The organism is Rahnella victoriana (assembly GCF_004330295.1).
GTDB classification, from domain to species: Bacteria; Pseudomonadota; Gammaproteobacteria; order Enterobacterales; family Enterobacteriaceae; genus Rahnella; species Rahnella victoriana.
Genome location: NZ_SJOJ01000005.1, coordinates 115,344 through 173,014 on the forward strand (window position 1 = coordinate 115,344; position 57,671 = coordinate 173,014).

At 55.9% G+C, this 57,671-nt stretch carries 33 protein-coding genes and 1 pseudogene (2 of these 34 cut by a window edge); 18 read left to right on the forward strand and 16 right to left on the reverse strand.

Annotated features, from left to right (window positions below):
* The 3 genes from EYY67_RS06060 to EYY67_RS06070 all read left to right on the forward strand — a co-directional run.
* Positions 1-17,655 carry the 3' portion of an Ig-like domain-containing protein gene (locus EYY67_RS06060; protein ID WP_131693066.1) on the forward strand. The gene continues 2,118 nt to the left of window position 1, outside the view, so only the last 17,655 of its 19,773 coding nucleotides appear in the window; its start codon lies beyond the left edge, outside the window; its stop codon occupies positions 17,653-17,655.
* 107 nt (positions 17,656-17,762) lie between these two features.
* Positions 17,763-19,937: a type I secretion system permease/ATPase gene (locus tag EYY67_RS06065; protein ID WP_229921189.1), complete on the forward strand. Its 2,175-nt coding sequence runs from the start codon at positions 17,763-17,765 to the stop codon at positions 19,935-19,937.
* Positions 19,937-21,112 carry an HlyD family type I secretion periplasmic adaptor subunit gene (locus tag EYY67_RS06070; protein WP_119824869.1) on the forward strand — a complete coding sequence of 392 codons (1,176 nt, stop codon included), beginning with the start codon at positions 19,937-19,939 and terminating at the stop codon, positions 21,110-21,112. Before EYY67_RS06065 ends, EYY67_RS06070 begins: the two co-directional genes overlap by 1 nt.
* Positions 21,113-21,169: 57 nt before the next feature.
* On the opposite strand, the gene EYY67_RS06075 is transcribed toward EYY67_RS06070, so the two are convergent.
* From EYY67_RS06075 to EYY67_RS06085, 3 genes are all read right to left on the reverse strand, one after another.
* On the reverse strand, positions 21,170-22,480 hold the full coding sequence (locus EYY67_RS06075; protein WP_131693067.1) for a Fic family protein: 1,311 nt from the start codon (positions 22,478-22,480) through the stop codon (positions 21,170-21,172).
* A 154-nt stretch (positions 22,481-22,634) separates the two neighbouring features.
* A complete protein-coding gene (gene fumA / locus EYY67_RS06080) occupies positions 22,635-24,281 on the reverse strand; it encodes a class I fumarate hydratase FumA (protein ID WP_131693068.1) in 1,647 nt (548 codons plus the stop codon).
* 190 nt (positions 24,282-24,471) lie between these two features.
* On the reverse strand, positions 24,472-25,983 hold the full coding sequence (locus tag EYY67_RS06085) for an anion permease (RefSeq protein WP_095925705.1): 1,512 nt from the start codon (positions 25,981-25,983) through the stop codon (positions 24,472-24,474).
* 738 nt (positions 25,984-26,721) lie between these two features.
* Between EYY67_RS06085 and EYY67_RS06090 the strand changes: the two genes are divergently transcribed.
* Both EYY67_RS06090 and EYY67_RS06095 read left to right on the forward strand, forming a co-directional pair.
* Positions 26,722-29,499: a flavocytochrome c gene (locus EYY67_RS06090; RefSeq protein WP_131693069.1), complete on the forward strand. Its 2,778-nt coding sequence runs from the start codon at positions 26,722-26,724 to the stop codon at positions 29,497-29,499.
* Positions 29,500-29,522: 23 nt separating this feature from the next.
* Positions 29,523-30,485, forward strand: a complete 963-nt coding sequence (locus tag EYY67_RS06095; protein ID WP_131693070.1) for an FAD:protein FMN transferase — start codon at positions 29,523-29,525, stop codon at positions 30,483-30,485.
* Here the strand turns inward: EYY67_RS06095 and dcuR are convergent.
* The 3 genes from dcuR to EYY67_RS06110 form a co-directional block, all read right to left on the reverse strand.
* A complete protein-coding gene (gene dcuR, locus EYY67_RS06100) occupies positions 30,479-31,198 on the reverse strand; it encodes a two-component system response regulator DcuR (protein ID WP_095925708.1) in 720 nt (239 codons plus the stop codon). The two genes, EYY67_RS06095 and dcuR, sit on opposite strands and share 7 nt — an antisense overlap.
* A complete protein-coding gene (locus EYY67_RS06105; protein ID WP_131693071.1) occupies positions 31,195-32,814 on the reverse strand; it encodes a sensor histidine kinase in 1,620 nt (539 codons plus the stop codon). The genes dcuR and EYY67_RS06105 overlap by 4 nt, the downstream gene beginning before the upstream one ends.
* A gap of 235 nt (positions 32,815-33,049) precedes the next feature.
* A complete protein-coding gene (locus EYY67_RS06110; RefSeq protein ID WP_095925710.1) occupies positions 33,050-33,367 on the reverse strand; it encodes an RcnB family protein in 318 nt (105 codons plus the stop codon).
* A gap of 356 nt (positions 33,368-33,723) precedes the next feature.
* On the opposite strand from EYY67_RS06110, the gene EYY67_RS06115 reads away from it, so the two are divergent.
* The 4 genes from EYY67_RS06115 to EYY67_RS06130 all read left to right on the forward strand — a co-directional run bounded on the left by EYY67_RS06115 (position 33,724) and on the right by EYY67_RS06130 (position 39,497).
* Positions 33,724-36,132, forward strand: coding sequence for a membrane-bound PQQ-dependent dehydrogenase, glucose/quinate/shikimate family (locus EYY67_RS06115; protein WP_131693072.1), 2,409 nt, complete (start codon positions 33,724-33,726; stop codon positions 36,130-36,132).
* 104 nt (positions 36,133-36,236) lie between these two features.
* Positions 36,237-37,142 carry an SDR family oxidoreductase gene (locus tag EYY67_RS06120; protein ID WP_095925711.1) on the forward strand — a complete coding sequence of 302 codons (906 nt, stop codon included), beginning with the start codon at positions 36,237-36,239 and terminating at the stop codon, positions 37,140-37,142.
* Positions 37,143-37,460: 318 nt separating this feature from the next.
* The gene (locus EYY67_RS06125; protein WP_131693073.1) at positions 37,461-37,685 is read left to right on the forward strand and encodes a hypothetical protein; all 225 of its coding nucleotides are present in this window, start codon (positions 37,461-37,463) and stop codon (positions 37,683-37,685) included.
* Between the two features lie 258 nt (positions 37,686-37,943).
* Positions 37,944-39,497 carry a peptide MFS transporter gene (locus EYY67_RS06130; protein WP_095925713.1) on the forward strand — a complete coding sequence of 518 codons (1,554 nt, stop codon included), beginning with the start codon at positions 37,944-37,946 and terminating at the stop codon, positions 39,495-39,497.
* 76 nt (positions 39,498-39,573) lie between these two features.
* Here the strand turns inward: EYY67_RS06130 and EYY67_RS06135 are convergent, their stop codons facing one another.
* Entirely contained in the window at positions 39,574-40,467 is an 894-nt protein-coding gene (locus tag EYY67_RS06135) for a MurR/RpiR family transcriptional regulator (protein ID WP_131693074.1), read from the reverse strand.
* Positions 40,468-40,838: 371 nt separating this feature from the next.
* Here EYY67_RS06135 and EYY67_RS06140 point away from each other — a divergent pair, with 371 nt between their 5' ends.
* The 4 genes from EYY67_RS06140 to EYY67_RS06155 all read left to right on the forward strand — a co-directional run bounded on the left by EYY67_RS06140 (position 40,839) and on the right by EYY67_RS06155 (position 45,705).
* Entirely contained in the window at positions 40,839-42,974 is a 2,136-nt protein-coding gene (locus EYY67_RS06140) for a TonB-dependent siderophore receptor (protein WP_131693075.1), read from the forward strand.
* 55 nt (positions 42,975-43,029) lie between these two features.
* Positions 43,030-44,127: an ABC transporter substrate-binding protein gene (locus EYY67_RS06145; protein ID WP_131693113.1), complete on the forward strand. Its 1,098-nt coding sequence runs from the start codon at positions 43,030-43,032 to the stop codon at positions 44,125-44,127.
* Positions 44,128-44,371: 244 nt separating this feature from the next.
* A complete protein-coding gene (locus tag EYY67_RS06150) occupies positions 44,372-45,031 on the forward strand; it encodes a hypothetical protein (RefSeq protein WP_131693076.1) in 660 nt (219 codons plus the stop codon).
* Positions 45,032-45,225: 194 nt separating this feature from the next.
* A complete protein-coding gene (locus EYY67_RS06155; protein ID WP_131693077.1) occupies positions 45,226-45,705 on the forward strand; it encodes an Hcp family type VI secretion system effector in 480 nt (159 codons plus the stop codon).
* Between the two features lie 197 nt (positions 45,706-45,902).
* On the opposite strand, the gene EYY67_RS06160 is transcribed toward EYY67_RS06155, so the two are convergent.
* The 4 genes and pseudogenes from EYY67_RS06160 to EYY67_RS24470 form a co-directional block, all read right to left on the reverse strand.
* On the reverse strand, positions 45,903-46,217 hold the full coding sequence (locus tag EYY67_RS06160) for a helix-turn-helix domain-containing protein (protein ID WP_278248205.1): 315 nt from the start codon (positions 46,215-46,217) through the stop codon (positions 45,903-45,905).
* Positions 46,218-46,343: 126 nt separating this feature from the next.
* Positions 46,344-46,508 (reverse strand): annotated as a pseudogene (locus EYY67_RS24675) (ISNCY family transposase); the annotation flags it as partial.
* A 133-nt stretch (positions 46,509-46,641) separates the two neighbouring features.
* Entirely contained in the window at positions 46,642-47,445 is an 804-nt protein-coding gene (locus EYY67_RS06165) for a deaminase domain-containing protein (RefSeq protein ID WP_119824362.1), read from the reverse strand.
* A gap of 71 nt (positions 47,446-47,516) precedes the next feature.
* The gene (locus EYY67_RS24470; RefSeq protein WP_162928610.1) at positions 47,517-47,666 is read right to left on the reverse strand and encodes a hypothetical protein; all 150 of its coding nucleotides are present in this window, start codon (positions 47,664-47,666) and stop codon (positions 47,517-47,519) included.
* Here EYY67_RS24470 and EYY67_RS06170 point away from each other — a divergent pair.
* Positions 47,665-48,933 (forward strand): glycoside hydrolase family 10-like protein, encoded by a 1,269-nt coding sequence (locus EYY67_RS06170; RefSeq protein WP_131693079.1) that lies wholly within the window; start codon positions 47,665-47,667, stop codon positions 48,931-48,933. The genes EYY67_RS24470 and EYY67_RS06170 overlap by 2 nt on opposite strands.
* A gap of 59 nt (positions 48,934-48,992) precedes the next feature.
* Here the strand turns inward: EYY67_RS06170 and fhuE are convergent, their stop codons facing one another.
* Positions 48,993-51,191 carry a ferric-rhodotorulic acid/ferric-coprogen receptor FhuE gene (fhuE, locus tag EYY67_RS06175; RefSeq protein WP_131693080.1) on the reverse strand — a complete coding sequence of 733 codons (2,199 nt, stop codon included), beginning with the start codon at positions 51,189-51,191 and terminating at the stop codon, positions 48,993-48,995.
* Between the two features lie 280 nt (positions 51,192-51,471).
* Between fhuE and EYY67_RS06180 the strand changes: the two genes are divergently transcribed.
* The gene (locus EYY67_RS06180; protein WP_095925722.1) at positions 51,472-51,807 is read left to right on the forward strand and encodes a hypothetical protein; all 336 of its coding nucleotides are present in this window, start codon (positions 51,472-51,474) and stop codon (positions 51,805-51,807) included.
* A gap of 58 nt (positions 51,808-51,865) precedes the next feature.
* Here the strand turns inward: EYY67_RS06180 and EYY67_RS06185 are convergent, their stop codons facing one another.
* From EYY67_RS06185 to EYY67_RS06200, 4 genes are all read right to left on the reverse strand, one after another.
* Positions 51,866-53,170 carry a PQQ-dependent sugar dehydrogenase gene (locus tag EYY67_RS06185; RefSeq protein ID WP_131693081.1) on the reverse strand — a complete coding sequence of 435 codons (1,305 nt, stop codon included), beginning with the start codon at positions 53,168-53,170 and terminating at the stop codon, positions 51,866-51,868.
* Between the two features lie 11 nt (positions 53,171-53,181).
* On the reverse strand, positions 53,182-53,607 hold the full coding sequence (locus EYY67_RS06190; RefSeq protein WP_095925724.1) for a DUF2231 domain-containing protein: 426 nt from the start codon (positions 53,605-53,607) through the stop codon (positions 53,182-53,184).
* Between the two features lie 128 nt (positions 53,608-53,735).
* The gene (locus EYY67_RS06195) at positions 53,736-55,127 is read right to left on the reverse strand and encodes a M24 family metallopeptidase (protein ID WP_131693082.1); all 1,392 of its coding nucleotides are present in this window, start codon (positions 55,125-55,127) and stop codon (positions 53,736-53,738) included.
* 48 nt (positions 55,128-55,175) lie between these two features.
* On the reverse strand, positions 55,176-55,835 hold the full coding sequence (locus tag EYY67_RS06200) for a winged helix-turn-helix transcriptional regulator (protein ID WP_131693083.1): 660 nt from the start codon (positions 55,833-55,835) through the stop codon (positions 55,176-55,178).
* 380 nt (positions 55,836-56,215) lie between these two features.
* Between EYY67_RS06200 and EYY67_RS06205 the strand changes: the two genes are divergently transcribed.
* From EYY67_RS06205 to EYY67_RS06215, 3 genes are all read left to right on the forward strand, one after another.
* Positions 56,216-56,743 carry a fimbrial protein gene (locus EYY67_RS06205; RefSeq protein WP_095925727.1) on the forward strand — a complete coding sequence of 176 codons (528 nt, stop codon included), beginning with the start codon at positions 56,216-56,218 and terminating at the stop codon, positions 56,741-56,743.
* An 83-nt stretch (positions 56,744-56,826) separates the two neighbouring features.
* Entirely contained in the window at positions 56,827-57,504 is a 678-nt protein-coding gene (locus EYY67_RS06210) for a fimbrial biogenesis chaperone (RefSeq protein ID WP_131693084.1), read from the forward strand.
* A gap of 57 nt (positions 57,505-57,561) precedes the next feature.
* Positions 57,562-57,671: the 5' end (the start) of a fimbria/pilus outer membrane usher protein gene (locus EYY67_RS06215; protein WP_131693085.1), read on the forward strand. Its footprint extends 2,485 nt past the window's final position; the window shows 110 of its 2,595 coding nt (coding positions 1-110); its start codon is at positions 57,562-57,564; the stop codon falls past the right edge of the window.

Genomic DNA, 57,671 nt, shown 5'->3' on the forward strand with positions numbered 1-57,671 from the left:
GTCACGGTGGGCGGCAATATCTACACCACTGCGGTTCAGGATGACCTGAGCTGGAGCGTCAGCGTACCGTCAGCCGACCTGAAAGGGTTCGGCGATGGCGACCTGACGATTTCCGCCAGCGTGACTAATCAGCATGGCAACACCGGCAGCGCCGATCGTGACATCGCGATCGACGCCGGTCTGCCGGGGCTGCGTCTCGATACGGTCGCGGGCGACGATATTGTCAACAGCATCGAGATCCAGCAGAACCAGATCATCAGCGGCACCAGCACCGATATCGCGGCAGGCAGCAGCGTGACGGTTACCGTTAATGGTGTGGATTATCAGGCAACGGTTGGGGCGAACGGCACATGGTCTGCGGCGGTTCCGGCAGCGGACGTGGCGAACTGGCCAGCGGGTCAGCTTGCGATTAGCGTGACCGGCTCTGATACCTCGGGTAACTCTGTCACCATTTCCAATAACGTGACCGTGGATCTGAGCAGCGTGGCGATCTCTGTCGACACCATCGCAGCGGACGACATGATTAACGCTGCCGAAAAAGCGGCGGATCTGACGCTGACCGGTACCACGCAGAACGTGGAAGCGGGTCAGACGGTCACCGTCAACTTTGCAGGTCATAACTACACCACAACTGTTCAGGCCAATGGCGGCTGGAGCGTCACCGTTCCGGCAGGCGATATGACCAGCCTGAAAGACGGCGACGTCACCGCAACCGCCAGCGTCACCAACGTGGCGGGTAACAGCGCGAGCGCGGCGAATACGGCGGAAATCGATGCGTCGGCACCGGCTATCACCATCAACACCATCGCCGGTGACAACGTTCTGAACAGCGCGGAAGCGGGCGCAGACGTGGTCCTGAGCGGCACATCGACGGCGGAAGCCGGTCAGGTTGTGACCGTGACGGTAAACGGCAACGATTACACCGCCACGGTCGGCACCGACGGCACCTGGAGCACGTCTGTTCCGGCAGCAGACGCGGCGGCGCTGGCTGACGGCACCTATTCTGTCATTGCAACTGTCCAGGATGTGGCCGGTAACAGCAGCAGCGCGACCGGCTCTGTGCTGGTCGACGTGACTGCGCCAACGTTAAGCATCAACACCGTTTCCACTGACGACGTGATCAACGCGCAGGAACTTCAGCAGAATCTGATGATCACCGGTTCGAGCACCGGCGTGCCAGCGGGCGGATTAGTCACCGTCGACATCGACGGCCACAGCTACACCGCCGCAGTGGATGCGAACGGCAACTGGAGCGTTGGCGTTCCGGCAGACGTGGTCAGCACGCTGACAGACGGTTCCTACACCGTCAGCGCAAGCGTCAAAGATGCCGCAGGCAATGACGGTTCGGTGACGCACGACGTCACGGTTGATACCGTTTCTCCGGTGCTGACTATTAATACTGTCGCAGCCGATGACGTGATCAACGCCATCGAAAAAGGCGAAGCCCTGACCGTCAGTGGCACCAGTGACGGCGCGGACGGCAGCACCGTGACGCTGAACTTCAACGGGACAAACTACACCGCCACTGTCAGCAACGGCGCGTGGACGCTGGACGTTCCGGCAACCGACGTAGCGAAACTTGGCGAGGCGGATTATACCCTGACCGCCAGCAGCACCGACGCGGCGGGTAACACCGGTAACACCTCGCATGTTGTTCTGGTTGACAGTGCGCTGCCAACCGTCAGCATCAGCCCGGTGGCGACCGACAATGTCATCAATTCGACTGAAATCAATGCCGATCAGCTGATTGGTGGCAAAGTCACCAATGCGGCAGCCGGTGACGTTGTCACCATTACGCTGGGCGGAAACACCTATACGGCTACGGTTCAGGATGACCTGAGCTGGGGCGTCAGCGTACCGTCTGCGGATCTGAAAGGCTTCGGCGACGGTGATTTAACCGTCTCAGCCAGCGTGACTAATCAGCACGGCAACAGCGGCAACGCCGATCGTGACATCGCGATCGACGCCGGTCTGCCGGGGCTGCGTCTCGATACCGTGGCGGGCGACGATGTTGTCAACAGCATCGAGATCCAGCAGAACCAGATCATCAGCGGCACCAGCACCGATATCGCGGCAGGCAGTTCCGTCACCGTGACGGTTAACGGTGTGGATTATCAGGCCACCGTGGGCGCGAACGGCGCGTGGTCAGCAGCGGTTCCGGCAGCGGACGTGGCGAACTGGCCTGCGGGTCAGCTTACGATTAGCGTGACCGGCTCTGATACCTCCGGTAACAGCGTGACTATCTCTAATAACGTCACCGTAGATCTGAGCAGCGTGGCGATCTCTGTCGACACCATTGCGGTGGACGACATGATCAATGCGGCTGAAAAAGCGGCGGATCTGACGCTGACGGGTTCGACACAAAACGTCGAAGCCGGTCAGACCGTGACCGTGAATTTCGCGGGTCACACCTACACCACAACCGTGCAATCCGGCGGTAGCTGGAGCGTCACCGTTCCGGCAGGCGATATGACCAGCCTGAAAGATGGCGACGTGACCGCAACGGCCAGCGTCACCAACGTCGCAGGCAACAGCGCAACAGCGGCGAATACGGCGGAAGTGGATGCGTCGGCACCAACGCTGACCATCAACACCATCGCCGGTGATAACGTGCTGAATCTGGCGGAAGCGGGCGCAGACGTGGTCCTGAGCGGCACATCTACTGCCGAAGCGGGCCAGGTTGTGACCGTTACCGTAAACGGCAACGATTATACCGCCACGGTCGGCACCGACGGCACCTGGAGCACGTCCGTTCCGGCAGCAGACGCGCAGGCACTGACTGACGGCACCTATTCCGTAACTGCCACGGTCAAGGATGTGGCGGGCAACAGCAGCAGCGCGACCGGTTCATTACTGGTCGACGTCACCGCACCAACGTTAAGCATCAATACCGTTTCCACTGACGACGTGATCAACGCGCAGGAACTCCAGCAGAACCTGATGATCTCCGGCGGTTCAACCGGCGTTCCGGCGGGCGGATTAGTCACCGTCGAGATCGACGGTCACAGCTACACCGCAGCGGTTGACGCGAACGGTAACTGGAGTGTTGGCGTTCCGGCAGACGTGGTCAGCACGCTGACCGATGGCGGCTACACCGTGACGGCTTCTGTCAAAGACGCCGCAGGCAACGACGGTTCGGTGACGCACGACGTCACGGTGGATACCGTGTCGCCGGTTCTGACTATTAATACTGTCGCAGCCGACGACGTGATCAACGCCATCGAAAAAGGCGAAGCCCTGACCGTCAGCGGCACCAGCGATGGTACCGACGGCAGCACCGTGACGCTGAACTTCAACGGCCAAAACTACACCGCCACTGTCAGCAACGGCGCATGGACGCTGGACGTTCCGGCAACCGACGTAGCGAAACTTGGCGAGGCGGATTACACCCTGACCGCCAGCAGCACCGACGCGGCGGGCAACACCGGCAATACCTCGCACACTGTTCTGGTCGACAGTGCGCTGCCAACCGTCAGCATCAGCCCGGTGGCGACCGACAATGTCATCAACGCGACTGAAATCAATGCGGATCAGCTGATTGGCGGTACCGTGACCAACGCGGCAGCCGGTGACGTTGTCACCATTACGCTCGGCGGCAACACCTATACAGCCACAGTTCAGGACGACCTGAGCTGGGGCGTCAGCGTACCTTCTGCGGATCTGAAAGGCTTCGGCGACGGCGACCTGACGATTTCCGCCAGCGTGACTAATCAGCATGGCAACACTGGCAGCGCCGATCGTGATATCGCGATCGACGCCGGTCTGCCGGGTCTGCGTATCGATACGGTGGCGGGCGACGATATCGTCAACAGCATCGAGATCCAGCAGAACCAGATCATCAGCGGCACCAGTACCGATATCGCTGAAGGCAACAGCGTGACTGTCACCGTTAATGGCGTCGATTATCAGGCGACAGTTGGGGCGAACGGCGCATGGTCAGCAGCGGTTCCGGCAGCGGACGTGGCGAACTGGCCAGCGGGTCAGCTTGCGATTAGCGTGACCGGCTCCGATACCTCGGGTAACTCTGTCACCATTTCCAATAACGTCACCGTAGATCTGAGCAGCGTGGCGATCTCTGTCGACACCATCGCAGCGGACGACATGATTAACGCGGCCGAAAAAGCGGCGGATCTGACGCTGACCGGTACCACGCAGAATGTGGAAGCGGGTCAGACAGTGACCGTAAACTTTGCGGGTCACAGCTACACCACAACCGTGCAATCCGGCGGTAGCTGGAGCGTCACCGTTCCGGCAGGCGATATGACTGCGCTGAAAGACGGCGACGTGACCGCGACGGCCAGCGTCACCAACGTCGCAGGCAACAGCGCAACAGCGGCGAATACGGCGGAAGTGGATGCGTCGGCACCGGCTATCACCATCAACACCATCGCCGGTGACAACGTGCTGAACAGTGCGGAAGCGGGCGCGGACGTAGTCCTGAGCGGCACCTCGACGGCGGAAGCGGGTCAGGTTGTGACCGTGACGGTAAACGGCAACGATTACACCGCAACGGTCGGCACCGACGGCACCTGGAGCACGTCTGTTCCGGCAGCAGACGCGGCGGCACTGACTGACGGCACGTATTCTGTCATTGCAACTGTCCAGGATGTGGCCGGTAACAGCAGCAGCGCGACCGGCTCTGTGCTGGTTGATGTCACCGCACCAACGTTAAGCATCAACACCCTTGCAGCAGACGACGTGATCAACGCGCAGGAACTTCAGCAGAACCTGATGATCACCGGTTCGAGCACCGGCGTGCCAGCGGGCGGATTAGTCACCGTCGACATCGACGGCCACAGCTACACCGCAGCGGTTGACGCGAACGGCAACTGGAGCGTCGGCGTTCCGGCAGACGTGGTCAGCACGCTGACTGACGGTTCGTACACTGTGACAGCTTCTGTCAAAGATGCCGCAGGCAACGACGGTTCGGTGACGCACGACGTCACGGTAGACACCGTTTCTCCGGTGCTGAGCATCAACACCGTGGCCGCCGACGATGTGATCAACGCCATCGAAAAAGGCGAAGCGCTGACCGTCAGCGGCACCAGTGACGGCGCGGACGGCAGCACTGTCACCCTGAACTTCAACGGGACAAACTACACCGCCACTGTCAGCACCGGCGCATGGACGCTGGACGTTCCGGCAACCGACGTAGCGAAACTTGGCGAGGCGGATTACACCCTGACCGCCAGCAGCACCGACGCGGCGGGCAACACCGGTAGCGCCTCGCACAGCGTTCTGGTCGACAGTGCGTTGCCAACCGTCAGCATCAGCCCGGTGGCGAGCGACAACGTCATCAACGCGACTGAAATCAATGCCGATCAGCTGATTGGCGGCACCGTGACCAACGCGGCAGCCGGTGACGTTGTCACCATTACGCTGGGCGGCAATACCTATACGGCCACGGTTCAGGATGACCTGAGCTGGAGCGTCAGCGTGCCTTCTGCGGATCTGCAAGGGTTCGGCGACGGTGATTTAACCGTCTCTGCCAGCGTAACCAACCAGCACGGCAACACCGGCAGCGCCGATCGTGACATCGCGATCGACGCCGGTCTGCCGGGTCTGCGTATCGACACGGTGGCGGGCGACGATATCGTCAACAGCATCGAGATCCAGCAGAACCAGATCATCAGCGGCACCAGCACCGATATCGCGGCAGGCAGCAGCGTGACGGTTACCGTTAACGGCGTGGATTATCAGGCCACCGTGGGCGCGAACGGCGCATGGTCAGCAGCGATCCCGTCAGCGGACGTGGCGAACTGGCCTGCGGGTCAGCTTACGATTAGCGTGACCGGCTCGGATACCTCCGGTAACAGCGTAACCATCTCGAACAACGTCACCGTGGATCTGAGCAGCGTGGCGATCTCTGTCGACACCATCGCAGCGGACGACATGATTAACGCGGCCGAAAAAGCGGCGGACCTGACGCTGACGGGTTCCACCCAAAACGTCGAAGCGGGTCAGATGGTCACCGTGAACTTTGCAGGGCACACGTACACCACAACTGTTCAGGCCAATGGCGGCTGGAGCGTCACCGTTCCGGCAGGCGATATGACCAGCCTGAAAGACGGCGACGTCACCGCGACGGCCAGCGTCACCAACGTGGCAGGCAACAGCGCGAGCGCGGCGAATACGGCGGAAGTGGATGCGTCGGCACCGACTATCACCATCAACACCATCGCCGGTGACAACGTGCTGAACAGTGCGGAAGCGGGCGCGGACGTAGTCCTGAGCGGCACCTCGACGGCGGAAGCGGGTCAGGTTGTGACCGTGACCGTAAACGGCAACGATTACACCGCAACGGTGGGCACGGACGGCAGCTGGAGCACTGCGGTTCCGGCAGCAGACGCGCAGGCACTGACTGACGGCACCTATTCCGTCAGCGCAACTGTAAAAGATGTGGCGGGCAACAGCAGCAGTGCGACCGGTTCATTACTGGTTGACGTCACCGCACCAACGTTAAGCATCAATGCCGTTTCCACTGACGACGTGATCAATGCTCAGGAACTCCAGCAGAACCTGATGATCACCGGTTCGAGCACCGGCGTGCCAGCGGGCGGATTAGTCACCGTCGAGATCGACGGCCACAGCTACACCGCAGCGGTCGACGCGAACGGTAACTGGAGTGTTGGCGTTCCGGCGAACGTGGTCAGCACCCTGACCGACGGTTCCTACACCGTCAGCGCAAGCGTCAAAGATGCCGCAGGCAACGACGGTTCAATTACACACGACGTCACGGTGGATACCGTTGCGCCGGTTCTGACTATCAATACCGTTGCAGCCGACGATGTGATTAACGCTATCGAGAAAGGCGAAGCCCTGACCGTCAGCGGCACCAGCAACGGCGCGGACGGCAGCGTGATTACGCTGAATCTCAACGGCCAGAACTACGCTGCGACCGTCAGCAACGGCGCGTGGACGCTGAACGTTCCGGCTTCCGATGTGGCGAAACTCGGCGAAGCGGATTACACCCTGACCGCCAGCAGCACCGACGCGGCAGGTAACACCGGCAGCGCAACGCACGATGTTCTGGTCGACAGTTCTCTGCCGTCCGTCAGCATCAGCCCGGTCGCCACCGACAACATCGTTAACGCCACTGAAATCAATGCCGATCAGACCATCAGCGGCAAAGTCACCAACGCCGCAGCGGGCGATACCGTCACCCTTACGCTGGGCGGCAAAACCTATACGGCTGAAGTACAAAGTGACCTGAGCTGGAGCGTCAGCGTGCCTTCTGCGGATCTGAAAGGGTTCGGCGACGGCGATCTGACCATCAGTGCATCCGTGACCAATCAGCACGGCAACACCGGCAGCGCCGATCGTGAGATCAACATCGACGCCGGTCTGCCGGGTCTGCGCATTGATACGGTGGCGGGCGATGATGTGATCAACAGCATCGAGATCCAGCAGAACCAGATCGTCAGCGGCACCAGCACCGATATCGCAGCGGGAAGTTCAGTCACCGTGACCATCAACGGCGTCGATTATCAGGCGACAGTTGGGGCGAACGGCGCATGGTCAGCAGCGGTTCCGGCAGCGGACGTGGCGAACTGGCCAGCGGGTCAGCTTGCGATTAGCGTGACCGGCTCCGATACCTCGGGTAACTCTGTCACCATTTCCAATAACGTGACCGTGGATCTGAGCAGCGTGGCGATCTCTGTCGACACCATCGCAACGGACGACATGATTAACGCTGCCGAAAAAGCGGCAGACCTGACGCTGACCGGTACCACGCAGAATGTGGAAGCCGGTCAGACGGTGACCGTGAACTTTGCAGGTCACACCTACACCACAACCGTGCAATCCGGCGGTAGCTGGAGCGTCACCGTTCCGGCAGGCGATATGACTGCGCTGAAAGACGGCGACGTGACCGCGACGGCCAGCGTCACCAACGTGGCAGGCAACAGCGCAACAGCGGCGAATACGGCGGAAGTGGACGCTTCTGCGCCGACAGTAACCATTCAAACTATCAGCGCCAGCGATGTGCTTAACGCCATTAATACGGGTACTGAGGTCACACTCAGCGGCACCAGCACCGCGCAGGCGGGTCAGACCGTCACCATCACGCTGGGCAGCGAAACCTACACGGCAACCGTGGCGGCCGATGGCACCTGGACAACCGGCGTACCGGACAGCGTGTTCTCCGGTCTGGGCGACGGGTCTTACACTCTCACCGCCAGTGTCAGCGATATCGCGGGCAATCCGGCGACAGCCACCGGTACCGCGCAGGTGGATCTGACCGCACCGGTCGTCACGATCAATACCGTGGCGGGCGATGACGTGATCAACAGTACTGAGCACGGGCAGGCGCAGGTCATCAGCGGCACCGTGACCGGTGTCGATGCAGGCTCTGTGGTCACGGTGACCATCAATAATGTCGATTATCGCGCGGTCAGCGATGGCTCCGGTAACTGGAGCGTCGGGGTTCCGGCGAATGTGGTCAGCGGCCTGAACGACGGCAGTTACACCCTCACCGCGAAGGTCACGGACACGGCCGGAAATACCGGTTCCGCGAACCGCGATGTGACGGTGGAAACCACTGCGCCGGTCTTTGTCATCAATGATATGGCGGGTGGGGATAACATTCTTAACGCCGCCGAGGCGCAGACCACGCTGACTGTCACCGGTACGGTGACGGGGCTGGCAGATGGCGCGACGGTTATCGTGACGCTTAACGGCCTGAACTATCAGGGCACCGTCAGCGGTGGCGTATGGAGTGCGGATATTCCGGCCAGCGATCTGGCGAATCTGGGGCAGGCGCTGTATCAGGTCAGCGTCAGCGGTACCGACGTTTACGGCAACAACGGGTCTTCCGCTAAAACGCTGCAAACGTCCTCCGACAGCCCGGCAGTGACCATTAATACGGTCGCCGGTGATGACATCATCAACGCCACTGAAATCACACAAGATCAGGTGATCAGCGGCACCGTCACCCATGCGGAAGCGGGTCAGACCGTCACCGTGACGGTGGGCGGTAAAACCTACACCGCAGAAGTACAAAACGATCTCTCATGGAGCCTGACCGTTCCGGCCGCCGATCTGGTTGCCATGGGCGACGGTAGCCTGAACATTGCCGCCAGCGTAACCAACACCAGCGGCAACAGCGGTTCCGGTGAGCGCGATATCACGATTGATGCGGCGATCCCGGGGCTGCGTATCGACACCATTGCCGGTGACGATATCGTTAACAGCATCGAAATTAATCAGAACCAGATTGTCAGCGGTACCAGCACCGGTCTGGCAGCGGGCAGCAGCGTCACCGTGACCATTAACGGCGTCGATTATGCGGCGACCGTCGGCGCAGGCGGCAAGTGGTCTGCGGCAGTTCCTGCGGCTGACGTGGCGAACTGGCCTGCCGGTGAGCTGACGGTGTCTGTGAGCGGCACCAGTTCCGCCGGTAACAGCGTGACGATCAGTCATGACATCACGGTCGATCTGAGCAGTGTCAGCATTGCCATCGACACGGTGTCCACGGACAACATGCTGAATGCGGCGGAGAAGGCGGCAGATCTTACCCTGAGCGGCACCACGCAAAACGTCGAAGCGGGCCAGACGGTGACGGTGATCTTTGCCGGTCACAGCTACACCGCGCAGGTGCAAACCGGCGGCGCATGGAGCCTGACGGTTCCGGCTGCCGACATGAGCAACCTGAAAGACGGCGACGCAGAAATTCGTGTTTCGGTCACCAATACTGCCGGTAACAGCGCCAGTGCGGCACAGGATGTGACGGTGGATACCGTTGCGCCAACCATTACCCTCAACACCGTTGCCGGTGACAATGTGCTGAATCTGGCCGAAGCCAGCGCGGATGTGATCATCAGCGGCACCACCACGGCAGAACCTGGCCAGATTGTGAAGGTCGGGAATTACGAGGCGATAGTGGCGGATGACGGCACCTGGAGCGTGACGGTTCCGGCCGCAGATGCGGGCGCACTCTCAGACGGCACCTTTACCATTACCGCATCCGTCAGCGATGTGGCGGGTAACAGTGCGTCGGTCAGTAATGATTTGCTGGTGGATGTGACGCCGCCAACGCTGACCATCAACACCCTTGCAGCAGACGACGTGATCAACGCGCAGGAACTTCAGCAGAACCTGATGATCACCGGTTCGAGCACCGGCGTGCCAGCGGGCGGATTAGTCACCGTCGAAATCGACGGCCACAGCTACACCGCAGCAGTGGATGCGAACGGCAACTGGAGCGTCGGCGTTCCGTCTGACGTGGTCAGCACGCTGACCGATGGCGGCTACACTGTGACAGCTTCTGTCAAAGACGCCGCAGGCAACGACGGTTCGGTTACGCACGACGTCACGGTTGATACCGTGTCGCCGGTTTTGACTATTAATACTGTCGCAGCCGACGATGTGATCAACGCCATCGAAAAAGGCGAAACCCTGACCGTCAGCGGCACCAGCGACGGCACGGACGGCAGCACTGTCACCCTGAACTTCAACGGCACAAACTACACCGCCACTGTCAGCAACGGCGCATGGACGCTTGACGTTCCGGCAACCGATGTGGCGAAACTGGGTGAAGCGGATTACACCCTGACTGCCAGCAGCACCGACGCAGCGGGCAACACCGGTAGCACCTCGCACAGCGTTCTGGTTGACAGTGCGTTGCCTTCCGTAACTATCAGCCCGGTGGCGACCGACAACGTCATCAATTCGACTGAAATCAATGCCGATCAGCTGATTGGCGGCAAAGTCACCAACGCGGCAGCCGGTGACGTTGTCACCATTACGCTGGGCGGAAACACCTATACGGCTACGGTTCAGGATGACCTGAGCTGGAGCGTCAGCGTACCTTCTGCGGATCTGAAAGGCTTCGGCGATGGCGACCTGACGATTTCCGCCAGCGTAACCAATCAGCACGGCAACACTGGCAGTGCCGATCGTGATATCGCGATCGACGCCGGTCTGCCGGGTCTGCGTATTGATACGGTGGCGGGCGACGATATCGTCAACAGCATCGAGATCCAGCAGAACCAGATCATCAGCGGCACCAGCACCGATATCGCGGCAGGCAGCAGCGTGACGGTTACCGTTAACGGCGTGGATTATCAGGCCACCGTGGGCGCGAACGGCGCATGGTCAGCAGCGGTTCCGGCAGCGGACGTGGCGAACTGGCCTGCGGGCGCACTGAATATCAGTGTGACCGGCTCGGATACCTCGGGTAACTCTGTCACCATTTCCAATAACGTCACCGTGGATCTGAGCAGCGTGGCGATCTCTGTCGACACCATCGCAGCGGACGACATGATTAACGCGGCTGAAAAAGCGGCGGATCTGACGCTGAGCGGTTCGACACAAAATGTCGAAGCCGGTCAGACGGTGACCGTGAACTTTGCAGGTCATACCTACACCACAACTGTTCAGGCTAATGGTAGCTGGAGCGTCACCGTTCCGGCAGGCGATATGACCAGCCTGAAAGACGGCGACGTCACCGCAACGGCCAGCGTCACCAATGTGGCAGGCAACAGCGCGAGTGCGGCGAATACGGCGGAAGTGGACGCGTCGGCACCAACGCTGACCATCAACACCATCGCCGGTGACAACGTGCTGAACAGTGCGGAAGCGGGCGCAGACGTGGTCCTGAGCGGTACGTCGACGGCCGAAGCCGGTCAGGTGGTGACCGTGACGGTAAACGGCAACGATTACACCGCCACGGTGGGTACCGACGGCACCTGGAGCACGTCTGTTCCGGCAGCAGACGCGGCGGCACTGACTGACGGCACCTATTCTGTCACTGCCACGGTCAAGGATGTGGCGGGCAACAGCAGCAGCGTGACCGGCTCTGTGCTGGTGGATATCACTGCGCCGGTGGTCAGCGTGAATACGGTGGCGGGCGACGATGTGATCAACGCAGCGGAACATTCGCAGGCGCAGGTCATCACCGGTGGCAGCACCGGCACTCAGCCGGGCAATCTGGTGACGCTGGTGATTGGCGGAGTCAGCTATTCCACAGTAGTGGATGCCAGCGGTAACTGGAGCGTCGGCGTTCCGGCGGACGTGATTAAGGGACTGGCCTCCGGCGAGAACACGATTTCTGTCAGCATCACCGACAGCGCGGGTAACACCGGCAGCAGCGATCATCTGATCACCGTGAATACCGATGCGGTCAGCCTGAGCATCGACACGATTGCGCAGGACGACATCATCAATGCGGCGGAAAAAGGCACCAGCCTGACGATTTCCGGCGGCAGCGACATGCTGGCGACCGGCACCGAAGTGACGGTGGTACTGAACGGGAAAAGTTACACCGCAGACGTGAACGCGAACGGAGACTGGACGCTGAGCGTACCGGCAACCGATCTGGCGGCTATCGCGGACGGCAATTACACCGTGACCGCCAGCGCGAATGATGCGGCAGGCAATCCGGCCAGTGCGACGCATAACGTGGTAGTGGATGCCACCGCGCCTGCACTGCTGATCAATCCGGTAACGGCCAGCGGCATGCTGAATGCGGCCGAACTGGGGCAACCGCTGACGCTGAGCGGGACCTCTACCGCACAGGCCGGTCAGACGGTCAGCGTTACGCTGAACAATGAAACCTACAGCACCACCGTGAATGCCAACGGCACCTGGACGGTGAATCTCCCGGCAGAGGACGTGGCAGCCCTGACGGACGGCACGCTGACGGTCACCGCCAGCACCACCGACGTGGCGGGCAATCCGGTCTCTGCAAACACTTCGGTGATTGTCGATACCGTTGCGCCAACGCTGACCATTAACACCATTGCCGGTGATGACATCATCAACACCACCGAGCAGCAGGCGGGTCAGACCATCAGCGGCACCACGTCGGCGGAAGCGGGACAGATTGTCACCGTGACCTTTAACAATCGCGAATACCACGCCACCGTCACTACCGGCGGCACGTGGAGCTTGAATGTGCCTGCGGCGGATTTCAACGGCGCGGCAGACGGCAGTTATACCGTCACTGCATCCGTGAAAGATGTGGCGGGTAATCCGGCGGCGACAGATTCTTCTGTCAGCCTCAGCGGTGCCGTACCTGAAATCACCATCAACACCTTCGCGCAGGACGATGTGGTCAGCGCGGCGGAACACAGTGGTCCGCTGGCCATTACCGGTACCTCAACCGCAGCGGCCGGTTCGACGGTGACCGTCACCCTTAACGGCGTGACCTACACCACGCAGGTCGGAAGCGATCAGAACTGGACGCTGAACCTCAGCGCCAACGCGGTTTCTGCGCTGGCGGATGGTGAGAATTACAGCATCACTGCCTCGGTCACCAACAGCATCGGCAACAGCGGTTCGGCCAGCCACGACATTGCGGTCGACACCACCGCGCCATCAATGACCATCACCATTGATTCGGTCAGCGATGACACCGGTCGCAGCACCAGCGATTTCGTGACCAGCGATAACACCCTCACCCTGAACGGCGCGCTTTCTGCGGCTCTGGGTAACAATGAGTCCGCGCAAATCAGCCTGGATGGCGGGGTGACCTGGAACACGCTTACCGTGACCGGAACCACCTGGAACTACGCGCAGGGAAGCGCGCTGGCGGATGGCAGTTACACCTATAACGTGCGGGTGATTGACGCGGCGGGCAACGTCGGGTCAACGGCGTCGCAGACGGTGGTGATTGACACCGTGGCACCGGACGCCAGCCAGACCATCAGTATCGACGCGGTTTCGCAGGATACCGGACTGAGCAGCAGCGACTTTATCACCAGCGACACCACCCTCAACCTGCGCGGCACGCTCGGCGCGGCACCGGGGGCGGATGAGTATGTACAAATCAGCCTCGACGGTGGCACGACCTGGAATGACGTCAGCATCAGCGGCCTGACCTGGACCTACATCGACGGCCGCACGCTGACCGACGGGGATTACAACTACCAGATGCGGGTGGTGGATCTGGCCGGTAATGTCGGCGCGACCGCCAGTCAGGTGGTCACGATTGATACTACCGCACCGGACAGCAGCAAAACGGTCAGCGTTGACGCCATCAGCAGCGATACCGGTCTGAGCAGCACCGACTTTGTGACCAGCGACACCTCGCTGACGGTCACCGGTTCGCTCGGCGCCACGCTGGCGGCCGATGAAGTGGTGCAGGTGAGTACCGACGGTGGCCTGACGTGGGCGAACGCGACCACCATCGGCACCGGCTGGACATTCACCGATGGCCGCACGCTGACGGACGGCGATTACACCTACAACGTCCGCGTGGTGGATACCGCCGGTAACGTCGGTAACGTGACCTCGAAAGTGGTCACCGTCGACACCGTTGCACCGGACGCCAGCAAAACCGTGACCATTGACAGCATCGCCACCGATACCGGTTCTTCTGCCAGCGACTTTGTCACCAGCGATACCTCGCTGACCGTCACCGGTTCGATTGGCGCGGAACTGAGTCCGGGCGAAGTGGTGCAGATCAGCGTGGATAACGGCGCGACCTGGACCACGGTGACGCTTCAGGGCAGCACCTGGACCTACGTTGACGGCCGCACGCTGACCGACGGCCAGACGCTGTATCAGGTCCGCGTGGTGGATCAGGCGGGTAACGTCGGGCAGACCGCGCAGCAGGTGGTCACCATTGACACCACCGCGCCGACGCAAATCATCACCATTGACGCTGTCAGCAATGACACCGGCGATTCCGCCAGTGACTTCATCACCAGCGACAACACGCTGACGATGACCGGTTCACTGAGCGCGGCACTCGCCACCGACGAAAGGGCGCAAATCAGCCTCGACGGCGGTAAAACCTGGACTGACGTGGTGGTAAACGGTGTGGGCTGGAGCTATGACGCAACCGGCACCGTGCTGGCGGATGGCAATTACAACGTGCAGGTTCGGGTCATCGATCAGGCGGGCAATGTCGGCACGATCGGCAGCCAGACCGTGGTCATCGACACGCTGAACCCTGAGGCGGTAGCGACCATCGTGCAGTATTCCGATGACGAAGGTGACCGCACCGGGGCGTTCGGTTCCGGTACCAGTACCGATGAAACCGCACCGACGCTGAGCGGCACGCTGAGCAAGGCGATGGCCGACGGTGAAGTGCTGAAAATCTACCGTAACGGCGTGTTTGTCGGCGTCGCGACGGTGGTCGGGCTGGCCTGGACCTTCTCGGATTCCGCGCTGGCAGACGGCACTTACGTTTACGTCGCGACATCGCAGGATCTGGCGGGGAATACCACGTCATCCACTGATTTCACGCTGAAGGTGGACACCTCGATCCCGACCACGATGGCGACCGTAACGGGAGAATCCACGCAGGACACGACGCCGGTCATCAGCGGGACGTTGTCCGAAGCGCTGGGCGAAGGCATGTATGTGCAGGTGGTGGTAAACGGCGTGACCTACACGTCGGAAACCGGCGGCGCCGTGGTGGTCGATCCGCTCAACAACACCTGGTATTTGCAGGTGCCGGGCGCGCTCGGGCTGGCAAGCTACGACGTCACCGCCCAGGTGAGAAGCAGTGCAGGCAACGGTAACGATGCCGGCATCAGCACCAGCGCGATTATCGTGTATGCCGAAACCGCGGTGGACACCAGCTGGGCGAGCACGGCGGGTGCCACATCGACCAATGCCATGGCCTTCAGCCTGAACAGCGGCGGTTTGTGGAATATTGTCACCGGTATTTCCGATTACAGCAGTTCTGATCTGAACAGTTATGCCGGTACCACGCTGACCAACTCACGCGGCAACATCGTGGTGAGTTACACGCTGGCGGATACCGACCGTAACGGCACGTCAGATATCTATGCCACGGAAACCAACTACGGCGGCAGTATTCAGGGCAAATGGACGGCGAACGCAGACGGTACCTATACCTACGGCCAGCAGGCCATCGGCACCACCATCTGGTACGGCGGCGTGATTGCTTACGATAAAACCGGTGACGGCTGGGTGGATCTGGCGTACGGCGATGCCGGGGGCGACTCGCGCAGCTATCTGGTGAATAACAACGGTGTGTTGTCAGCCGATGGTTCTGCGGGTGCCGCCGGGCTTGCAGGGGTCACGTACCGCGAAATCTCGGGCATCGATATTAACAACGACGGCACGGTAGACATCGTTCAGCACACTAACCGTAACGGCGCGTATGCCCTGACGGTAGTGAGTAACAACGGTACGGGCACGCTGTCGGAGACCCAGAATATTGCCAACGTCTTTGTAGTGAACTCAGCAGACTCAACGACGGCCGCGTCCATGACCTGGGCGGACTTCAACGGTGACGGGTATATGGATCTGTATATCTCCACCGGACGTAATACCACCACCTCCACCAACTATGGCGGGGTGATTTATTACAACGACGGCAACGGGAATTTACTTACCACGACCACACAAGTTGAGGCATCCACCACCAGCTCAGCGGCGGGCGGCTATCTGTCAGCTGCCGTGGACTGGGACGGTGACGGCGACATGGACATCATCAAGTTCAGCACCTACAGCGCCAGCCAGAAGGCCACGTTGTATCTGAACGACGGCACCGGCAAAGGCTGGAGCAGCAGTGCGCTGGCGTCATCACTGGTCAACGTGACCGGGATTGCGACCCTCGATTACGACTGGAACGGGACGCAGGATCTGCTGGTGTCACAGGCCAACGGCAAAGTGGTGTACGTCGCCAACAACAGCACCATTGCGGACGGCACAGCCATTCACCTGCGCATTCTCGACGGCGAAGGGATGAACGTGTTCTACGGCAACACCGTGCAGCTTTATAACGCGGCCGGTGAACTGGTGGCCTCGCAGATCATCAACGCCCAGTCGGGTATCGGGATCAACGATGCCTCGGCGCTGGTGAATTTCTACGGGCTGGATCCGAATGAAACCTACTCGGCGGTGCTGGTGCGCAACATCAACGGTGTGTCGTCCAATGCGACCTGGACGGATCTCACCGCTGGCGACGGTACCAGCAGCTACTCGTTAACCGCAGATGCGGCAACCGGCGGTAACAGCGGCACGATCACCGGTACCGGTTACAACGACACGTTTGTCGCGGAAAGCGGCACTTATGTCTACAACGGTTCCGGCGGCTGGAGCACCTCGTCCGACCATGCGACATGGAGCGCCACCGGCGGTCAGGACATTGTCGATTACCGCAACGCCACCAGCGGCATCACGGTGGATCTGAGCAGCAGTAACGCACAGAACACCGGGTTCAACACGTCAACCTTCAAGGATATCGAAGGCATTGCCGGGTCGGACTACGACGATGTCATCACCGGCAGCGCGGGCGATAACCTGTTCGAAGGGCGCGGCGGGAACGATACCTTCAACTTAGCCAGCGGCGGGCACGACACGCTGTTGTACAAGTTGCTGGACAGTTCTGACGCCACCGGCGGTAACGGGTCCGACACCATTAACGGCTTCACGGTCGGGACATGGGAAGGCACAGCGAACTCGGATCGTCTGGATCTGAGCGATCTGTTGCAGTCGGGCGGGTATACCGGCACCGGCTCGGCAAGCTACGTCAACGGCGTGGCGACCCTGGACGCCTCGGCGGGCAATATCACCGATTACCTGTCGGTGACCACAGAAGGCAACAACACCGTCATCAAGGTTGATATGGATGGCAGTGGTTCAGCACAGTCGATGACCACCATCGCCACGCTGACCAACGTGCATACCGATCTGGCGACGTTGCTGGCGAACCATCAGCTGATTGTCGGTTAATCAGTAGCGGGGGCGGAACAGGGGAAATGCTCTGTTCCGCTTCTCCGGATGGCCTGTTCATGTTCCGGAATGAGCGTGAAGGAAGAATGAATTAGGGAAGAATGAAGATGAAAAAAGAGACCATGTTAGATAAAGGCTACACCGCCTGGCTGAAAGCCATGCTCGATATCGCCAAGCACTATCGTCTGGACTATTCAGAAGAACACGTCAAAGCCACCATCGCGTGGGAGATGGGTTCTCCGGCCGACGTGGTGCTCGATGAAATGGCCAAAAAACTCGGGCTGGGGCGCGTGACGCGTGATTTCCACCCGCGTGATTTGGATCCGGTTTCCGTGCCGTTTGTCATTACGCTCGATAACGGGCGACTGGGCGTGGTGACGCATATGGACGCCAGCGGCCAGTGCGCCGTGCAGTTCACGGAAGATCAGGGTCTGGAAACCACCTTAACGGCTGAACAACTTGCTGAGCGGGCGCAAAGCACCACCTTGCTGCGGCCGCTGCACACCATTCCTGATGCGCGTGTTGATAACTACATCAAACCGTACAAGAAAAACTGGTTCTGGGATCTGGCGCTGAAAGACTGGCGTCGTTACAGCGACATCATGCTGGCCTCCATGATTGCCAACGTGCTGGCGCTGGCGGGCATGCTGTTTTCCATGCAGGTGTATGACCGCGTAGTGCCGTCGCAATCCATCCCGACGCTGTGGGTGTTATTTGGCGGCGTGATGCTGGCGATTATTTTTGAATTCGTGATGCGCATGGTTCGTGTGCATATTTCCGATGTGGTGGGGAAACGCGCCGATCTGCGCATTTCTGACCGCGTATTTGGCCGCGCGCTGCGCATTAAAAACAGCGCCCGCTCCAAATCCACCGGATCCTTTATTTCGCAAATCCGCGAGCTGGAATCCGTGCGGGAACTGATCACCTCGACCACCATCAGCGTGATGGCCGATCTGCCGTTCTTCCTGCTGTTTACGGTCATTCTGTGGATGATCGGCGGGCCGCTGGTGTTTGTGGTGTTGCTGGCGCTGCCTTTGCTGCTGATCCCCGGTTTACTGATCCAGAAACCGCTGGCGAAGCTGGCGAACGAAGGGATGCGTGAGTCGGCGGTGCGTAACGCCTCGCTGGTCGAAGCGGTGGAATCCCTCGAAGACATCAAACTGATGCGCGCCGAACAGCGTTTCCAGAACCAGTGGAATCACTGCAACGAAGTGTCGGCGGATATCAGTATGCGTCAGCGTTTTCTGACCAGCATGCTGATGACCTGGACGCAGGAAGTGCAGTCCATTGTCTATGCGGTGGTGTTGCTGGTCGGTTGCTATCTGGTGATGAGCGGCGACATGACCACCGGTGCGCTGGTGGGGACGACCATTCTGGCCTCCCGTACCATTGCGCCGCTGGCCCAGATTTCCGGTGTGCTCTCCCGCTGGCAGCAGGCGAAAGTCGCCCGCAAAGGGCTGGATGAACTGATGCAGCGCCCGATTGATCAGGAAGATGGCCGGAAGATGGTGCACAAGCCGCAGATCACCGGCGAATACGCGCTCAATGACGCGGTATTTTACTACGACGAAGAAGCCAAAATGGTCAATCTGGCCATTGCGCGTCTGAACATCAAACCGGGCGAGAAGATTGCCATTCTGGGTAAAAACGGTGCCGGTAAATCCACCCTGTTGCAGGTGCTGGCGGGCATGCAGCAGGTGCAGCAAGGTCAGGTGGTGCTCGACAACGTCAACATTAAACAGATTGATCCGGCGGATCTGCGCCGCGACGTGGCGCTGCACAATCAGCACGCGAACCTGTTCTTTGGCTCGGTGCGCGACAACATCACCATGGGGCGTCCGCAGGCCACTGACGAGGAAATCCATCAGGCGCTGGTGATCAGCGGGGCGCTGACCTTTGTGCAGCAAAAAGAGGACGGCCTGAACTTCCTGATCCACGAAGGCGGTGTCGGGCTTTCCGGCGGCCAGCGTCAGGCGCTGTTGCTGGCGCGCAATATCATCCTCCAGCCGCAGGTGCTGCTGCTTGATGAACCGACCGCGTGGCTGGATGAGATTTCCGAATGGAATCTGATTACCCAACTCACCACATGGGCAAAAGACAAAACGCTGGTGATCGCCACGCACCGTCTGGCGCTGTTGCAACTGGTGGATCGCATCATCGTGATGGATAACGGCCGTATTTCCCTCGACGGCAACAAAGACGAGATCCTGAATAAGCATTTCAGGCAAAAAGGACAGACCGCCGCAGCCAACACACCGCCGGTGAAACAGGAGGCTTCATGATGAACGGACGCAAAACCTTTCAGCGTCAGCGGGCGGAAAAAGCCCTGCCGCGCTCGACCATTCTGGTGTGGGCATTGTCACTGATGCTGCTGTGCTTCTTCCTGTGGGCGAACTTCTACACGCTTGATGAAGTCACCACCGGCACCGGCAAAGTGATCCCCTCGTCGCACGAGCAGATTGTGCAGTCGCTGGAAGGCGGCATTGTGCATTCGATTGATGTGCAGGAAGGCGAAGTGGTGGAGCGCGGACAACGTCTGGCGCAGCTGGATCGCACCAAAACCGAATCCGGGGTGCAGGAAAGCGTGGCGCGCTTACATGCGGCGCTGGCGACGGCGGCGCGTTTAACGGCGCAAATCAACAACACGCCGCTGACCTTCCCGGCAGAACTGGATGATGAGCCGGAACTGGTGAAGTCGGAAACCGAGCTGTATAACTCCAGCCGCACCAGTCTGGAAAAACAGTTATCCGGACTGAAGCAGGGCGTTACGCTGATCCGCCGCGAGCTGGCGATGACCACGCCGCTGGTGAAACAGGGCGCGGCCAGCGACGTGGAAGTGCTGCGTCTGCAACGTCAGATCAACGAAATGGAAAGCAAAGCCACCGATCTGGAAACCCAGTACAACGTGCGTGCCGGTGAAGAGCTGGCGAAAGCCAACGCCGAAATCGAAGCCCAGCGTTCGGTCATTTTAGGGCGTAAAGACTCGCTGAACCGTCTGGAATTCTTCTCGCCGGTGAAAGGGATTGTGAAAAGCATCGACGTGAACACGGTGGGCGGGGTGATCCCGCCTAACGGCAAGCTGATGACGCTGGTGCCGATTGATGATCAGATGCTGGTGGAAGCACAAATCTCGCCACGCGATGTGGCCTTTATTCATCCGGGTCAGAAAGCGAAGGTGAAAATCACTGCCTACGACTATTCGATTTACGGCAGTTTTGACGGCGAAGTGACCACCATTTCCCCTGATACCCTTCAGGATGAAGTGCGGCGTGATGTGTACTATTACCGCGTGAATATCAAAACGCACGCCAATTATCTGGAAAATAAGCACCACGAGAAGTTCTATATCTTCCCCGGCATGATTGCCACGGTGGATATTAAAACCGGCAATAAAAGTATTCTCGATTACCTGCTCAAACCGCTGAACAAAATGAACGAGGCGCTGAGAGAGCGTTAATCAACCCGTCATCCGCCGTACCGCAGATGAAAGTCTGCGGTACGGTTATGGGGTATTTCAGCGAAACGACCTGAAGCTATTCGCCAGACTGTACGCGGTCTTCTGGCCGTTGGTTTGATATTCCCCGGCAAGCGTTTCCCGCACCAGTGCCCGCAGATCCGTTCTTGCAGTGTTATCTGACACGCCCAGAATGTCGCTGATCTGTGCGGCCGAGAATTCAGTATCAGGCCAGGCTTGCATAATATTGAACAAGGCAAACTGACGGCGTGTCAGCCGGTGGAATGCACCCGATTCGAACAATATTTTCTCTGCCACGGCCCTGCGTTTTAACATCGTCTCGATATGTTCCAGATAATGATTTAATGCGCGTTTCACGATCTGCATCTGAAATTCGATAAAAAAGGTCAGATCCATGCCGTCGGATTCGGTGTACTGATAACTCTGCGCGTATTTTACCGGGGCGGCATAAAGCAGGCTGCTGATGGAAATATACTGAAAAGCGTCGTATCCGGACTTTCTCAGCGACCAGTAAAATAATGCGCGGCTGGTGCGTCCGTTGCCATCCCTGAAAGGATGCTCATGCGCCACCATAAAATGCAAAATGCAGGCACGGATCAGCGGATGGATATAACCGCCATTTTTCCCGTTGGCCCAGTCGCAAATAGCCTGCAAACGTGGGGTAATCTCCGCGGCGGGTGGCGGCTGATGGACGACATTGCCGTCATAGTCTGCGATAACCACATCGTCGGTGGTGCGGAAATCGCCGGGAACATATCTGGCATCATCAATACCTCCCATTCCCGTCACATGAAATTGACGGATAAGGCTGATACTCAGCGGCTCGTCAAGATGTGCGGCGATCTCCTTCATCAGGCGGGCATTCCCGGCAATCATGTGCTCACTTTCCGTGCAGGGTTTGCGACCTGATTCAAGCATTTTCCACGCCACCAATGTGGTGGTATTGGCCCCTTCGAGTTGCGAACTGGTGATGGGTTCTTCGTACTGCAAATGCACCAGTGCTGCGCCGATATCGGAAAGCCGTTTCTGCTGCTGGCTCAGCGCCAGTGTGGTCGCCAACTTGTCTGCCTGTTCGCAGACTTCCGTCATCAGCGCCGTCTGGTTGAAGCCCGCCTGCTGATTTTTAGTGTTGGCATAGCCGATAAACTGCATGGCGGAATGACGCGTCCGCCGGGTAAAACTCCAGGCCGTGACCGGATCCAGTCCTTTGGCAACGCGATACTGATACTTATGCCATGGCAAATAGCGACCCTGTTCATCGACCAGTCTGGCGCAGAATTGATATTGAACATAGTGTTCGCCATGAAGGCTCTCCAGCGGAACCAGCACGGGAGGAAATTTTATAGCCATAGGGAAACTATCTCAAAAATTAACGATATTGAGATAGTCTACGCGCATCTGACCGGGCGTCAAACAGACAGAAAGGTGCAGTGTGGGAAGGGTGATATTGATTCCAAAAAAAAGCCCGCCATTGCTGGCGGGCCTTTGTGTTAATCAGGCTTTCTTACTTCACGCATTTCGCGCAGGTACTGGCATGGATTTGCTGGAAGAAATCGTTGCCTTTGTCATCCACCAGGATGAAGGCCGGGAAGTCTTCCACTTCAATTTTCCAGATGGCTTCCATCCCCAGTTCAGGGTATTCCACACATTCCAGACTCTTGATGCTTTGCTGCGCCAGCACCGCTGCCGGGCCGCCGATGCTGCCGAGATAGAAACCGCCGTGTTTGTGACACGCGTCGGTCACTTGCTGGCTGCGGTTGCCTTTTGCCAGCATGATCATGCTGCCGCCGTGGGATTGCAGCAGATCCACGTAGGAATCCATGCGGCCAGCGGTGGTCGGGCCGAGGGAACCGGATGCGTAACCTTCAGGGGTTTTCGCCGGGCCTGCGTAGTAAATCGGATGATCTTTGATGTACTGCGGCAAGCCTTCGCCGTTATCCAGACGCTCTTTCAGTTTGGCGTGCGCAATGTCACGACCGACGATGATCGTACCGCTCAGCGACAGGCGGGTAGACACCGGATATTCAGAAAGCTGAGCCAGGATTTCTTTCATCGGACGGTTCAGGTCAACCTTCACCACACCGGCTTCGCCCTGCTGACGCAATGCTTCAGGGATGTACTTGCCCGGATTCTCTTCCAGTTTTTCGATCCAGATGCCGTCGCGGTTGATTTTGGCTTTGATGTTACGGTCTGCGGAGCAGGAAACGCCCATCCCGACCGGACAGGACGCGCCGTGACGCGGCAGACGCACCACGCGGATGTCGTGAGCAAAGTATTTGCCGCCGAACTGCGCGCCCAGACCGAGGTTGTTGGCTTCCACCAGCAGTTCCTGTTCCAGATTCACATCACGGAATGCCTGACCGTGTTCGTTACCTTCGGTTGGCAGGCCGTCGTAGTAATGGGTGGAGGCCAGTTTCACGGTTTTCAGCGTCGCTTCCGCCGACGTACCGCCAATCACGAACGCGATATGGTACGGCGGACAGGCTGCTGTACCCAGCGTGCGCATTTTCTCAACCAGATAATCTTTCAGCTTAGCCGGCGTGATCAGGGCTTTGGTTTCCTGATACAGATAGGTTTTGTTGGCGGAGCCGCCGCCTTTAGCGATGCACAGGAATTTGTACTCGTCGCCATCGACGCTGTAGAGATCGATTTGCGCAGGCAGGTTGGTGCCGGTGTTCACTTCTTTGTACATATCCAGCGCGGCGTTCTGGGAATAGCGCAGGTTATCTTCGATGAAGGTGTTGTAGACGCCCTGAGACAGGCTGGCTTCGTCGCCGCCGCCGGTCCAGACGCGCTGGCCTTTTTTACCCATGATGATCGCGGTGCCGGTGTCCTGACAGGTCGGCAGGATCCCTTTGGCGGCGATTTCAGAGTTACGCAGGAATTGCAGCGCGACGTATTTGTCGTTTTCGCTGGATTCCGGATCATGAAGAATTGACGCCACCTGTTGCTGATGCGCCGGGCGCAGCATGAAGGAGGCATCGTGGAACGCCTGTTGTGCCAGCAGGGTCAGCGCCTGAGGTTCAACCTTTAACACCTCTTCGCCGTCGAAATGGCTGACAGAAACATGGTCTTTGGTCAGCAGATAGTATTCGGTGTCATCTTTGGAAACGGGGAAGGGATTTTGATAATAGAACGGTTTGTTCGACATTGTTTTCTCACTTTTTCCGTTTTTGCCGCCACGGGTGGGACTGTTGACTCGGTAGAGCAGAGGTGTTCGGGGCGACGTTTATATTCGATCTGTATGTTGCCAGCCAAATACACAGGCTGGCAACGGGGTTTATATGTTTTCTTTCAGTAAATGCTCTGTTAATGCTTTGTGGGTGATTTTATCGCCACACTCAGAACATCATGACCATCCACGGATACCCGATCACCAGTAAGGCAATCAGGAAGATAGCGCCGAAGATGGTACCGAGACGCCAGTAATCTTTGGTCGGCAGGTAACCGCTGCCGTAATAAATCGGGCTTGGGCCGGTACCGTACGGGGTGATGATCCCCATGACGCCCAGAGACGTCACCATCAGCAGACAGAACACCTGCATGTTGATGCCCGGAATGGCAGCACCAATCGTCAGCATCGCGGGCAACAGCGCGGTGGTGTGCGCCGTGGTGCTGGCGAACAGGTAGTGCAGCAGGTAAAACGCCAGCAGCAGGGCGATGGTCGCCGCACCCGGAGAGATACCGCCCATCAGCGCCGCGCCTTCTTTACCCAGCCAGGCGATGAAGCCGGTGCGGGATAAGCCGTCAGCCAGTGCCACAAGCGTGGCGAACCAGGCGAAGGTGTTCCAGGCCGGTTTGTTGCTGGTGATGTCATTCCAGTTCAGCACGCCGGTCCACAGCATCAGCACCACGACCAGCAGTGCGGCCATTGCCGGTTCAATAAAGCTTGCCGCGAAAATCCACATTGCCAGCGCACAGCATACGAAGACCAGCAGCAGGATTTCATGACGGGACATTCTGCCCAGTTTTGCCAGCTCAGCGGTCGCCCAGCGCGGCACTTCGTCATTGATTTTCACTTCCGGCGGGTAGAACCAGTAGGCCAGCAGCGGCATGGTCAGCAGAAGCAGCAGACCGACCGGCAGGAAGGCGATGAACCAGGTGCCCCAGGAAATGTTGATACCGGTGACGCTGTTCACAATGCCCAGCGCCAGCAGGTTAGGGGCCAGTGCAGACAGGAACATGGAACTGGTGATACAGGCTGCGGTGATCGCCACCCACATCAGGTAAGAACCGATTTTACGCGCACTCGGGTCATTCGGTTTGGAGCCGTACAACGGCGGCAGGTTGGCGATGATCGGGTAGATCGTGCCGCCGCTGCGTGCGGTGTTGGACGGGGTGAACGGTGCCAGTAACAGGTCCGCAAAGGTGATGGCATAACCGAGCGTCAGGCTGCGGCGACCCAGATATTTCACCAGGATCAGCGCCAGACGGCGACCAAACTGGGTTTTATCGTAGCCCGCGGCAAACATGAATGCGCCGAAGATTAACCAGACCGTTGAGTTACCAAAACCGCTGACCGCCCATTTAAAGGACTGCGCCGCGGTTTTGAATTTCGGATCCGCCAGCTCAGCCGGGCTGAACAGCAGCCATTGACTGAACAGGGCGATGACCACCACGCCGGTTAAGCCGATCACCGCACCCGGCAATGGCTCGAAGATCAGACCGATAATGACACCGACAAAGATGGCAAAGAAATGCCATGCATGAGGTTCCAGACCGGCAGGGACCGGAACCAGCAGCAACAGCACGGACACCAGCACGGGAAGTACCATAAAGATCCAGCGATTTTTTTTGCCGGATCCGGCATTTTTCGCTGGCTCTTTCACCGCAGTTTTTGTTGTTTCGCTCATAATATTTATCTTAGGTAGTTAGGAATAATGTGATGATGCATAGGTAAGATGTTGTCTGGTTTTTTTAGTTACTTAATCTTTTTTTTAGTTATTCAATAGTGGCATGTTAATTGCCTCATTATTGTTATTTGCCATGAGTACTTCGTATTCCCCGTAAGAGGGAGGAAACATTTATATAATGCGATTTCCTTGTTTTTTACTGTTGATCTTGATCAACAAAATACAGCGATGAAACTCTTTTTAAATGAAATAAAATGACGACGAAGTCAGGTGCGGGGAAAATAAACGCCAACGGATGCGCGGAGGCGCCCAGCAGAAACATGACGGCAAAAATGGAGTAGGCGAAATGAGAGTGATTCACAGCGGAACAGGCCGGTCACTGACGACCCTGTGCAACTTGCCAGACGGCGAACTCCGTGATCTGCAGGGAAAAAAGGGTGCGCAGGATGTAATAATAATCCCATCAGTTAAATACAAATAAGCGCGGAGTTTGCATCCGTGTAATTATTTAATTTAACCGTTAACATATTTTTAATATAACAGGTGTTAAGTTAATAGATAAATAGTTAATTAACTAATGTAAGAGGTTTTGAAAGTAAAAATAAAACTATATTAAAAGTATGACATCGGCATCAAAATAAAAACAACGAATAATGATTCGACACTCCACAACGCTTAACCGAAATAGCGCGCCGATAACGAATTCAGAAATTAATAATTAAGTTTGGAGTCACGATTATGAGCAACAAAAATGTGTTACTGAGTCCGTTCACTTTGCCAAATGGCACCGTGCTGAAAAACCGTATCCTGATGGCGCCGATGACCACCTGCACCGGTTTTTATGACGGCACGGTGACCAGTGAACTGGTCGATTATTATCGCGCCCGTGCCGGCAGCATCGGCACGGTGATCGTGGAGTGTTGCTTTATCGATGATAAAGGTCTGGCCTTCCCCGGTGCGATCGGCATCGACAATGACAGCAAAATCGACGGACTGGCGAAAATCGCCGCCGCCGTGAAATCTCAGGGCTCGAAAGCGGTGTTGCAGATTTATCACGGCGGCCGCATGAGCGAACCGAAACTGATCGGCGGCCAGCAGCCGGTCGCGCCAAGTGCGCTGGCGGCGCCGCGTGAGGGTGCTGCCACGCCGGTGGCGCTGACCGCAGAAGAAGTGGACGCCATGATCACCAAATTCGGTGAAGGCGTGCGTCGTGCGATTGAAGCCGGTTTTGACGGTGTCGAAATCCACGGTGCCAATACCTATCTTATTCAGCAGTTCTTCTCGCCGAACTCTAACCAGCGTGACGACAAATGGGGCGGCAGCCGTGAGAACCGCGCCCGCTTCCCGCTGGCCGTTCTGGATATCACCCATGAGATGGCGAAGAAATACGCCGACGACGCGTTTATTATTGGTTACCGTTTCTCACCGGAAGAACTGGAAGAGCCGGGTATCCGCTTTGCCGACACCCTGTACCTGCTGGAACAACTGGCGGCACGCGGCCTCGATTATCTGCATTTCTCCCTCGGTTATTCGCTGCGTCCTTCCATTGTCGATACCACCGATCCGACACCGCTGATCGACAAATATGTCGCGATGCGTTCTGACACGCTGGCCAAAATCCCGGTGATGGGTGTGGGCGGGATCGTCAATACTTCCGACGCGGAGAAGGCGCTGGAACACGGTTACGACATGATCGCCATCGGTAAAGCCTGCATTGCTTATCCGGACTGGACTGACCGTATCGCCGCCGGTCAGAAACTTGAGCTGTTCATCGACAGCACCCAACGCGAGGCGCTGACCATTCCTGAGCCGCTGTGGCGCTTCTCGCTGGTTGACGCGATGATCCGCGACATGAGCATGACGTCGAAGAAATTCAAAGCCGGTGTGTTCCGTGAAAAAGTGCAGGACGCGAACCACGAGCTGGCGCTGAATGTCAGTCTGGACACCGACCGCATTGCCGATATCGTGCTGGAAGCGGGCGCGGATCTGGATGTGGAATTCACCACCCATTTTGACATCATCCGCAGCCGTATTCTCGACGCCAACAGCCCGCACGTCGATGCGGTCACCGGCGCGACTGAGCAAAGTGAAGCGGTGAAAAAAGCCGTATCGAAAGCCATCGCCAAATCCTGTAAAGCGCAGTTGCTGGAAGAGGGCGGCAACCTGAATGCGCCACAAAGCTATGACGTTGTGGTCGTCGGCAGCGGCGGTGCCGGTCTGGCCGCGGCGATTCAGGCGTGTGACGAAGGCGCGAAAGTGCTGATCGTGGAGAAAATGTCGACCATTGGCGGTAACACCATTAAAGCGTCAGTCGGCATGAACGCCGCTGAAACCCGTTATCAGCAGCTGAAAGGCATTGAAGACAGTAAAGCGCTGTTCTATCAGGAAACCCTGAAGGGCGGCCAGTTCAAAAACAACACCGTGCTGCTGAAAGAGTTTATCGAGCGCGCACCGCTGGCGGTGGAATGGCTGGCCGATCACCAGATTGAGCTGAGCGATATCACCATCACCGGCGGCATGAGCATTGACCGTACGCACCGTCCGGCGGACCGCAGCGCAGTAGGCGGCTTCCTGATCAGCGGTCTGGTGAAAAACCTCAACAAGCGCAACATCGATGTGATGCTCGACACTTCCGTCACTGAAATCCGTTACGCCGATGGCGCGGTGCAGGGCGTGGAGTTGCTCAATGACGACAATGAAGTGCTGACCGTGAACGCCAAAAGCGTGATCGTGGCGACCGGCGGTTTCAGCGCCAACCGCGACATGGTGGTGAAATATCGCCCTGAGCTGGACGGTTTCGTGACCACCAACCACAAAGGTGCGACCGGCAGCGGTATCGCCATCCTGCAAAACATCGGCGCAGGTACGGTGGACATGGGCGAGATCCAGATCCACCCGACCGTTGAGCAAACCACCTCTTACCTGATTTCCGAGGCCATTCGTGGCGGCGGTGCGATTCTGGTCAGCCAGGCGGGCAAACGCTTCTTCAATGAGATGGAAACCCGCGACAAAGTGTCCGCGAACATCATCGCGCTGCCGGAGAAATTCGCCTACGTGGTGTTTGACGAGCAGGTGCGCCTGAACAACAAAGCGGCTGACGAATACATCGCGAAAGGCTTTGTCATCAGCGGCAGTTCACCGCGCGAACTGGCGGCGAAACTGGAGATGGATTCTGACGCCTTCCTGGCGACGCTGGAAAGCTACAACGTGGCTGTTGATAAGCAGGATGACGTGGAGTTTGGTCGCCGCACCGCGCTGCGCCACCCGATCAATCAGGGGCCGTTCTACGCCATCCGCATCGCGCCGGGCGTGCATCACACCATGGGCGGCGTAACCATCAATACCGATACCTGCGTGCTGGATGCGCAGCAACAGGTGCTCGGCGGGGCGTATGCGGCCGGTGAAGTGGTCGGCGGCATTCACGGCGGTAACCGTATCGGCGGTAATGCCGTTGCAGATATCATTATCTTCGGTATCCTTGCCGGACAAAATGCCGCGAAATTCGCGATGCGGTAACCGTTCATCAGCAAGGATTTTCCATGACGCCAGACGATCGTATCTATGCTTATTCCGCTGTGTTGATGGGTTCGCCCATTCTTCTCAAGCTGTTTGAACATGACGAGAGTCTGGCGTCGCGCATTTTCAGGCTGATCAAATTGCAGGAAATCACCTTCACGGTGAACCGCCCGCACTCCGACATCATGGCGATTAACCATGCCGCCGGACGTGACCCTGTCACCGTCAGCGCGCCGGTGTTTGAGTTAATCCGCCGCGCCAAAGCCATCAGTTGTCTTCCTGACAGCAGTTTCAATTTCACCATCGGCCCGCTGGTCAAACGCTGGAAAATCGGCTTCAGCGGTCACAGCATCCCCGCCGCAGAAGATTTACAGACGCTGCTGACGCTGACCCATCCGCAGGATGTGATCCTCGATGAATCCGCGCGCTCGGTGTTTCTGCAAAAAGCCGGTATGGAAATTGATCTGGGTGCGATTGCCAAAGGTTATATCGCCGATGTGGTGCGCGATGCCCTGCGGGAAGCGCAGGTGGAGAACGCCTTAATCAATCTCGGGGGTAACGTGCAGACGCTCGGTGCCGGTGCGGAAGGCGCGTGGGGCATCGGCCTGAAAAAGCCGTTTGCTGTTGCCGATACGCTGATTGGCGTGATCGGTGTGACCGGCAAATCGGTGGTGACGTCAGGGGTTTACGAGCGGTATTTCGAGCTGGACGGCCACTGTTATCACCACATTCTCGATCCGAAAACCGGTTATCCGCTGGATAATGAACTGCTCAGCGTGACCATTATTTCGCAGGACTCGATAGACGGGGATATCTGGACGACGTTGTTGTACGGGATGGGCGTGGAGAAGAGTCTGGCGTATCTGCCGCAAATTCCGCATATCGAAGCGATTTTCGTCACCCGCGACGGGCAGATCATCGTGTCATCACAGCGGCAGTTTACCTTCACGCCGCTGGATGACAGTTATCAGATCACCACTTACTGACAGTATTGTTTGAGTAACGACGCGTGATCGGCCTGCAGACGGTAACGGTAGACCGGTCTGCCGGTGACGCCGTAATGAATACTGGTGAACAAAATGTTCATCTGCGCCAGCCAGATCAGGTATTTACGGCAGGACACCCGTGAGATGTTCACCGAGCTTGCCAGTTCATCCGTGGAGAACTCAATGGTCGGATGGGCATCAATCCACTGACACAGCGTGCGTAATGTCTGCGGCGTTAAGCCTTTTGGCAGCTTTTTGGTGTCCGCTGCCGCCGGATTGCTGCCGTGGATCAGCCGGTCAACGTCGGACTGTTCGTAATACTGCTGATTATCCATCAGCGTTTTCTTCTGCTGCCAGCCGGTCAGTGCTTCCTCAAAACGGGAGAACTGGAACGGTTTGATCAGATAATCCACCACGCCGTAATTGAGCGATTTTTTGATGGTCTCGGCATCCGCTGCAGAAGAAATCACAATCACGTCGATGGGGCGACGGGCGTTACGCAGTTCAGGCAGCAAATCCAGCCCGTTATCCTGCTGCATGTACACATCGAGCAAAATCAGATCGATAGACAGTTCTGAATTCAAAACCAGATCTTTCGCCTGTTGCAATGTCGACGCGGTGCCGCAGCAGGTGAAGCCATCAATCTGGCCCACATAACAACGGTTAAGCTCTGCCACCATGGCATCATCATCCACTATCAGCACATTGATCAAGAACGTGTCCTCTCCGCATCCCAGGGAAGTTGTACAAAAAATTGGGTATAAACGTCAGGCTCGGATTCTACATTAATCATTCCGCCGAGGCTTTCCACTTGCTGTTTCGCCAGGAATAACCCCATGCCGCGTTGATCGCCTTTCGACGACACACCCTTTTCGAATATTGCGTCAATATTTTCCGGCTGAATGCCCGGACCGTCGTCGCTGACAATACAGGCCAGCGAGCCGTTCTGGTAATGCAGCAACACGCTGACCTCACCATCAGGCTGATCGCCCAGCGCATCCAGCGCGTTTTCTATCAGGTTGCCCAGCACGGTGATCAGCGCCGCCACCTGATCTTCATTGTTATTATCCGGCAGCAGACTGTCATCGCTGAGCGTCAGCAAATGCCGGGTATCCGATGCGCGGTTGATCTTACTCAGCAGGAAACCGGCAATCACCGGAGACTTGATTTTCAGCAGCAGCGAACCGATTTCCGCCTGATAGTTATTGGCGGTTTTGAGAATGTAATCCTCAAGCTGCGCGTAGCTTTTCATGTGCAGCAATCCGAGGATCACATGCAGTTTGTTCATGAATTCATGCGAACGTTCACGTAACGAATCCGCGTAGTTTACCATGCCACTCAGACGCTGCATTAACTGGCTGACCTCGGTTTTATCCCGGAAAGTACAGATCGCGCCAATGATCACGCCGTTATTGCGTACCGGCACGGTGTTACTCAGCAGCAGGCGTCCCTTAAAGTTAATTTCTTCATCACGACGCGGCACGCCGGTATTAAGCACATCGCGCAGGTTGGCGATCAGCGGCAGTGATTCCTCGTGCGGCGTGACGTCCTGCGCGGTTTCCTGAAAGATCTGCCGTGCAGTCTGATTGATCAATGTGACATGAGCAAGATCGTCCACCGCGATCACGCCTTCTTTGATCGACTGCAACATCGCCTGACGCTGTTCAAACAGGGTGGAGATTTCGTACGGCTCCAGCCCGAACAGAATGCGTTTGAGCATTTTCACCAGACAATAGGTGCCCAGCGCGCCGACCATCATGCCGAATAACACGGTCCACAGAATGCTCCAGCGGCTTTTGTTGATTTGCTCGGTGACTTTGACCAGCGAAATCCCGATGGCGACCACGCCGATTTGCCTGTGATGATCGTCATACACGGGGGTAAACACGCGCAGCGCCTCATCGAGCGTGCCTTTGTTTATGGAGACATTTTCATTGCCGAGCAGCGCGGGATTGATGTCGTCGCCGATAAAATGATGACTGATCACATCGGCATTGGGGTGCGAGTAGCGGATGCCGTCCATATTGGTGACCACCACAAACAGCAGGTCGTTGCGCTTTTGCACCGCGCTGGCGATGGGCTGGATAATGCCGCTGTCCGGCGGCAGCGCCAGGGCATTTTTTATCTCAGGTAAATCCGCCAGCGTACGCGCCACCGCCAGCGCCTTATCTTTTACGCCGTCGCGCGTGGTATCGCTCACCTGCACGAAATACAGCAGATGAACCACCAGCAGGACAGACGCAATCACCGCGCTGATCATCAGAATGACAGAGGTACTGAGCTTCATGGGGTGCTTACGCACGGAAAGAGGTTGCTGCGAGTCGCTCATGGGAGCCCCGGAGAAAGAGAGCCAATAGCTCATGGGTGATGTCTGACAGTTCGCGTTGTTCGTCGGGTGTGATGAAGCAGAACACTGCGTGAACCATCCCTGTTCACGCATCATGATATGTCTGTTTGCCTGATACTTCCGCTCTTTATTACTTTCGAAAGTGAGAATGGCGGGGAAACACCCGTAAAAAAGGCCTGAATCGCTTCAGGCCTTTCTTTTCCATCACGATAACCCGTTACTGGAAGTAAATATCGCCGTTCTCGGCTTTGAGGATCTTGCCGTCGGTATCGGTGATCAGCGCGTAGCTGCCGCCGATGTAGGTCCAGTGGCTGCCCGCGTCCGGCGCAGGCAGGTGACGTTCCTGCCAGCCGACGATTTCATACGGCTTGGTGCGGTACAGCGCAGGCACCTGATCGCCAATGGCATAGAGTTTGGAATCATCGTAGAACGATTTGATTTCATGTGAATTCGACGCGGCAAAAGCCGTGTTCGCCAGCGGTAACAGGGAAGAAACGACCAGAGCTGACAACATTACAATTTTAGAATGACGCATAGATTATCCCGTTAAAACCATCAACTTAATGCCTGCCTCGGTGATATGCCGCCAGTCCGTTGTATGAGCAGTAAAGCCGAAGCCTGTGCTTTTTCTGTAGGACAGGATAATAGCGAGAAATGGCGCTCAGGCTGGGGGATTTTTTTGTGTCGAAATGCAAATGAATAAGGCAACGGTTTTGTTGCTTTCCACATTATTCGTCTGCTTTGTAAACTTTTGAGACAAATAAACACTGACGAAATGTGCCTGAAAATTAACGATTAATCCTGTTTGCCGGGATGAAATCTGCGCTCAGGCCGGAATGTCGCCTGACGTTACATATCCTTTAATCACCCTCTCTCACAAAAGAAACCATCATGAACAGTAAACGGATCTTTACCTGGTCGTTCATGACCGGGCTGGTTATCGGGTTGATCGGGCTGGCTTATCTGCTGCTGGGGATCTGGCTGGCGGCACTGGGCGGATCACCCTGGTATATCCTGTTTGGTGCCGGGTATTTACTCAGCGGGATTTTCATTGCGCGGCGCAAAGCCCGGGGCATCTGGCTCTATCTGCTGACGTTTCTGGTGTGCTGCGGCTGGTCGCTGTGGGAAGTCGGCCTGGACGGCTGGCAGCTGATGCCGCGTCTGTTTGTGATGGCGCTGCTGGGCGTCTGGTGCAGCCTGCCCTGGGTCACCCGCCAGGTAATGGCAGACGGGGATAATCCCCGTGCCGGTACGCTGGCCGGGCTGGTGTACATCGTGGCGATTGCCGGGATTTTTTATACCGGCTGGCAAGTGACCGCGTCACGTTTTGTTCACCATCAGGCGATCCCCGCGCAGTCGGGCGATACGCCAGCTGCCACGCCGGCAAGTAATGACTGGCGCTTTTATGGCCGGACAGAAGCGGGGCAACGCTATTCTCCGCTGACTCAGATCACCCCGGCGAATGTCAGTCAGCTCAAACCGGCATGGGAATACCATTCCGGCGATGTGATGAGAAAAGGCGAGGACAAGGGCGGACGTGAATTCAATTTCGAAGTGACCCCCATCAAGGTCGGTAATTCCCTGTTTATCTGTACGCCGCACCGCGAGGTGATCGCCCTTGACGCCACCAGCGGCAAACAACGCTGGAAGTTCGATCCTAAATCTGACACCTCAGCCAATGAATATCTGGCCTGTCGCGGCGTGGCATACAGCCAGAGCGCAGACGACAAAGTGTGTCCGGAAAAAATCATCGCCACCACCAGCGAAGCGCGGATGGTGGCACTCAACGCGCAGACCGGTAAACCCTGTTCTTCCTTTGGGCAGAACGGCTTTGTCAGCCTGACCGACCATATGGGCGACGTGCCGCCGGGCTTCCACTTTATTACCTCGCAGCCGATGGTGATGGATGGCCGCATCGTGCTCGGTGGCTGGATTTACGACAATCAGTCCACCGGTGAGCCGTCGGGCGTGGTGCGTGCTTACGACGTAAATTCCGGTCAGCTGGCGTGGGCGTGGGATATGGGCAGAAATCCGCCGAATGCGCCGCTGAAAGCAGGGGAAGTCTACACGCGCGGTACGCCAAACGGCTGGGGAACTTACACCGGCGACCCGGCCCTCGGGCTGATTTACATTACGCTCGGCAATGCGACGCCGGATTACTACGGCGCCAAACGCCGCCCGTTTGATGATAAATATTCCAGTTCGCTTGTGGCGCTGGATATCCATACCGGCGAGGAACGCTGGCATTTCCAGACCGTGCATCATGACGTGTGGGACTTCGATGTGCCGGTCGGCCCGACGTTGGTCGATCTGCCATCGCCGGATGGCAGCACGGTGCCTGCGCTGGTTCAAACCACCAAAATGGGGCAACTGTTCCTGCTCGATCGCCGTACCGGCAAACCGCTGGCGCAGGTGAATGAAAAACCGGTGCCGACCTCGCCGTCCTTGCCGGGTGAACGCCTTTCACCGACGCAGCCGGATTCGGTCGGTATGCCCAATCTTTCCCCTGCCGATCTGAAAGAATCTGATGCGTGGGGCGCAACCCCTATCGATCAGCTTTATTGTCGTATTCAGTTCAAAAGTGCCCGCTATCAGGGGCAGTTCACGCCGCCCGCAGAGGGCAAATCCATTGCCTATCCGGCCTTTGATGGCGTCATTGACTGGTATGGCGCGTCGGTGGATCCGATCCGCCATGTGCTGATCGCCAACACCAGCTATATCCCGTTCACCATGGAAGTGAAGAAATCAGCCGATGCCATCCGGGAAGGGCTGATGCAGAAATGGGCGGGCTGGACGAGCAGGCAACCGTACCCGAAACCGAAAGATTTCTCGGTCGGGCCACAATACGGCACACCGTGGGCGGCGATCGTCAAACCCTGGCTCAGTTTACTGGATGCGCCGTGCAGCGCGCCGCCGTGGGGGAAAATCGTGGCGATTGATCTCAATACCCGAAAAATTGCCTGGGAAAGACCGGCCGGGACCACACGCGACATGAACATTTTCGGTACGCACACCAATGTGCCACTGCCGACCGGGATTTTCATGATGGGCGCGGATGTGATCACGCAAAGCGGGCTGATTTTTACCGGCGCCACGGCGGATAATTATTTGCGCGCATTTGATGAAAACAACGGTAATGAACTGTGGCGCGCGCGGCTTCCGGCGGGCGGGCAGGCCACGCCGATGACCTATACCGGCGATGACGGCAGGCAGTTTGTGGTGATCGCCGCAGGCGGTCACGGCGGGCTGGGCACCACGTCCGGCGATGCGGTCGTGGCCTATGCGTTACCGGCCAAATAAGTGTTCCCGGTAACGCAGGATCTTCAGAAGTGTCTGATGATGCCCACAGGCCGCCAGTGATGTTCTATTTTTAAAATCCATTCATCAAAAAATAAGGAATGTTTATGAACAGTAAAACAATCCCCAAATCACTGAATGAGCCGCATGTGGATGCCTATCCGACGCCGCCGTTTGAGCATCAGAAACAGCCATTTCCGGGGCTGGCCAGCAAAATGAATCCGCTGCCGGATCACGGCGAGCTGACCTATAAAGGCAGTGAACGTCTGAAAGGTCGTAAGGCGCTGATCACCGGCGGTGACTCCGGGATTGGCCGCGCGGTGGCGATTGCCTTCGCCCGCGAAGGCGCACAGGTTGCCATCAATTATCTGCCGGACGAAGAGCCGGACGCGAAACAAGTGGTCGATTTGCTGTGGGCGGAAGGGCTGAAAGTCGTGGCGATCCCCGGTGATATCCGCGATGAGAAATTCTGTCAGCAACTGGTGAAAGAGGCCGAAGAAAAACTCGGCGGGCTGGATCTGCTGGTCAATAACGCCGGTCGTCAGCAGTTCTGCGATTCGATTAAAGACCTGACCACCGAAGCCTTTGATGCCACCTATAAAACCAATGTGTATGCGATGTTCTGGATCACCAAAGCGGCGCTGGAATTCATTCCGCGCGGCGGTTCGATCATTAATACCACTTCCGTGCAGGCGTTTTCACCAAGCGATAATCTGCTGGATTATTCGTCGACCAAAGCGTCGATCATGGCGTTCACCAAAGGGCTGGCAAAACAGCTGGCGGGCGACGGGATCCGGGTCAACGGCGTTGCGCCGGGACCGTACTGGACGCCGTTGCAGATTTCCGGCGGTCAGCCGCAGGAAAAAATTGAATCCTTTGGGGAACAGGCTCCGCTAAAACGTCCGGGACAGCCTGCCGAAATCGCACCGCTGTATGTGACGCTGGCCTCTTCGGAAAGCAGTTATTCTTCCGGTCAGATCTGGTGTTCAGATGGCGGGACAGGGACGGTGTAAGCTTCAGAGATCCTGTGAAAAATGTCCGCGTCATGTCGTCGTCTGAGACATAAAAATTGCGGATTATTCCTATTTTTCAACAGGCAGGGCAAGTCATCTCGCGGACGGGATAGAGGCAGCTATGATTGATTTATCTGTACCCCGCTACAGATAACCACTGCATTTTACCTTGTGTCTGTGTGTGCTTGCCCGCTCTGCATGCGGGCTTTTTTTTAACTGAAAATGCCCTGCTAGTGAATGACCTCAAAATTAGCAATGAGATTTATCCAATTGTGCTATATTTTAAGGATTCATTTCATCTTATGCAGAGCGCGTCACATGCCGGATATTAAAATTGTTTGCGAACAATGCGGGTCTGATCGTTTTGTTGCGGCAGCCAATACCCCGCTTGCCGATATCGTCCATTCCATTGTCTGTGCCCAGTGTCAGCACCCGGTCAGGGTGGATGACGTGGTTATTTTCAGAGAAGGCGTTTATATCAGCGGCACCTTTGATGCTTTTCCTTCCGCCGGAGCGGGCAGGTTACACGATTTTGATATATGAGGTATCAACGTATTAAAAACGCCCGAAACCCGCTGCGGTGGCGACGGAAACTTGTAACAATCATTTCAAAATCTCCGCGATAAAATCTGTAAAAGTAGACATTCCTCGACTTTTCCTCTAAAACTTCTGCGGTTAATACCAGACAATACCAGTATTCAGCAATCAAATAATAACCGCTGAATGTTAAAGAGCGGCTGCACGACAGCCGCCGGGCAAGCGTATTCACAACGATTCCGACAGACTTTCTCTGGAGATTTTATGCATTCCTCTGTTAATAAAAACGAAAGCCGGACTTTCTTCGGCCATCCCTATCCGCTGGGTTCACTGTTCTTCACTGAGATGTGGGAGCGGTTCTCGTTTTACGGCATCCGTCCTTTACTGATCCTGTTTATGGCAGCGACGGTGTACGACGGCGGTATGGGACTGGCGCGCGAAAACGCCTCGGCTATCGTCGGTATCTTTGCCGGCTGTATGTATCTGGCGGCGCTGCCGGGCGGCTGGCTGGCGGATAACTGGCTGGGGCAGCAAAAGGCGGTCTGGTACGGGTCGATCCTCATCGCCCTTGGCCACCTGTCGATTGCGCTGTCGGCATTCATGGGAGACAGCCTGTTCTTCATCGGCCTGATGTTTATTGTCCTCGGTTCCGGCCTGTTCAAAACCTGTATCTCCGTGATGGTCGGTACGCTGTATAAGAAAGGTGATGCACGTCGTGACGGCGGTTTCTCGCTGTTCTACATGGGCATCAATATGGGATCTTTCATCGCGCCGCTGATTTCCGGCTGGCTGATCAAAACCCACGGCTGGCACTGGGGCTTTGGTATCGGCGGTATCGGGATGCTGGTGGCGCTGATTATCTTCCGTCTGTATGCCGTTCCGGCCATGAAACGCTATGACAGCGAAGTGGGGCTGGATTCCACCTGGAACAGTCCGGTGGCGAAGAAAAACGGTGTCGGCGGCTGGTTGCTGGCGCTGGCGGCAGGCGTGGCGGTGATCGTGACGCTGATCGCGCAGGGCATCATTGTGATCAATCCGGTCGCGGTGGCCAGCGTGCTGGTGTATGTGATCGCGGCGTCCGTTGCGCTTTATTTCATCTATCTGTTTGTGTTCGCCGGGCTGAACCGCAAAGAACGCGCCCGCCTGCTGGTGTGCTTTATTCTGCTGGTGTCTGCGGCCTTCTTCTGGTCTGCGTTTGAGCAGAAACCGACCTCGTTCAACCTGTTCGCCAACGACTATACCAACCGCATGATCGGCGATTTTGAAATCCCAGCCGTGTGGTTCCAGTCGATCAATGCGCTGTTTATTATCCTGCTGGCTCCGGTCTTCAGCTGGGCGTGGCCGCGACTGGCGCAGAACAATGTGCGTCCGGGAAGTATCACTAAGTTTGTCATCGGCATTTTATGCGCGGCGGCGGGCTTTGGGATCATGATGCTGGCGGCGCAGAATGTGCTGAACAATGGCGGCGCAGGGGTTTCACCTCTGTGGCTGGTGGGCAGTATCCTGATGCTGACTCTGGGCGAACTGTGCCTCAGCCCGATTGGTCTGGCGACCATGACGCTGCTGGCGCCGGAAAGAATGCGCGGCCAGATGATGGGGCTGTGGTTCTGTGCCAGCGCGCTGGGTAATCTGGCCGCCGGTTTGATTGGCGGACACGTCAAAGCCGATCAGCTGGATATGCTGCCAAATCTGTTCGCGCGCTGTTCCATCGCGTTGCTGATCTGTGCGGCGGTGCTGTTTGTGCTGATCATTCCGGTACGCAGAATGCTGGCAAATGCGCAGGTAAAGACTGAGCAGGAAAAGGCCACCGAAGCCTGATTTTGCACGATGCGCGTTTAGACAAATGAGTCACACGAAGGCCGGTCTGATGACCGGCCTTCTTTATATCCCCAGGCTATTTCCCCAATTTACCGGCATGTTTCAGAGACTGATTCAAATCCTGAATACGTTTCATGGTTTTCATGGTGCGCGATGCGGTGGCGGACGCCACGGAGAGGATCAGCATTTCCAGACAAACCAGAACCGTGCCATGCAGCGGCATCCTGCCGTTTTCTCCTCCGCGTGGCACATTGATGACCAGCGCGGCTTCTTTGGCAAAATAGGAGTCAGGCGCATTGGTCAGCAAAATGACCGGAATACCCAGACGCTTCGCCTCCTGCAGGGTGGTTTTTCCCTCCCGATGGGCGCTTTTTTGCGCCATCATAATCAGCACATCCCCACGTTGCAGGCAGATCAGTTGTTCGGCCAGCGCAATCCCGGAACGGTTAAGTGACAGGGAAGGGATGCCAATCCGGCTAAAAAGGCGGGCGCTGTAATCGGCAAGAATACCCGACGCATTCAGGCCAAACAGCGCCACCTGCCGCGCGCCTATCAGCAATGCCACGGCCTGAGAAATGGCCTGCCGGTTGTGTGGCTCCGATAACGCATCGCAGGCGCGTTTATGCCCGTCGAGCACGAAATTGATCCCGGAATCAATATCACAGGCCAGCTCGCTGACGGTGGTGATCATCTTCTCTTCCGAATTGACCGCCGTACCAAACCAGGCTTCCAGCGTTTTTTTCATGTCACGTAAACCGGCAAAACCTAATGCCTGAACGGCGCGGATGACGGTGGCGTCGGAGACCTCCGTGGCGGCGGCGATTTCCATCGCGGTCGCGTCCAGTGCTGATTCACGGTTGTTCTGAATATAGGAGGCGACGGTTTGCAGGCCGGGCGGCAGGGTGGATATCCGCGCACGATAGCGTTCCCCAAAAACATCAATACGCTTTTTAAGTGGAATGGCAGCCATTGAATGATCTTGCTCCTTTGCGTGTTAAGCGTTTAACCGGGAGAAATTAACGGATTTAAGTTGTGGGCTATATTAGCAATGTAGTGTTTTTCGGGAAGAAAAAATTCATTTTGCAGGGTTATTCAGGCGCAGGTCGAAAGGCTTGAGAAGGGTTTTCGGGATATCTCATTAAAAATGAAAGGGTAATTATTTGGTGGGCTGTGTGATTTTGGCAAGGTCCGTCCGGCTGGCGTGTAGTGAAAATCATGAAGATATGATTTACTACTACATGCTTGCGTGATGGAATGATAATCAATTGCATTAAGGCGCGAGACAGTCGCCAGATGTTCTTCACTGCAAAAGATGTCATATTTCACACCAGGTTGAATGAAATGAATAATAACAGGCAGTTGGCTTTTAAAAGAAAACACCATCCGGCGATACTTGCGGCTCTCTGTGGTGTGGCGATGCTGTCGCCGAAGACCGGGTATTCCGCCGGGGATGGCGATACCCTGACCATTACCGGGCAGGAACAGGAACAAAACGATCAGGGATACAGCGCAGGCACCAGTTCAGTCGCCAGTAAAACCCCGACACCGCGGCTTAACGAAGCGCAGTCGGTCAGCGTCGTGACCCAACAACAGCTGGACGATTATCAGGCCACCAGCCTTTCAGACGCGATGCGCTTTGTCAGCGGTGTCAGCGAAGGCAACACGCTGGCAGGCACGGAAGATGGCTTTGTCCGTCGCGGTTTTGGTTCCAACTCTGACGGTTCCATTTATCGCGACGGCGTGCGCAGCAGTCAGGGGCTGAATTTCGATGCCACGACAGAACGGGTGGAAGTGCTGAAAGGGTCCGCCTCGCTGCTGTACGGCATCCAGAACCCCGGCGGCGTGATCAATCTGGTCAGCAAAAAACCGCAATACGACTGGCACACCAAAGTCAGCGGGCGCTACGCCAGTGAAGGTGGCGGAGCAGGGACCGTGGACGTGACCGGTCCGCTGGGGAATGGATTTGCATTCCGTATGATCGCCGAGAAACAGGATCAGGATTACTGGCGCAATTTCGGCAGTGACAAACACACGTTAATTTCGCCGTCCCTGCAATGGTATGGCGAAAAAGCCAGCTTCCTGATCAGCTATTCGGATTACCGCTACGACATTCCTTATGATCGCGGCACTGCCTTTATTAACGGTAAACCGATCGATATCGGCTATAAAGACCGGCTGGATGACAAGTCCAACCGTGCCTGGGGTCATAATAAAACGCTCAACGCGCATTATGACTGGCAGTTCAGCGACGACTGGAGCACCCGTCTCACGCTGGGCTGGAATCAGCGTCGTTACAACAATGATGAAGTGCGGGTGACGGCAGTGAACACCACCACTGGCGCTGTGACGCGTCGCGCGGATGCCAACCGGGGCTTTAATCATAAAACCAAATATGTTTCCTGGGATCTGCTGGGGTCGCAGGACATTCTGGGCATGAATCACGATATCGTGCTCGGCACCGATTATGAGATGAACCAGACCTATCGCGCCCATCAGTATCAGGGGAAGTCGGACAGCAGCTTTAACTACAATAATCCGCAATATGACATTCTCTCGCCGGTGGTGGACAGCAGCACGGAAAATACCGCCAACGGCAATAACCTCAACCGTATCCACAGCCGTTCGGTGTATGCCAAAGACAGCATCTCACTGACCTCCGACTGGATCGCCGTCGTCGGGGGGCGTTATCAGCATTATGAGCAACGTGCTTCAAAAGGGTTTGATCCGGTTGTTCAGACCATGGATTCCGAAGGCAATAAGTTTCTGCCTCAGGCCGGTCTGATCTATAAAGTTACGCCTGATGTCTCGCTGTACAGCAGCGTCAGTAAATCCTTTACGCCGTCCACCGATGTCGATGATGACGGTAACGTCGGCAATCCGGAGCAGGGCACCACCTGGGAAGTGGGCAGCAAATGGCAGATCACGCCGCGTATGTTTGCCAGTGTGGCGCTGTATCGCATTGATGAGCGGGATATGTCGCTCAGCATTAACGGTGAAACCCGAGCCATTGATAAAGCGCGCTCCAGCGGTGCTGAATTCGAACTCAACGGCGAGATCCTGCCCGACTGGGATGTCAGCGCGAATTACAGCTATGACAAAGCAGAAATTGTCGATGACGGTGTGAATTCCGCCAATAACGGTAACCGCCTGCAAAACGCGCCGCGCCATTCCGGTGCGCTTTATCTGAGTCATAACCTGACCGTTAACGGCCTGCCGGGAGATTTTCGTATCGGCGGGGGAGCACGGTATATCGGCACGCGGGCAGGGGATCCGGAGAACAGTTTTACCCTGCCGGATTATGTCGTGGCCGACAGTTTTGTGGCGTGGAATAACCGCCTGTTCGGTGAAAAAACGCAGCTGAAACTGAACCTGAATAACCTGTTTAACAAACATTATTACACCTCAAGCGGCGGCAATCTGCGTGTCCGTGAAGGTGAAACCCGTAATCTGATGGTACAGGCAAGTGTTGAATTCTAATCTGAAACGTATTTCCGGCCTGCGTCAGGGATGCAGGCTGAACGCGGTAAGGGGCATGCTGCTGATGCTGTTTCTGGCGCTGTTGAGCCTGAACGCGCAGGCGCGGACGGTTACCGATATCGACGGCAATCAGGTTGATATTCCTGATAATCCGCAGCGCATCGTGCTGGGCGAAAGCCGCATGCTCTACACACTGGCGATGCTGGAGCCGGGCGATCCTGTCCGGCGGATTGTCGGCTGGCCGCTCGATCTGAAGAAATACGACAGTCAGATCTGGCAAATATTTGCGCAGAAATTCCCTGATATGCTGGCGATCCCGTCGCTGGGGCTGGGCGGAACAAATGATATGAATCCGGAGAAGGTGCTGGCGCTCAAACCGGATCTGGTCATTCTGCCGAGCCTTGCGCGCTACGACGATGCCGATTTACGGCTGAAAGCGATGCTCGACGCGGCGCATATTCCGGTGGTGAAAATTGATCTGCGTGTTCATCTGCTGAAAAACACCACGCGCAGTGTGGCTATCCTCGGTGAAGTGCTTAACCAGACCGCGCGGGCGCAGGCTTTCAATCAGTTTTATGATACACATATGCAGGTCATTCATGATCGTCTGGCCGCGTACCGGGGGCCAAAGCCGACCGTGCTGCTTCAGTTACATCTGGGTCGCCGCAATGAATGCTGCGTGACGGCGGTGAAGGGAAGTCTGGGCGAACTGCTGAGCTTTGCCGGAGGAGATAACATCGCCAGCAAAACGGTGCAGGGTGTTTTCGGAAGGCTGAATGAGGAAATGGTGATCATGGCGCAGCCCGATGTATATATCGCCACCGGCGCGGGCGCGGCTGAGGATCAGAATGATTTGAAACTCGGCCCGGCCATCACGCCCGACATGGCGCTGCAAAGCCTGCGTGAGTTAACCGCCAGACAGAACGGACTGCGTGAACTGAAAGCGTTACATAATGGCCGCACCGGCATTTTATGGCAGAATTTCTATCTCAGCCCGTGGCATGTTGCGGCGACAGAGTTTATGGCCAAAACCCTTTACCCCGATTTGTTTGCGGATATCGAACCGGAAGACACCCTGAAACAGATTTTCCATGATTATCTGCCGATACCTTATAGCGGTACGTTTATGGCTACCGGAGGGAGTACGCCATAAACAGGTCTGGCAAAGATATTCATCTCCGTGGGGCATTTAGCTGAGCCTCCATCATTTCTGTCTGTCCCAGTCTGCCCATAAACCAGAATCTCACCGGCGAGCAAGGCCGCCGGGAAAATCACAGCGCCTCATAGAGTGGGGAAAGGGAGGCATGTCTAAACATCAAGCCTATGCTTAATATATCCACCGCCAAAGAGGGGGAGTATACTCACACGCCGGGAACTGGCTAATAAAAGGAATTAGCATGAGCAATTATGAGGAAATCGCCACACGCATTGCCGATGTCATTATTTCACCTGACTCAGTATTAGGTTTTGTTAACGGTGCGCTCTCCGTGCCTGTCGATCTGGGATATATGGCGTATGGCGTATTTAACACCGATTCATATTACTCTCACGAAACTGAAACAATCAGAATAACGCAGGCAATAAAAAACGGAATTCTTAATTACGACAGAATCCTGGATGCGATAGAGATTGTTTTAGCTAAGTTTGATCATTATGCGTCAGAAAGCCAACAAAACAAGGTATATAGCCGTGGCTCATTCTCAATAATAGGTCGCACCGTTACCAACTCTGTTATTTCATCAACGATTGCCAAGGCAATTGCACAGCGGGCTGGCTGGGCAGTCGCTCTGCGCGGGGGAATTGTAGGTAACATTTTGCTTATAGGAGGAATGAAGGAACGCTGTATAAGAACATCGGAGCAGCTTAGCATAGACGAACCTGAATTATATCAGGCGTTGCGCGGAAAAGATTATGACTTACTTTACTTTATGTTTGAACCTGCACTTAAACCATTTGTTGAGGCGTTAACTGTAAGGCAACAGCAGGGAATGCCTGCATTTAATAATATCTTGGAACGTGTTGAATCGAAAGTGAGTGGTTATCATGGGCGTCATTAAGGGGACATTGGGTGCGCTGATAGGCGCGGTTGCTGTCTGGTTAGGAATATATTTCATTTTCCACTTCGACACATGGACAGTGAGACTGCTTTCTATATGTACGCTTGCCGTCTGTATCTATCTTCTGGGAAAATTATTAGACAAATTTTTCCCGATGTAGTTTATTGGAGTAACTTAATTTATAAGGATGTAATATGTCAAACCCAGCATATTTATGGTTAACTGATGAAAATGGTTCCCCCGTTATAGGTGGATCTTTAGTTTCTGGTCGAGTCGGTGCCATAGAATTAAAGTCGCTGACTCATAATGTACAGATCCCAACCGACTCAAATACGGGACGATTAACGGGAACGCGGGTCCATTCTCCTTTATCCTTTCAAAAGGAATTTGATAAGGTTACACCGCTTTTATACAAAGGAATGAGCCAGGGGCTTACCCTGAAATCCGCAACATTTAAGATGTATCAGATCTTAGATGCAGGCATTGAATCCGAATATTTTAATATAATACTGGAAAATGTAAAAATAACCTCAATTACACCGAACCTTTATCAAGGTGGTCAGACGGGTACGCATTTTGAAACAATCCAAATGCGCTATGAAGTTATTACCTGGAAGTGTTGCGAAGGCAATATTATATTTAAAGATTCGTGGAATAACCGCTGTATAGCATAGGCATGCAAGTGGCTTGCCGTTGCGACGCAGCAGGCGTTTTTCAACAACTGCCTCGGATTACCGGCAATCGGTCATGTCAGCTGAGCTTATAACAGACACCTTAGCTTAGCCTCTGAAGTCTATGTCTATCCATTATTAAGATGTCGTCTTTATAGCTAAGTTAAAGTGTCATCTGTGACATGAGTGAGTCAGGCTGTTCAGAGCTTTTCTTTCGGGCGGGCTACCCAGGTACTCTCGGCAATCATCAGTTTCCTGACGGTTTCTTTTGAAATGCTCAGTCCAAAGCCTGAGCTCAGTAACCGCCATGCGCCGGTTGGACTCATGCCACGGCAACGGGTGCGAATCAGCTTCACAACCTGGGTCTTCAGGTCGTCATTCAGTTGATAGTTGCTGGGCCTGCCTCGGCGCCGGTTAATCAGTCCTTCAGGACCATCTTCGAGATACCGCTTAACCAGACGGCGGCACTGACGGCGGCTCACTTCCATTGACCCCGCAGCGTCCGCGAGCGAGATGTCACGAGTATGTAGGCTTCGATGAGCTCCGCACGCAACTGGTCACGCAGCAGCATTACCGGTTTCTGACCACTCATGTATTCACCTTTTTATCGTTGCCAACCGCAAGCGGGCAGGGGAAAGATGTCAACGTTTCAGGCTGGGAACAAAGTCTTCAGGGTTGACCAACACTGGATTCATTGCCCTCAGTTCCTCAAGTGCGCGTTCTTGAGCCCGCCTGCGAGGCATTTTTTTACTTCTCGACCGCTGTCCCTCTGCTTCCTGTTCATCCTGCTTTTCAAGTGCCAGTTGTTGCGTACGACATTAGCGTTTTGGAGTAACAATATCGGTGCGCATAATCATGATTATGTTAAATTAACGATCGTACTAATAACCACCCTAGTACCCTCTGCTTCCTCTGACTTGAGTGGTTTTTATTTGTGTCTTAAATTTTCCTGTTAATCACGTTTAACTGATTTTCTCCCAGTTCGATGATTTGCTGGATCCTGATATTCTCCACAACCTCGCTATTCATTTTTAGCTGGCTGGCGAACTCATCAAATCCACGAGCCGTTGCATTGCTTCCGGTGGAAAACCAGTATGCCAGTAACATTTTAACGTTTTTATTCTTAGATAAAAAATCACTGATAATTCCGGTACAACTTTCGCAGGGAATTCTCTCAGTAATCATAATAACAGTGTTAAAATTAAGGTGTCGGTTATCAAGTAACTCTTGAAAAACATTAACCAAAATTCGCTCACCATCATGAACACGATCTGGCTGACCGGGATAACGGATGTCCACCGCGTAAAAGTGAGAGTTTGGATAAGGTTCAGAAACCCAGATCTTGTCTGTTTCTTCATGCCACAATTTGGCCGACGGTTCGCCGGTTCCTATCAGCGAAGCAATATTACTTGGGATGATATTTCCGTCAAAGTAAGCATTTCGCTGCGCATTTCTCATTTCACTGGCAAAGTTAATACTGGCAGCGATAAGCCCGTTAGAGACGATATGATCACCTTGCATTAACGAACAGGTAGCCAGATTTCCAGATAAATATTTATTGTCAGCGAAATGTTCATCGCCCTTTCTTTGCGCTTCCAGCTGATGTTTCAGGTAAATGGGATGCGTTCTGTATTCTAAGAGATGATTAAAGCAGTTAATTAATTCTTGGTGCTGCGCGTAGGTAAACATAATAACTCTGCTGTTTTTCGGGCCGGTCCAAAATTCTACTGTATCAGCGTTCATGCTGTAAATGTCACCGGATGATGAACGCTAATATAGTGCGCATTTGCTTTTTAATAATGATGCTGGCTGCCTTAAACGCCGAAGTGATTGACTTTGCGCCGGATAATCAGAAAATGTTTCTTTTCGCGCGCCCACCAGAGATCACCGGAGTTTATCATCGCCTCTTCCCGACGCTTTTCCCCTGTATGGACACTTAAAAAGACTGGCGCATTGGCTGGCATGGCGTTGCTGCTGGCAAGCTGTTCTTCCACACCGCCAAAATCACTGGTGACACCGTTGCCGCCGGTGGCCAAAAATCCGCTGCCGCCGAAACCGGCTCAACCCCATGAACCCGTACGCGGCGTCTGGCTGGCGACCGTTTCCCGCCTCGACTGGCCACCGGTGTCTTCGGTCAATACCAGCAATGCGGCAAGCCGGATCAGTCAGCAGAAACAGGCCATGACTGACACACTGGATAAACTGAAAAGTCTCGGTATCAACACCGTATTCTTCCAGGTGAAGCCGGACGGCACTGCCTTCTGGCCTTCGAAAATTCTGCCCTGGTCAGATATGCTGACCGGCAAAATCGGCCAGGATCCGGGTTACGATCCGTTGCAGTTTATGCTCGATGAAGCGCACAAGCGCGGCATCAAAGTGCATGCGTGGTTTAACCCCTACCGCGTGTCTGTTAACACCAAACCTTCCACTGTGGCTGAACTGAACCAGACATTGTCGCTGAACCCGGCCAGTGTGTTTGTCCTGCACCGTGACTGGATCCGCACGGCGGGCGATCGTTACGTGCTTGATCCGGGCATTCCCGAAGCACGCGACTGGATCACCAGCATCGTGGCGGAAGTGGTGTCGCGTTATCCGGTGGATGGCGTGCAGTTCGATGATTACTTCTATTCCGAGACGGCCGGTTCCGCGCTTAACGACAGCCTGACGTTTAAACAATACGGACAAGGGTTTGCGTCGAAAGCGGACTGGCGGCGGCATAACACCCAGTTGCTGATCGAGCAGGTATCGCGCACCATCAAACAGCTGAAACCCGAGGTGGAGTTTGGTGTCAGTCCGGCAGGCGTCTGGCGCAACATGTCGCACGATCCGGCCGGTTCACAAACGTCCGGCGCGGCGGCGTATGACGAAGCCTACGCGGATACCCGTCTGTGGGTGCAAAAAGGGTTGCTGGATTATATTGCGCCACAGCTTTACTGGCCGTTCGCCCGCAAGGCGGCGCGGTATGACGTGCTGGCTCACTGGTGGGCCGATGTGGTGAAGCCCACTCACACGCGGCTTTATATCGGCGTGGCGCTGTATAAAGTGGGTGAACCGTCAAAAAGTGAACCTGACTGGATAGTCAGCGGCGGTGTGCCGGAGCTGAAAAAGCAGCTCGATATGAATGAATCCGTGCCGCAAATTAATGGCACGATTTTGTTCCGCGAAAACTACCTCAATCAGCCCCAGACGCAGGATGCCGTGCGTTATCTGAAAAGCCGCTGGGGAAGCTGAGGGTATGAAAAGAACAGGGGAAAACCTCCCCTGTTCTCTGTTAAGGAACACCTTTCACATCAGAACGCGTAATTCGCGCTGACCGAAACACTGCGCGGTTCGCCGTAAACGGCGTAATCGCTGAGCCATGAATAGTAGGTGCGGTCAAACAGGTTGTTGATGTTGGCCTGAACCGACAACTGTTTGGTCACCTGATAGCGGGTGAACAGATCGACAATCGCCGTGCTGCCCTGTGATACGCGATGAGTCTCCCCATCCGGGCCGGTCGCGTTCTGGAAGGTGCGGTTTTGCCAGTTCACGCCACCGCCGACCGTCAGATCCGGCAACATCGGCAACTGGTAACGGCTGAAGAGTTTCAGCTGGGTCTGTGGCATGTTGCTGTTCAGGCGGCTGCCGGTGTCGTCTTTCGCCACATAACGCGTTGCGCCGAAGGTCATTTGCAGATTGTCGGTCACCGCGCCGCTCACCTCAAACTCGGCCCCTTTGCTCACCGTGCCATTTGCCGCGACGTAGGCCTGCTCGCTGGAACCGTTGACGAAATTGCTGCCATCGGCCTGCGCGACATTATCCTGCTCGATGCGGAACACCGCCAGCGAGGCGTTAAGACGGCCATCCATCCACGCCGATTTCAGGCCGGTTTCGTAGTTTTTGCCGGTGGTCGGTGACAGATAATGGCCGTTGATATCGCGGTCAGTCTGCGGCTGGAAGATGGAGGTGTAGCTGGCGTAAGCCGACCAGGTGTCGTTGATGTCATACACCAGCCCGCCGTACGGCGTCACGTTGTTCTTCTGCATATTGCCGCTGCTGCCGTTGCTGGTCCATTCGGTGTAACGTGCCCCAAGGATCAGCGAAAGCGGATCTGCCAGCGAGAAACGGGTGGCGAAATAGCCGGCTTTCTGGCGAACTATATCGTCGGCGTTCAGGTACCAGTCGCCCCACTCCGGCTCGCTGACGCTGCCGTCCCAGCTGTTGCCAAAGCTGCCAAGGGTATCGCTGTCAATGGAGCCATCCGCGCTGTACGTCTGGTTATGCTGGCGGCTGTAGCTGAGACCGGCGACCATCTGATGCTGACGGCCAAACAGTTCAAACGGCCCGGTGGCATAGGTATCCACGGAATCCACTTTGCGCGTGCCACGGTCTTTACTGCCAAAACCGCTCAGCCCTTCGCCGGTGGCGTGATCCGGGAAATCCATCAGATACAGCAGTTTATCGTTGAAGGTCTGCTCGCCATGCGTGCCGTTGACGCGCCATGTCCAGCCGTTATCAAAGTCGTGTTTTACGTTGGCGAAAACCTTGCGTGACTGAATGGCGTAATTCGTCCAGTCGGCGGAGGTGTTGGTGCTGCGGTCGTAATGGGTTCGCGAACCGTCGGTGTACCAGGTCGGCAGGCCGCCCCAGGTCGGGTTGCCTGTATTGTTTTCCTGATAATCGTAACCGAGGGACACCGTGGTGTTGTCAGTCACATCGGCATCGACAACGCCGTAGAAGAATTTTTTACGCTTGTGATAACGATCCAGCCAGCTGTCCTGATCCTGATAGCCCGCCACCACCCGTCCGCGCACCGACCCTTCCTGATTCAGCGGGCCGGAGGCATCCAGCACATAACGTTGCTTGTTCCAGCTGCCATAGCTGGCGCTGATGTTGCCGGTGAATTCCTTGCTGTCGGCGTGCTTACGCACCATGTTCACCGACGCCGCCGGGTTGCCTGCGCCGGTCATCAGACCGGTTGCGCCACGCACCACTTCGATACGGTCATAAATCGCCGTGTCTTCTGCGGCATCGCCAAAGTTCCAGGTGTCGCTGACCGAGGAAGGAATATCGTCGTAGGTGTAATTGTTGATGTAAAAACCACGGGAGAAATAGGACACGCGTTCGCTGTCGATCACTTCCGTGGAGATGCCCGTGGTGTTGTCGAGCACATCGCCGACCGATTGCAGATCCTGATCCTGCATACGCTGTCGGGTGATCACGCTGACTGACTGCGGAATGTCGCGCGGCGTCAGGTTCATTTTGGTGCCTGCGGTGGTGGTTTTGACCGCGTAATCCTGCGCGTCACTGCTGGCCGCCGTCGCCGTGCCTTCGATCACCATATCCTGCGATTCGCCGGACGTGGCGGTGTTTGCCGTCGTGCTGGGTTCAGCCGCGTAAGCGGGATTCATCACCACAAGAATGGCCAGCGCCAGTGATGAAACGGTAAAAATCTTTCTTACATCCGGCGCGCAAGACTCCGCGACGTTTCCCCTGCCAGTAAAGGACATAACGCATTCCCATAGAATTTTTTGAGGACGCGACACTGTTTCTATTTTTTATTTTTACAAGAACAGATCGCAATGAGAACGTGAATAGTAATTATTAACATTAACCCTGTCGCGAGAAGGTTCAGATTTATTACGTAACAAATTATTAATTTAAGGTTTTCTGAAGAATAGAATGAATTTCCCGGTTTCCCGGAGCAAGTTTCAGACCATTCTGTCCCACTGCCTGCGCTCATCAGTCTGATGTCTTCTACCCTTGAAGTGTTCAACATAAGGAGACGCTATGAGACGAATCATGCTGGCCCTCACCGTGCTTATCGCGGGCACAGCTGCGGCCGAAGACACCACGGCGCAACACACTCCCGCCACCTATATCAATATTCTGTGCAGTTCCGCGCTGAATAAACCTGACGGTTCGGTGGATTATTTCCGTAATCAGATCAAGGATGTGTCGACACAATCGCAGTCGCCGTCAGCGATAAACAGAACGGAATTCGATGAGGATGAAACGGATAAGGTGATTGAAACCTGGACGTCGCTCAGCAAGGCTGAACGCGAAAAAGTGACGACGCAGCAGCAATGTCAGGACACGCTGACTAAACGCTATCAGGCCGGGTAACGATGCGGTGACTGATTAATGAATGCGGGCTTCCCTGCCCGCATTCCTGAGCAGGATTTTATTGCGCCTTACTGACGCGCCAGATCGTGTTTCCGGCGTCATCGGCGATCAGCACGCCCCCCTGTTTATCCATCGCCAGCCCGACCGGCAGGCCACGGACCTGTTTCTGATCATCCGTCAGGAAGCCGGTAACGACAGGCTGCGGCAGTCCCACCGGTTTGCCGTTTTCGAATTTCACCCACATCACCTGATACCCGTTCAGCGGTTTACGGTTCCAGCTGCCGTGTTCACTGATGAAGGCACCGTCGCGGTATTGCGGCATGTCATCGCCGGTATAGAACAGCAACCCGAGCGGCGCGACGTGCGAACTGATGGCGTAATCGGGTTTGATGGCTTTTTGCACCAGATCCGGACGCGGGGGTTTAACGCGTTCATCCACATGCTGACCGTAATAGCTGTAAGGCCAGCCGTAGAAACCATGTTCCTGCACCGAGGTCATGTAATCCGGCACCAGATCTGAGCCGATTTCATCGCGCTCATTCACCACCGCCCACAATTTCCCGCTCTGCGGCTCCCATTGCAGACCGGTCGGATTGCGCAGCCCGCTGGCATAAATCCGGCTGGCACCGGTGGCGGCATCGACTTCCAGCACTGCGGCGCGGTGGTCTTCCGCCCCGATGCCGTTTTCGGTGATGTTACTGTTGGAGCCGACGCCGACATACAGCTTGCTGCCGTCCGGGCTGGCCAGCAGGGATTTGGTCCAGTGATGATTGATCGGCCCGCCCGGCAACGCGGTCACCACTTCTCCCGGCGCAGTGATCTGCGTTTCGCCGGTCTGGTACGGGTATTTAATCAGGCTGTCCGCACTGGCGACCCACAGCGTATTGCCGGTCAGCTGCATGCCGAATGGCGAGTTCACGCTGGCGATAAACGGGTGTTTCTCCCATTTGCCGCCGACATTGCGCAGCAGCGTGATGCTGTTGCCACCCTCACCGCCTTTACCGGACGATTTCTGCACCAGCCCCATGATTAACTCTTTCGGCCGGAAGATCGGTTTTTTCGCCGGACCGTTGGATTCCGCCACCAGCACGTCGTTATTGGGCAGCACATAGACCTGACGCGGGTGTTTCAGGCCATCGGCGATTTTCTCGATCTTCAGCCCTTCCGCCACTTTCGGCATTTCGCCGGTTTTCCATGGCACACCTTCCGGCACTTTCATCGGCGGCATCAGGAAGTTTTGTGCTTTCGGCAGCTCAGGGTTTGCGCCGGTTTGTTTCTTCGGATCGATTTGTGAACTGTCATCGCAACTGCTCAGCAGCGCGGCGAGCGTCAGGGCGAGCAATGCCCGTTGGTGATTTTTCATCGCATGTCTCCTTATGCTGTGCGGTCGCGTAACGCGAGCTGAACGTTGGCCAGCAGCAGAAGCACCACCGTCAGCGTCGACAGAATGACGCCCGCAGGCACCACGGCGTAAGCATCGCGGCTGTGGATGAAGGCATTAAAGATGGCCAGCACGATGGCGACAAGATTCAGCCAGAAGTGCAGTCTGACAGGCGGGTTGTGGCGGTAGCGGCTGCCGGCCCAGACCTGAAACAGATTGATCAGGCGGGGAATGATGGCGATGATCAGCCCCAGCACAATCAGCCAGCTGGCGGCATCCGTCCACATATTGATAAAGGTTTTCATATAGAGAATGTCGAAGATCCAGGCCGCGACAAAAAAACCAACAGGAATGGGATTTAACAGTTCGTACAGCGCCACTGCAGCTCCCCGGCGCTCTGAAATCGGGTGCGTTTGCATGTCCGTCTCCTTTACTTATCCACGGTTACCGCGCAGGAAAAGCACGGCAACCCACAGGCGTACCTGTAATAGATTAGTAAACATGATGAATTGTGACGGAGTAATTGCGGGATTTTTGTATCTGAGGGTTATTGCTTCACCAGCGCCCGTGCCTTATCCAGCAGGAAAGGCCGCAGATAACCGACGGTGTTTGACAGCAAAATCACGTCGTCGGAAAGGCGAAGGTTCAGCACATTTGTCAGGTATTTCTTACGTGTCAGCATGCGCTGCCAGACCTCCGGGAAGCGGGTTGCCAGCTCCCGGCGCAGCGTGCTGTCCGCCAGTGCCACCGTATCCTCAATACTGCTGCCGCCATAACCGGCGACCGACGGAATAATGTCGATCTGGAAAAGCATGCCGCTTTCCAGCGGAATGGACGAACCGTCATAAACCGGTGAACACAGCCATTCTTCATCGGCCACCAGATGGCCGGGATTGAGATGCCAGTGGAAATCACGTTGAGGCAGCGTCTCTTCGACCTGCCGGTAAAGCTCCCCGCCGGTCATGCCGATCCGCAGCGTCTCCAGCCAGGTCACCACGGTGTGGTAATACGGCATCGCGACCCGCGCCAGCCAGTCCGAGACGGCTGGCGGTAACGCCGCTTCATTCGCCACGACATAGGCCGAACGGCTGGTCAGTCCGCCTTTGTAGCCGACGGTCAGGGAAAATTTATCCCCCTCGCGTATGATTTTATCGGAAGGATAAAGCGTCGCATGGGCAAAACGGTCACCGGTGGCGGCAATCATCACCACTGTGTTTTGCTGCCCGTCTCCTGCCAGCAACTGGCCGATCTGTTTTTCAGTTTTCCCCGGTTCAACGGCATCCAGCGCCGTCAAGACGCGGGTGGAGGCCAGATTCGCGCCGTACTCGTAAAACGCCACTTCATTGGCGTTGTTAATCCGCCGTGTGCCGCTTTCAGGGGAAATAAACAGGCCGGTGGCGTTAACGACCGCGTCATGTCCGGCGGCGGTGCGGACGGCGTCCAGCACAAACGCGGGCACATCGAAGGTGAATTTATCCGTGGCCGGATCGCAGCGGAAGAGTTTCCAGCCCGCGATGCCCGTCTGTTGCGCAGGCGCTATTCCGGCGCTTTTCAGCAATTCGTGCAAAGGCTGATGAGATTGCATCGGCTGGTTTGGCAGGGAAAATACCGGCGCATGCAGACATTTGCCGGGGTTGCGGGCATGCGGCACAAGTTTCAGGTTTTCGTTGCCCATGATGTAGGTCAGTTCGCCCGTGGCACGCACCACCAGTAAGGCTTCTTCAAAACGCGGGATAAATCCGGCGAGGTATTCAAAATTGCCACCGTGTTCCTTATCGGCATAAATCACCAGATGGTCCAGACTCAGGCGTTTCATGGCGGCAAGCACCTGCTGTAAACGTAAACGCAGGGTGTCATCTGACAACACCGGCGACGCAACCTGATGCCAGACGGCCGGAGCCGGGAGGGTTTGCAGCGAATACGGAAGTTCTGGTTTCATGGCCTTTCCTTTTGCATGACAGAGAAAAGCCGATTATGCCCCGTTCGCTCAGTACCTTGAAGGAATATGATTAATCGCTTTTAGAATGCCCTTTTCCATCGTGATATATCCGCCGGTTTTCAGTTGCGCCAGAATTTTCATAATACTGCTGCGTGATAAAAACGTCCGGTTCATGACATAAGACACCGTGCTGATACTCTCTCTTATTTCTTCCGTCTCATACATCAGTTCATAAAGCTGATAACAGATTATCTCGTAGGAAGATAATGCCGAAATTTTTGCACAATGGTCATAAACCCGCGTGGAGGTGAAAATTAAAAGATGCGCCAGACTTTTCCATAACTTTTCCCGCTCAATGATTTTATTGGCTTTTTCAAGGGGAAGATAACTGACCTCGGAGGATTCATGGATGCGGATAAATAAATAATCCGGTTCAGTGAGTTGCGTGCTCAACCCAAATACATAAGGGGCGGATTCCGAGTTTAACACCATGCCGTCAATTTTACGGTAAAGCAAAACGGTGCCTTTGTGTAATAAGAAGCAATGTCGTTCACCGCCTGACGTGTAGTTAAGTAACTGGCCGTCTTTTGTTTCTAATTTGTTAGAAAACGGATTCAGGTTTTTCATCAGTATATCGATATCACCGATCGGTTTTTTATCTCTCACGTTACAGTTGTCTGTAAAGAAAGGCTTTTTCCCGTCATGCATTCTGTTGCTCTCCACGAAATAATGTTACCGGCCGGCGCTGGATGACCGGTAATTTCTGCGTGGATTATGCGAATTACAGAAAGGTTATAAAGTTGTTTGTCGGTGTAAAATTACACTCATAATTCCCTTGAATCAGTAAGCCTGTTTATATCAGAATTGTCGTAAGCAATAAACGCCACGAAAATTGATCCCGGTCGTGATTTTATGAAAAGAGAGATTCTTAATATCCTGATTCATATTTTACGCTGCGATTTACGGCCTCCTGTTGCCCATCAGAACGTCATTTACTCATGGACATTCCGGTCGCGTGAAATCGTTATTCATCAATAACGAATATTCATTACGCCCGGCGTCGGAATAGTTTTACTCAAGGAATTGTTATGAAAAAGAATCTTATTGCTGCTGCTGTTGCTATGACCGCTGTGTTTTCTGCTTCTTCCGTTTTAGCAGCAGGTGGACAGGTTAATTTTACGGGTGAAATCATTGATGCGGGTTGTGACATCGTGAACACGCCTTCCAATCCGCTGAACGTTAATATGGGCAGTGTGGCGAAAACCGAATTTACCGGCGCAGGCTCTACCGCTGCGGCGACGAAATTCGTGCTGCAACTGAAAAACTGTCCGGCGACAGTCAGCACCGCGTCCGTCAAATTTGATGGCACCAATGTTCAGGGTAATACCGGTGTACTGGCACTGACGCCACAATCTGGCGTCGCCACCGGCGTAGGCATTCAGATTTCTGATGCGTCTGATAACGTGCTGCCGCTGTTCACAGATTCTCAGGCTTATGCACTGACCACCGCGCAAGATAACAACCTGGAGTTCGTCGCACGCTACATCGCCACGTCTTCTACCGTTAATGCCGGTCCGGCCAACGCGGCGGCCAACTTCTCGGTCACCTACAACTAATTTCCGCTTTCCCGACGGGTAAAGCCTGTTAATCCGGCTGGCAATGTCTTTGCCAGCCTTCTTTCTGTTTTCGGAGTTAACCAATGAACATGATCCCTGCCACCTTGCTGGCGGCATTACTGCTGTCTGCTGTCTCCGCACAGGCCGGTGTGGTCGTGGGCGGTACACGCCTGATTTATGACGGCAATAAAAAGGAGTCTTCACTGAGCGTCAGCAATCCGGACACACAGCCTTATCTGGTCCAGAGCTGGACGGAGACGGTCAGCGGCGGCGCTGAGAAAGCCCCCTTTGTGATCACGCCGCCGCTGTTCCGTTTAGGTAACGGCCAGACCAATGTGCTGCGCGTGGTGCGGGCCGGTGGAAATCTGCCCGCAGATAAAGAATCGCTGTTCTGGCTGAACATCAAAGCCATTCCTTCAGCGGAAAAAGATCACAGCCAGAACACCCTGCAGATTGCGGTCAAAACGCGCATCAAGCTGATTTACCGTCCGCAAGGGCTGAACGGCGTGCCGGAAGATCTGACCGACCAGTTGCGCTGGCAGCGCAGCGGCAATCTGTTGCAGGTGAGCAACCCGACACCTTTCTACATGAATTTTATGGAAATCCGCCTTGGCGGACAGGCGCTGAAAGAGGTGACGTATGTCGCGCCGGGAACCACCGCCAGTTTTGCCCTGCCAGCAGGCGCGGGCGGTAATACCGTGAGCTGGAAAATTATCAGTGATTACGGCGCTATCGGCGTGGCACACAGCAAAGCGTTGTAAGTCAAACGGCGTGGGATACCCCACTGGGCAAATGTTGAAAACAGGGATGTGGAAATCATGAAGAGCCAAAATAAACGGAGTCTGTGCCAGCCATGTCGGCGTTTCAGCCGTCTGGCCTGTTTCATCGCCGGGCAACTGACGCTGCTCGGCAGCTCATCATTACCTGC

What these genes read in the sequence shown, in the direction of transcription:
- EYY67_RS06065 (WP_229921189.1), top strand. Translation starts at nt 17,763, where the DNA reads ATGAAAAAAGAGACCATGTTAGATAAAGGCTACACCGCCTGGCTGAAA.
- EYY67_RS06070 (WP_119824869.1), top strand. Translation starts at nt 19,937, where the DNA reads ATGAACGGACGCAAAACCTTTCAGCGTCAGCGGGCGGAAAAAGCCCTG.
- EYY67_RS06075 (WP_131693067.1), bottom strand. Translation starts at nt 22,480, where the DNA reads ATGGCTATAAAATTTCCTCCCGTGCTGGTTCCGCTGGAGAGCCTTCAT.
- fumA (WP_131693068.1), bottom strand. Translation starts at nt 24,281, where the DNA reads ATGTCGAACAAACCGTTCTATTATCAAAATCCCTTCCCCGTTTCCAAA.
- EYY67_RS06085 (WP_095925705.1), bottom strand. Translation starts at nt 25,983, where the DNA reads ATGAGCGAAACAACAAAAACTGCGGTGAAAGAGCCAGCGAAAAATGCC.
- EYY67_RS06090 (WP_131693069.1), top strand. Translation starts at nt 26,722, where the DNA reads ATGAGCAACAAAAATGTGTTACTGAGTCCGTTCACTTTGCCAAATGGC.
- EYY67_RS06095 (WP_131693070.1), top strand. Translation starts at nt 29,523, where the DNA reads ATGACGCCAGACGATCGTATCTATGCTTATTCCGCTGTGTTGATGGGT.
- EYY67_RS06105 (WP_131693071.1), bottom strand. Translation starts at nt 32,814, where the DNA reads ATGAGCGACTCGCAGCAACCTCTTTCCGTGCGTAAGCACCCCATGAAG.
- EYY67_RS06110 (WP_095925710.1), bottom strand. Translation starts at nt 33,367, where the DNA reads ATGCGTCATTCTAAAATTGTAATGTTGTCAGCTCTGGTCGTTTCTTCC.
- EYY67_RS06115 (WP_131693072.1), top strand. Translation starts at nt 33,724, where the DNA reads ATGAACAGTAAACGGATCTTTACCTGGTCGTTCATGACCGGGCTGGTT.
- EYY67_RS06120 (WP_095925711.1), top strand. Translation starts at nt 36,237, where the DNA reads ATGAACAGTAAAACAATCCCCAAATCACTGAATGAGCCGCATGTGGAT.
- EYY67_RS06125 (WP_131693073.1), top strand. Translation starts at nt 37,461, where the DNA reads ATGCCGGATATTAAAATTGTTTGCGAACAATGCGGGTCTGATCGTTTT.
- EYY67_RS06130 (WP_095925713.1), top strand. Translation starts at nt 37,944, where the DNA reads ATGCATTCCTCTGTTAATAAAAACGAAAGCCGGACTTTCTTCGGCCAT.
- EYY67_RS06135 (WP_131693074.1), bottom strand. Translation starts at nt 40,467, where the DNA reads ATGGCTGCCATTCCACTTAAAAAGCGTATTGATGTTTTTGGGGAACGC.
- EYY67_RS06140 (WP_131693075.1), top strand. Translation starts at nt 40,839, where the DNA reads ATGAATAATAACAGGCAGTTGGCTTTTAAAAGAAAACACCATCCGGCG.
- EYY67_RS06145 (WP_131693113.1), top strand. Translation starts at nt 43,030, where the DNA reads ATGCTGCTGATGCTGTTTCTGGCGCTGTTGAGCCTGAACGCGCAGGCG.
- EYY67_RS06150 (WP_131693076.1), top strand. Translation starts at nt 44,372, where the DNA reads ATGAGCAATTATGAGGAAATCGCCACACGCATTGCCGATGTCATTATT.
- EYY67_RS06155 (WP_131693077.1), top strand. Translation starts at nt 45,226, where the DNA reads ATGTCAAACCCAGCATATTTATGGTTAACTGATGAAAATGGTTCCCCC.
- EYY67_RS06165 (WP_119824362.1), bottom strand. Translation starts at nt 47,445, where the DNA reads ATGAACGCTGATACAGTAGAATTTTGGACCGGCCCGAAAAACAGCAGA.
- EYY67_RS06170 (WP_131693079.1), top strand. Translation starts at nt 47,665, where the DNA reads ATGGCGTTGCTGCTGGCAAGCTGTTCTTCCACACCGCCAAAATCACTG.
- EYY67_RS24470 (WP_162928610.1), bottom strand. Translation starts at nt 47,666, where the DNA reads ATGCCAGCCAATGCGCCAGTCTTTTTAAGTGTCCATACAGGGGAAAAG.
- fhuE (WP_131693080.1), bottom strand. Translation starts at nt 51,191, where the DNA reads ATGTCCTTTACTGGCAGGGGAAACGTCGCGGAGTCTTGCGCGCCGGAT.
- EYY67_RS06180 (WP_095925722.1), top strand. Translation starts at nt 51,472, where the DNA reads ATGAGACGAATCATGCTGGCCCTCACCGTGCTTATCGCGGGCACAGCT.
- EYY67_RS06185 (WP_131693081.1), bottom strand. Translation starts at nt 53,170, where the DNA reads ATGAAAAATCACCAACGGGCATTGCTCGCCCTGACGCTCGCCGCGCTG.
- EYY67_RS06190 (WP_095925724.1), bottom strand. Translation starts at nt 53,607, where the DNA reads ATGCAAACGCACCCGATTTCAGAGCGCCGGGGAGCTGCAGTGGCGCTG.
- EYY67_RS06195 (WP_131693082.1), bottom strand. Translation starts at nt 55,127, where the DNA reads ATGAAACCAGAACTTCCGTATTCGCTGCAAACCCTCCCGGCTCCGGCC.
- EYY67_RS06200 (WP_131693083.1), bottom strand. Translation starts at nt 55,835, where the DNA reads ATGCATGACGGGAAAAAGCCTTTCTTTACAGACAACTGTAACGTGAGA.
- EYY67_RS06205 (WP_095925727.1), top strand. Translation starts at nt 56,216, where the DNA reads ATGAAAAAGAATCTTATTGCTGCTGCTGTTGCTATGACCGCTGTGTTT.
- EYY67_RS06210 (WP_131693084.1), top strand. Translation starts at nt 56,827, where the DNA reads ATGAACATGATCCCTGCCACCTTGCTGGCGGCATTACTGCTGTCTGCT.